The organism is Pseudomonas nunensis, assembly GCF_024296925.1.
Taxonomy (GTDB): domain Bacteria; phylum Pseudomonadota; class Gammaproteobacteria; order Pseudomonadales; family Pseudomonadaceae; genus Aquipseudomonas; species Aquipseudomonas nunensis.
Genome location: NZ_CP101125.1, coordinates 1,947,830 through 2,002,188 on the forward strand (window position 1 = coordinate 1,947,830; position 54,359 = coordinate 2,002,188).

Annotated in this window: 57 protein-coding genes and 1 pseudogene (2 of these 58 running past the window's edge); 33 read left to right on the forward strand and 25 right to left on the reverse strand. The window is 60.8% G+C overall.

Features of this window, described 5'->3' with window-relative positions:
• Nucleotides 1–326 carry the 3' end of an ABC transporter substrate-binding protein gene (locus tag NK667_RS08770; protein WP_054052817.1) on the forward strand. It extends 691 nt beyond the left edge of the window, so the window shows 326 of its 1,017 coding nt (coding positions 692–1,017); its start codon lies off the left edge, out of view; it ends in the stop codon at nt 324–326.
• A 121-nt stretch (nt 327–447) separates the two neighbouring features.
• On the opposite strand, the gene NK667_RS08775 is transcribed toward NK667_RS08770, so the two are convergent.
• Complete coding sequence (locus tag NK667_RS08775; RefSeq protein ID WP_054614402.1) at nt 448–2,580, reverse strand: TonB-dependent receptor; 2,133 nt, start codon at nt 2,578–2,580, stop codon at nt 448–450.
• A gap of 88 nt (nt 2,581–2,668) precedes the next feature.
• A complete protein-coding gene (locus NK667_RS08780) occupies nt 2,669–3,055 on the reverse strand; it encodes a DUF2946 domain-containing protein (protein ID WP_054614403.1) in 387 nt (128 codons plus the stop codon).
• A gap of 95 nt (nt 3,056–3,150) precedes the next feature.
• Here NK667_RS08780 and NK667_RS08785 point away from each other — a divergent pair, with 95 nt between their 5' ends.
• Nucleotides 3,151–3,588, forward strand: coding sequence for a DUF3995 domain-containing protein (locus tag NK667_RS08785; protein ID WP_054614404.1), 438 nt, complete (start codon nt 3,151–3,153; stop codon nt 3,586–3,588).
• Nucleotides 3,589–3,691: 103 nt separating this feature from the next.
• On the opposite strand, the gene NK667_RS08790 is transcribed toward NK667_RS08785, so the two are convergent.
• The 7 genes and pseudogenes from NK667_RS08790 to NK667_RS08820 all read right to left on the reverse strand — a co-directional run bounded on the left by NK667_RS08790 (nt 3,692) and on the right by NK667_RS08820 (nt 11,047).
• A complete protein-coding gene (locus NK667_RS08790) occupies nt 3,692–4,054 on the reverse strand; it encodes a Na+/H+ antiporter subunit G (RefSeq protein ID WP_054614405.1) in 363 nt (120 codons plus the stop codon).
• Nucleotides 4,051–4,329, reverse strand: a complete 279-nt coding sequence (locus tag NK667_RS08795; protein WP_054052807.1) for a K+/H+ antiporter subunit F — start codon at nt 4,327–4,329, stop codon at nt 4,051–4,053. Before NK667_RS08795 ends, NK667_RS08790 begins: the two co-directional genes overlap by 4 nt.
• Nucleotides 4,326–4,814, reverse strand: a complete 489-nt coding sequence (locus NK667_RS08800) for a Na+/H+ antiporter subunit E (protein WP_054614406.1) — start codon at nt 4,812–4,814, stop codon at nt 4,326–4,328. The genes NK667_RS08795 and NK667_RS08800 overlap by 4 nt, the downstream gene beginning before the upstream one ends.
• Complete coding sequence (locus NK667_RS08805; protein WP_054614407.1) at nt 4,811–6,496, reverse strand: monovalent cation/H+ antiporter subunit D; 1,686 nt, start codon at nt 6,494–6,496, stop codon at nt 4,811–4,813. Before NK667_RS08805 ends, NK667_RS08800 begins: the two co-directional genes overlap by 4 nt.
• The gene (locus NK667_RS08810; RefSeq protein WP_054052801.1) at nt 6,493–6,837 is read right to left on the reverse strand and encodes a Na+/H+ antiporter subunit C; all 345 of its coding nucleotides are present in this window, start codon (nt 6,835–6,837) and stop codon (nt 6,493–6,495) included. Before NK667_RS08810 ends, NK667_RS08805 begins: the two co-directional genes overlap by 4 nt.
• Nucleotides 6,837–9,773: a monovalent cation/H+ antiporter subunit A gene (locus tag NK667_RS08815; RefSeq protein ID WP_054052799.1), complete on the reverse strand. Its 2,937-nt coding sequence runs from the start codon at nt 9,771–9,773 to the stop codon at nt 6,837–6,839. Before NK667_RS08815 ends, NK667_RS08810 begins: the two co-directional genes overlap by 1 nt.
• A gap of 244 nt (nt 9,774–10,017) precedes the next feature.
• A pseudogene (locus tag NK667_RS08820) lies at nt 10,018–11,047 on the reverse strand (DMT family transporter).
• Between NK667_RS08820 and NK667_RS08825 the strand changes: the two are divergent.
• The 11 genes from NK667_RS08825 (at nt 11,042) to NK667_RS08875 (ending at nt 22,421) form a co-directional block, all read left to right on the forward strand.
• Nucleotides 11,042–11,605, forward strand: coding sequence for a helix-turn-helix domain-containing protein (locus tag NK667_RS08825; protein WP_054052795.1), 564 nt, complete (start codon nt 11,042–11,044; stop codon nt 11,603–11,605). The pseudogene NK667_RS08820 and the gene NK667_RS08825 overlap by 6 nt on opposite strands.
• Before the next feature lie 156 nt (nt 11,606–11,761).
• Nucleotides 11,762–12,955, forward strand: a complete 1,194-nt coding sequence (locus NK667_RS08830; RefSeq protein ID WP_054614409.1) for an SfnB family sulfur acquisition oxidoreductase — start codon at nt 11,762–11,764, stop codon at nt 12,953–12,955.
• Between the two features lie 10 nt (nt 12,956–12,965).
• Nucleotides 12,966–13,403, forward strand: coding sequence for a hypothetical protein (locus NK667_RS08835; protein ID WP_054614410.1), 438 nt, complete (start codon nt 12,966–12,968; stop codon nt 13,401–13,403).
• Nucleotides 13,403–14,806: an LLM class flavin-dependent oxidoreductase gene (locus tag NK667_RS08840; RefSeq protein WP_054614411.1), complete on the forward strand. Its 1,404-nt coding sequence runs from the start codon at nt 13,403–13,405 to the stop codon at nt 14,804–14,806. Before NK667_RS08835 ends, NK667_RS08840 begins: the two co-directional genes overlap by 1 nt.
• Nucleotides 14,807–15,184: 378 nt before the next feature.
• On the forward strand, nt 15,185–16,090 hold the full coding sequence (locus NK667_RS08845; protein WP_054614412.1) for an AMP-binding protein: 906 nt from the start codon (nt 15,185–15,187) through the stop codon (nt 16,088–16,090).
• Entirely contained in the window at nt 16,087–16,863 is a 777-nt protein-coding gene (locus NK667_RS08850) for an ABC transporter ATP-binding protein (protein WP_054614413.1), read from the forward strand. The genes NK667_RS08845 and NK667_RS08850 overlap by 4 nt, the downstream gene beginning before the upstream one ends.
• On the forward strand, nt 16,863–17,744 hold the full coding sequence (locus NK667_RS08855; protein ID WP_054614414.1) for a branched-chain amino acid ABC transporter permease: 882 nt from the start codon (nt 16,863–16,865) through the stop codon (nt 17,742–17,744). Before NK667_RS08850 ends, NK667_RS08855 begins: the two co-directional genes overlap by 1 nt.
• A gap of 4 nt (nt 17,745–17,748) precedes the next feature.
• Nucleotides 17,749–18,798: a branched-chain amino acid ABC transporter permease gene (locus NK667_RS08860; protein WP_054052780.1), complete on the forward strand. Its 1,050-nt coding sequence runs from the start codon at nt 17,749–17,751 to the stop codon at nt 18,796–18,798.
• Nucleotides 18,799–18,823: 25 nt separating this feature from the next.
• On the forward strand, nt 18,824–20,164 hold the full coding sequence (locus NK667_RS08865) for an ABC transporter substrate-binding protein (protein ID WP_054052778.1): 1,341 nt from the start codon (nt 18,824–18,826) through the stop codon (nt 20,162–20,164).
• A gap of 3 nt (nt 20,165–20,167) precedes the next feature.
• Nucleotides 20,168–20,935 (forward strand): ABC transporter ATP-binding protein, encoded by a 768-nt coding sequence (locus tag NK667_RS08870; RefSeq protein WP_054614415.1) that lies wholly within the window; start codon nt 20,168–20,170, stop codon nt 20,933–20,935.
• Between the two features lie 13 nt (nt 20,936–20,948).
• Nucleotides 20,949–22,421, forward strand: a complete 1,473-nt coding sequence (locus NK667_RS08875; RefSeq protein WP_054614416.1) for an FAD/NAD(P)-binding protein — start codon at nt 20,949–20,951, stop codon at nt 22,419–22,421.
• Between the two features lie 178 nt (nt 22,422–22,599).
• On the opposite strand, the gene NK667_RS08880 is transcribed toward NK667_RS08875, so the two are convergent.
• The 3 genes from NK667_RS08880 to NK667_RS08890 form a co-directional block, all read right to left on the reverse strand.
• On the reverse strand, nt 22,600–22,845 hold the full coding sequence (locus tag NK667_RS08880) for a hypothetical protein (RefSeq protein WP_054053488.1): 246 nt from the start codon (nt 22,843–22,845) through the stop codon (nt 22,600–22,602).
• A gap of 787 nt (nt 22,846–23,632) precedes the next feature.
• On the reverse strand, nt 23,633–24,013 hold the full coding sequence (locus NK667_RS08885; RefSeq protein WP_054614417.1) for a hypothetical protein: 381 nt from the start codon (nt 24,011–24,013) through the stop codon (nt 23,633–23,635).
• Between the two features lie 173 nt (nt 24,014–24,186).
• Nucleotides 24,187–24,927, reverse strand: coding sequence for a response regulator (locus NK667_RS08890; protein WP_054053489.1), 741 nt, complete (start codon nt 24,925–24,927; stop codon nt 24,187–24,189).
• A 205-nt stretch (nt 24,928–25,132) separates the two neighbouring features.
• Between NK667_RS08890 and NK667_RS08895 the strand changes: the two genes are divergently transcribed.
• On the forward strand, nt 25,133–26,155 hold the full coding sequence (locus tag NK667_RS08895) for an alpha/beta fold hydrolase (RefSeq protein WP_054053491.1): 1,023 nt from the start codon (nt 25,133–25,135) through the stop codon (nt 26,153–26,155).
• A gap of 142 nt (nt 26,156–26,297) precedes the next feature.
• Nucleotides 26,298–26,969 carry an NAD(P)H-binding protein gene (locus tag NK667_RS08900; protein ID WP_054614418.1) on the forward strand — a complete coding sequence of 224 codons (672 nt, stop codon included), beginning with the start codon at nt 26,298–26,300 and terminating at the stop codon, nt 26,967–26,969.
• 141 nt (nt 26,970–27,110) lie between these two features.
• Here NK667_RS08900 and ppnN read toward each other — a convergent pair whose 3' ends face one another.
• Nucleotides 27,111–28,484: a nucleotide 5'-monophosphate nucleosidase PpnN gene (gene ppnN, locus NK667_RS08905; protein WP_054614419.1), complete on the reverse strand. Its 1,374-nt coding sequence runs from the start codon at nt 28,482–28,484 to the stop codon at nt 27,111–27,113.
• A 230-nt stretch (nt 28,485–28,714) separates the two neighbouring features.
• On the opposite strand from ppnN, the gene NK667_RS08910 reads away from it, so the two are divergent.
• Both NK667_RS08910 and NK667_RS08915 read left to right on the forward strand, forming a co-directional pair.
• Nucleotides 28,715–29,242, forward strand: a complete 528-nt coding sequence (locus NK667_RS08910; protein WP_054616232.1) for a DUF3087 domain-containing protein — start codon at nt 28,715–28,717, stop codon at nt 29,240–29,242.
• Nucleotides 29,243–29,303: 61 nt separating this feature from the next.
• Nucleotides 29,304–30,881 carry a sensor domain-containing diguanylate cyclase gene (locus tag NK667_RS08915; protein ID WP_054614420.1) on the forward strand — a complete coding sequence of 526 codons (1,578 nt, stop codon included), beginning with the start codon at nt 29,304–29,306 and terminating at the stop codon, nt 30,879–30,881.
• Nucleotides 30,882–30,883: 2 nt separating this feature from the next.
• Here the strand turns inward: NK667_RS08915 and NK667_RS08920 are convergent, their stop codons facing one another.
• The 3 genes from NK667_RS08920 to NK667_RS08930 form a co-directional block, all read right to left on the reverse strand.
• Nucleotides 30,884–31,801, reverse strand: coding sequence for a LysR family transcriptional regulator (locus NK667_RS08920; protein WP_054614421.1), 918 nt, complete (start codon nt 31,799–31,801; stop codon nt 30,884–30,886).
• Nucleotides 31,802–32,026: 225 nt separating this feature from the next.
• On the reverse strand, nt 32,027–32,401 hold the full coding sequence (locus NK667_RS08925; protein WP_054614422.1) for a DUF2784 domain-containing protein: 375 nt from the start codon (nt 32,399–32,401) through the stop codon (nt 32,027–32,029).
• Between the two features lie 72 nt (nt 32,402–32,473).
• Nucleotides 32,474–33,409, reverse strand: a complete 936-nt coding sequence (locus NK667_RS08930) for a GGDEF domain-containing protein (protein ID WP_054053501.1) — start codon at nt 33,407–33,409, stop codon at nt 32,474–32,476.
• A 179-nt stretch (nt 33,410–33,588) separates the two neighbouring features.
• Between NK667_RS08930 and NK667_RS08935 the strand changes: the two genes are divergently transcribed.
• The 3 genes from NK667_RS08935 (at nt 33,589) to NK667_RS08945 (ending at nt 34,823) form a co-directional block, all read left to right on the forward strand.
• Complete coding sequence (locus NK667_RS08935; RefSeq protein WP_054053503.1) at nt 33,589–34,287, forward strand: AzlC family ABC transporter permease; 699 nt, start codon at nt 33,589–33,591, stop codon at nt 34,285–34,287.
• Entirely contained in the window at nt 34,287–34,598 is a 312-nt protein-coding gene (locus NK667_RS08940) for an AzlD domain-containing protein (RefSeq protein WP_162830874.1), read from the forward strand. Before NK667_RS08935 ends, NK667_RS08940 begins: the two co-directional genes overlap by 1 nt.
• A 66-nt stretch (nt 34,599–34,664) precedes the next feature.
• A complete protein-coding gene (locus tag NK667_RS08945) occupies nt 34,665–34,823 on the forward strand; it encodes a hypothetical protein (RefSeq protein WP_177331425.1) in 159 nt (52 codons plus the stop codon).
• A 145-nt stretch (nt 34,824–34,968) separates the two neighbouring features.
• On the opposite strand, the gene NK667_RS08950 is transcribed toward NK667_RS08945, so the two are convergent.
• The 6 genes from NK667_RS08950 to NK667_RS08975 form a co-directional block, all read right to left on the reverse strand.
• A complete protein-coding gene (locus tag NK667_RS08950; RefSeq protein WP_054053509.1) occupies nt 34,969–35,196 on the reverse strand; it encodes a hypothetical protein in 228 nt (75 codons plus the stop codon).
• Between the two features lie 194 nt (nt 35,197–35,390).
• On the reverse strand, nt 35,391–35,663 hold the full coding sequence (locus NK667_RS08955; protein WP_054614423.1) for a hypothetical protein: 273 nt from the start codon (nt 35,661–35,663) through the stop codon (nt 35,391–35,393).
• 270 nt (nt 35,664–35,933) lie between these two features.
• A complete protein-coding gene (locus NK667_RS08960; RefSeq protein ID WP_054614424.1) occupies nt 35,934–36,620 on the reverse strand; it encodes an SOS response-associated peptidase family protein in 687 nt (228 codons plus the stop codon).
• A 29-nt stretch (nt 36,621–36,649) separates the two neighbouring features.
• Nucleotides 36,650–37,363 (reverse strand): ABC transporter ATP-binding protein, encoded by a 714-nt coding sequence (locus NK667_RS08965; RefSeq protein WP_054614425.1) that lies wholly within the window; start codon nt 37,361–37,363, stop codon nt 36,650–36,652.
• A gap of 3 nt (nt 37,364–37,366) precedes the next feature.
• A complete protein-coding gene (locus tag NK667_RS08970) occupies nt 37,367–38,203 on the reverse strand; it encodes an ABC transporter permease (RefSeq protein WP_054614426.1) in 837 nt (278 codons plus the stop codon).
• Between the two features lie 127 nt (nt 38,204–38,330).
• Nucleotides 38,331–39,317 (reverse strand): aliphatic sulfonate ABC transporter substrate-binding protein, encoded by a 987-nt coding sequence (locus NK667_RS08975; protein WP_054614427.1) that lies wholly within the window; start codon nt 39,315–39,317, stop codon nt 38,331–38,333.
• 299 nt (nt 39,318–39,616) lie between these two features.
• Here NK667_RS08975 and NK667_RS08980 point away from each other — a divergent pair, with 299 nt between their 5' ends.
• Nucleotides 39,617–40,564 (forward strand): ABC transporter substrate-binding protein, encoded by a 948-nt coding sequence (locus tag NK667_RS08980; RefSeq protein WP_054614428.1) that lies wholly within the window; start codon nt 39,617–39,619, stop codon nt 40,562–40,564.
• On the opposite strand, the gene NK667_RS08985 is transcribed toward NK667_RS08980, so the two are convergent.
• Entirely contained in the window at nt 40,538–41,440 is a 903-nt protein-coding gene (locus NK667_RS08985; protein WP_054614429.1) for a LysR family transcriptional regulator, read from the reverse strand. The two genes, NK667_RS08980 and NK667_RS08985, sit on opposite strands and share 27 nt — an antisense overlap.
• A 131-nt stretch (nt 41,441–41,571) precedes the next feature.
• Here NK667_RS08985 and NK667_RS08990 point away from each other — a divergent pair, with 131 nt between their 5' ends.
• The 5 genes from NK667_RS08990 to NK667_RS09010 all read left to right on the forward strand — a co-directional run bounded on the left by NK667_RS08990 (nt 41,572) and on the right by NK667_RS09010 (nt 45,935).
• Nucleotides 41,572–42,864, forward strand: a complete 1,293-nt coding sequence (locus NK667_RS08990) for a CitMHS family transporter (protein WP_054053525.1) — start codon at nt 41,572–41,574, stop codon at nt 42,862–42,864.
• A complete protein-coding gene (locus NK667_RS08995; RefSeq protein ID WP_054614430.1) occupies nt 42,864–44,228 on the forward strand; it encodes an acyclic terpene utilization AtuA family protein in 1,365 nt (454 codons plus the stop codon). Before NK667_RS08990 ends, NK667_RS08995 begins: the two co-directional genes overlap by 1 nt.
• A complete protein-coding gene (locus tag NK667_RS09000; RefSeq protein WP_054614431.1) occupies nt 44,225–44,533 on the forward strand; it encodes an AtuA-related protein in 309 nt (102 codons plus the stop codon). Before NK667_RS08995 ends, NK667_RS09000 begins: the two co-directional genes overlap by 4 nt.
• A gap of 148 nt (nt 44,534–44,681) precedes the next feature.
• The gene (locus NK667_RS09005) at nt 44,682–45,581 is read left to right on the forward strand and encodes a polysaccharide deacetylase family protein (RefSeq protein ID WP_054614432.1); all 900 of its coding nucleotides are present in this window, start codon (nt 44,682–44,684) and stop codon (nt 45,579–45,581) included.
• Nucleotides 45,582–45,692: 111 nt separating this feature from the next.
• A complete protein-coding gene (locus NK667_RS09010) occupies nt 45,693–45,935 on the forward strand; it encodes a DUF1652 domain-containing protein (RefSeq protein WP_054053533.1) in 243 nt (80 codons plus the stop codon).
• Nucleotides 45,936–46,111: 176 nt separating this feature from the next.
• Here the strand turns inward: NK667_RS09010 and NK667_RS09015 are convergent, their stop codons facing one another.
• Both NK667_RS09015 and NK667_RS09020 read right to left on the reverse strand, forming a co-directional pair.
• Nucleotides 46,112–46,570 (reverse strand): REP-associated tyrosine transposase, encoded by a 459-nt coding sequence (locus NK667_RS09015; protein ID WP_054053535.1) that lies wholly within the window; start codon nt 46,568–46,570, stop codon nt 46,112–46,114.
• Between the two features lie 270 nt (nt 46,571–46,840).
• Nucleotides 46,841–47,725, reverse strand: coding sequence for a LysR family transcriptional regulator (locus NK667_RS09020; RefSeq protein WP_054614433.1), 885 nt, complete (start codon nt 47,723–47,725; stop codon nt 46,841–46,843).
• A 127-nt stretch (nt 47,726–47,852) separates the two neighbouring features.
• On the opposite strand from NK667_RS09020, the gene NK667_RS09025 reads away from it, so the two are divergent.
• From NK667_RS09025 to benC, 7 genes are all read left to right on the forward strand, one after another.
• Nucleotides 47,853–49,001, forward strand: a complete 1,149-nt coding sequence (locus NK667_RS09025; RefSeq protein WP_161807662.1) for a muconate cycloisomerase family protein — start codon at nt 47,853–47,855, stop codon at nt 48,999–49,001.
• 10 nt (nt 49,002–49,011) lie between these two features.
• Nucleotides 49,012–49,302, forward strand: a complete 291-nt coding sequence (gene catC / locus NK667_RS09030) for a muconolactone Delta-isomerase (protein ID WP_054053539.1) — start codon at nt 49,012–49,014, stop codon at nt 49,300–49,302.
• A gap of 51 nt (nt 49,303–49,353) precedes the next feature.
• Nucleotides 49,354–50,283 (forward strand): catechol 1,2-dioxygenase, encoded by a 930-nt coding sequence (gene catA, locus NK667_RS09035; RefSeq protein ID WP_054614434.1) that lies wholly within the window; start codon nt 49,354–49,356, stop codon nt 50,281–50,283.
• A 136-nt stretch (nt 50,284–50,419) separates the two neighbouring features.
• The gene (locus NK667_RS09040) at nt 50,420–51,379 is read left to right on the forward strand and encodes an AraC family transcriptional regulator (protein WP_054614435.1); all 960 of its coding nucleotides are present in this window, start codon (nt 50,420–50,422) and stop codon (nt 51,377–51,379) included.
• A 300-nt stretch (nt 51,380–51,679) separates the two neighbouring features.
• Entirely contained in the window at nt 51,680–53,044 is a 1,365-nt protein-coding gene (gene benA, locus NK667_RS09045) for a benzoate 1,2-dioxygenase large subunit (RefSeq protein WP_054614436.1), read from the forward strand.
• The gene (gene benB / locus NK667_RS09050; protein ID WP_054055348.1) at nt 53,041–53,529 is read left to right on the forward strand and encodes a benzoate 1,2-dioxygenase small subunit; all 489 of its coding nucleotides are present in this window, start codon (nt 53,041–53,043) and stop codon (nt 53,527–53,529) included. The genes benA and benB overlap by 4 nt, the downstream gene beginning before the upstream one ends.
• A gap of 10 nt (nt 53,530–53,539) precedes the next feature.
• Nucleotides 53,540–54,359, forward strand: partial view of a benzoate 1,2-dioxygenase electron transfer component BenC gene (gene benC, locus NK667_RS09055; protein WP_054614437.1) — the 5' portion only. 194 nt of this gene lie beyond the right edge of the window; the window shows 820 of its 1,014 coding nt (coding positions 1–820); it begins with the start codon at nt 53,540–53,542; its stop codon lies off the right edge, out of view.

Here is a 54,359-nt window from a genome sequence, read left to right on the forward strand (position 1 = left end):
AACTGGAAGAACCGCCGTTTGACGCCGAAGCCTGGAAAACCCTGACCGACGCCGACAACCCGAATCCGAAACCGACCCGTTCGCTGGCCTCGAAACTGTCGATCGGGGTGTCCACGCCATTCCAGAAGCAGCATCCGGAAATTGCCGAGTTCTTCAGCAAGGTTGATTTGCCGATCGAGCCGTTGAACAAGGCCCTGGCGCAGATGAGTGAGAAACACACCGCACCGCGTCAGGCGGCCGAGGCGTTCATGAAGGCGCATCCGGACGTTTGGAAGGCCTGGGTGCCGAAGGATGTGGCGGATAAGGTGAGTGCCAGTCTTCAGTAATGCGGTGAGACTTATGCCGCCATCGCGAGCAAGCTCGCTCCCACATGGATCTGGATGGACACAGAATGTGCATTCACCCCAATTCCCCGTGGGAGCGGGCTTGCTCGCGAAGCTTTTGCTCTTAGAACCGCGTCTGCACCGCTAACTCAAAAGTCCGTGGCGTCCCCAGGTAATACGCCGGCGACACATGCGCAAACTCGGCATACACCTCGTTGGTCAGGTTACGCACCCGGCCGGTGACGGTGGTGTGCTGGTCGACCTTGTAGCTCAGGAAACTCCCGAACAGCGTGTAGGACGGCACGGTCATGGTGTTGGCGTTGTCGGCAAATACCGACGCCACGTACCGCGCATCGACGCCTCCCTGCCATTGCGGCGCGAAGTCGTAGGTCAGCCACAGGTTGCCGACCCGATCCGGCACGTTGGTCGGTGTGTTGCCTTTACGTGAAACCACCACGCCTGCCGCGTTCTTCTCGGTGAACTCGTCGTACTGCGCATCGACCCAGGCGAAGTTGCCTTCGGCCAACAGTTTGTCGGTGATCCTGAAAGACGTGGCCAACTCGATGCCTTTCGACGTTTGCTGACCTACCGGAATACTTTGCGTCGGGTCCAGCGGATCCGTCACCGCGAAATCCTTGCGCTCGATCGTATACGCCGCCACCGTCGCCGAGCCGCGACCGCCCAGATAATCAAACTTGCTGCCGACTTCCCATTGCTTGCCGGTGGAAACGTCGAAATCCTGCGTGCCATTGGGCTGTTCGGCGGCGGTGCTGTACTGCACGTAGACGTTGGCCGAGGGGATGAACTGGTAAGTCAGGCCGACGCGGCCGGTGACCGGTTCCCAACTGCGCTTGAGGTGTCGGGGATTGCTGGCGGTCACTGCGCGGTGATTGGTCACGTCCAGGTCGATGTCGTCGTAGCGCAGGCCGGTGAGCAGCGCCAGTTTGTCGGTCAGCGCCAGGCGATTCTCGGCGAACAACGCCTTGGTGGTGACTTCGTTGGTCTTGTCGCTGATCAGCTTCGGATTGGTGCCCGGAATGTCGTAGAAGTGCCCCGGCTGGAAGTTGTTCGGGTCAACCGTGCTGGCGCCTTTGACGTTCAGCGGCGAGTTAGTGGTCTGGTTGACCTTGTACTCGAAACCGCCAGACCAGGTGGTGTCCAGACCGAACACGGTGTTGTCGTGGCGCAGCTCGAACTGGTTGCCGTTCTGCTCACCCTGATGCCGCACCTGATACGCCGTCGAGCGGTTCACCGCGCTGTTGTCGGTGTTGTATTGGTAGGTTTCCAGGTTGCGGTAGTCGCGCTGACTGTCGAGGTGGTACAGGGTGTTGCGCAGGGTGGTGTTGTCGTTGATGCGGTAGTCGATGATCGAGCGCACCCAGATCGTGCGTTGCTCGTAGCGGCCATCCTCGACGTTGTAGTTATTGAAACGGTTGTGTTTGTCGATCTTCAATTCGCCGGCCTTGGGATTGAGCACCGGGGTGCCCCAGTAAGGGCTGTCCTCGTGTTCGTCCTGATATTCCAGGGCCAGGGTGTGGGACAGGTTGGGCGTCAGGTCGCTGAGCAGCGAAAACGCCACGCTCCAGGCATCGCGCTCCTGACGGTCGATGTAGCCGTTGCTGGTGTTGTGGCTGACGTCGAGTCGCGCGTAGTGCTGAACGTCCGCCCCGGCTTCGCTGAGGGCGTGGTTGAGGCCGAATGCGGTTTCGGTGGTGTCGTAGCTGCCATAACTGATCCGACCTTCGGCGGCTTGCTCTTCGCGGGTCGCCAGTTTGGTTACGTAGTTCAGCGAACCGCCCACGGAGCCGGCGCCATTGATTAGCGATGACGGACCGCCCACCAGTTCGACCCGATCATAAATCCACGCATCCACGGGGCGGGCGAGGCCGCCGGAGACATTGATGCCGTTGAACATCTGGGTGATCTGGCTGCTGGTGAAACCGCGATAAGACACAAAACCACCGAAACCCGGCGGCGCGCTGGCGTTCACGCCGGGCAAGGTGTTGGCGGCATCCTGGAAGTTCTGCGCGCCGTGGCGTTCGATGTCGTTGTGATTGGCGATGGCCACCGAGGCCGGCGTATCCCGCACGCTCAGGCCGAGGCGCGAGGCCATGCCGCTGGATTGATCAAGGCTCAGGCCCGGTTCGGTACCGTCCTCGCCATCAATGGTGATCGGGGCCAGATCGACAGTGGATTGCGCCCAGGTGTTAACGGACAGGCAGCCGAACAGGCTTGCCAGAAGAGGAAGATGTTTCATCGATGAATCCTAAATACTTGGCTAGGAAACAGCGCACAGGCAAACGCCACGCGTTAGCGAAGTGAGCTGATCAGAAAGGCGAAGTTGTTCAGGCGAACGGCGGGGCGCGAGGGTTGGCTGACGGCCAGGTGTAGCGGGAGGGGAGGTCAATGTCGGCAACGACAGCCAGCGGCGGGCTGTGTTGTTGCGGAAGGATCGCCAGGGTCAGGCTGGAATTGAACGCCGAGCCCATGCCGCCAGTGGAGCACAGTGGGCAACCAAACGCCTTGGACAGCGTCGGCAGCTTTTCTTCGGAGGTGTCTGAAGCGACGGGTGCCTGGGTCGCCGGGTCCACGGCACAGAACTGGCCACCGAGGCCGTTGAGCTGCATTCCGACCATTTGCCCGTGACCGATGCTGCAGGCGAACACGTTGAACAGGACGCAGCAATAAAGCATCCAGGCCATCAATGTGCGATCAGTTCGGGCAAATTTCATGGGGCAGCACTTTACCACCGCAGATGACATTTACCCTTACAAAAATGCTCGATGAAGTTCATCCTGCTGCGACATTTCACGCTGGAAGTCCGAATATGAGCCTAATGGTCGCGCAATGGATTGCTGCAATCTTCCTGTTGATCAGCCTGATTCACTTGTATTGGGCGGCAGGTGGCAAGTTGGGAAGCGAGGCGGCGGTGCCGCGAGTGCCTGGGGAGGGGGGCGGAGAATCAAGGCCAGCGTTCAAGCCTTCGGGGTTTGCGACGTTGCTGGTCGCGGTGGGTTTGCTGCTGATTGCGATGCTGGTGTGCTTGCGGGTCGGCCTGTACCTGCCGACGGTGCAGCACTGGTCGCTGCAATGGGTGATCAGCGCCATTGCGATGCTGATGTTCGCCCGGGCGATCGGGGATTCGAACCTGGTGGGGTTCTTTAAGCAGGTCAAGGATTCGAAATTTGCCCGGCTCGACACCTGGGCCTATTCGCCGTTGTGCGTGGTGTTGGGGGCCGGGTTGTTGGCTGTTGCCTGGATTTGAAAAGCTTCGCGGGCAAGCCTCGCTCTTACAGGGATAGCGTAAACCCTGTGGGAGCGAGGCTTGCCCGCGAAGAGGCCCGCCCAAACACTACAAACCTTAAAACCTAACCCTGACTCTCTGTGTGCCGACTACTCACCTCAGCCGGCACATCATCCCCGGCCATGCGCTTGCGGAACAACGCCGCCCGCGCCAGCAGCAACGTGGTCACCGGCACCGTAATCGCCAACAGAATCGGAATCAGCCACGCATGCAATATCGGCGCGGACTTGAGTGCTGAAAAGTAAATGATCGACGCCAACGCCACACACCACGCACCCAAAGTCGACGCCAGTGCGGGCGGGTGCATGCGCTGGAAGTAATCCTTCATCCGCAACAACCCGGCCGCGCCAATCAGCGCAAACAGACTGCTGAGCACCAGCAGGATCGCCACCGGGATCTCGACCCACAACGACAATTCGCCATTCATTCGATCACCTCGCCACGCAGCAGGAATTTGGCCAGGGCAAACGAGCCGACGAAGCCGAACAGGGCGATCAGCAGCGCCGCCTCGAAGTAAGTGTCACTGGCATAACGAATACCCAGGGTCAGCATCATCAGCATGGCGATGATGTACAGGTAATCCAGCGCCAGCACCCGGTCCTGGGCCGAGGGGCCCTTGAACAGGCGGATCAGCGTCAGGATCATCGCCAGGGAAAAGATGAACAGGCTCAGCAGGATCGCGTTCGACAGCAGGGCGCTCATTCGAAGATCTCCATCAAGGGCCGCTCGTAGGTGGTCTTGAAGTGCTCGATAAACGACGCTTCGTCATCCAGGTCGAACACGTGCAACAACAGAATGCTGCGGTCCAGCGACAGTTCCGACCAGACCGTGCCAGGCACCACGGTGCAGATCATCGCCAACGCCGCGAGGCCGTTGGCGTCGTGCAAATCCAGCGGCACTTTGATAAACGCCGAGCGCGGTGGACGCCGACCGGCGTTGAGCACGCCCCAAGCCACGGCGAGGTTGGACGTCACCACGTCGCGCCCGACCAGGAAAAACAGGCGCACAATCACATCGGGCCGCCGAATACGGATGGGCAGCGGTCGCAATTTGCGCATCATCAACGGCGCACAGAATCCGAGCATCGCACCCAGCAGCAGATTGCCGGGGCTCAACGACAGGTTCAGCAGCAGCCATAACAGCCACAACGCCAGTGACAACCATGGTGCCGGAAACAGACGCTTCATGGTTGCACCTCCGCCATCGCAGTCTTGGCTTCGGGGCTCGGAACCGCGCGGGTGCCGAGCACCGCCATCACGTATTGCTGCGGATTGTTCAAGGCATCCGCTGCAGCCTGGGTGTAGCGCAGCAGCGGTTCGGCCTTGAAGGTCAGTGCAATGCTCAGCCCCAGCAACGCGATGATCGGCAAGCATTCAAAACGTCGCAGCAGTGGCGATGGTCGCTCTTCAGGCGTCCAGAACCGCTGGATGCCCAGGCGTGAGAAGGCAATCAGCGAAGCCAGCCCGGACAGGACCAGCAATGCCAGCAAGCCCCACGCCGCTTTGGATACCGGCACGTCACCGCTTTGGCCCAGGCCCAGCGGGTTGAGCAGAGCACTCAGCAGACCGAGCTTACCGATGAACCCGGAAAGGGGCGGCATGCCGATGATCAGCAACGAGCAGGCAATGAAACTCAGGCCGAGAAAGGCCATGGTCCAGGGGATCACCTGGCCGACCACGGCTTTCTGTTCGTCGTCGAGGTTGATGCCTTTGGGCGGTTGCAGGGATTCCATCGGCCGTGGCAACAAGTCGCCGTCGTCGTACAGCGGCATCTCATTCACCGAACGGGAGCGCTCGATTAACTCGGCCAGCAGGAACAGTGCGCTCAATGCCAACGTCGAGCTGACCAGATAGAACAACGCGGCGCCAATCAGGTTCGGCTGGGCGAAACCGATGGCCGACAGTAGGATCCCCGCCGACACCAGAATGCTCAGGCTGGCCAGGCGTTCCAGGCGTTGCGCGGCCAGGATCGCCACGCCGGCGCAGACGATGGTCGCCATGCCGCCGTAGATCAGCCAGTCGCCGCCAAAGTAGGCGGACGCCCCGGCCTGACCGGAGAACAGCAGCGTCCACAGCCGCAGCAAGGTGTAGACGCCAACCTTGGTCATGATCGCGAACATCGCCGCCACTGGAGCGCTGGCGGCGGAATAGGCCGGCACCAGCCAGAAGTTCAGCGGCCACATCCCGGCCTTCGCCAGGAACGCCACCGCCAGAATCGCCGCGCCAGCATGCAGCAGGCCGCGATCAGCCTCAGGCACCAGCGGGATTTTCATCGCCAGATCGGCCATGTTCAACGTGCCGGTGACGCCATAGATCAGCGCCGCGCCAATCAGAAATAGCGATGAGGCCAGCAGGTTGATCGAGATGTAATGCAGCCCTGACGACACCCGCGCCCGACCGGAGCCGTGCAGCATCAGACCGTAGGACGCGGCCAGCAGCACTTCGAAAAACACGAACAAGTTGAACAGATCCGCCGTCAGGAAGGCGCCGTACAGGCCCATCATTTGAATCTGAAACAGCGCGTGGAAGCTTGAACCGGCGCCGTCCCAGCGAGCCATGGCGAACAGCAGGGCGCTGACGCCGATGATACCGGTCAGCACCAGCATCAACGCCGAGAGACGATCCACCACCAGCACCAGGCCGAACGGCACTTGCCAGTTGCCCGGCAGGTACACGCCGATCGAGCCGGGCACGCCAGTGGTTTGCGTCCATTGCAGCAGCAACACGGAAATGCCCAGGCCGACCAGGCTGGAGAACAGGTTGATCTTGGCTTTCAACGGACGATGTTTTTCGCCAAGCATCAGCATGATCGCGGCGGTCAGCAGCGGCAGCAGAATCGGTGCAGCGATCAGGTGCGTCATCGCATTCATTCTTTAGGCTCCCGGCCATCCACATGGTCGGTGCCGGTCAAGCCCCGAGAGGCCAGCAGTACCACCAGGAACAGTGCGGTCATGGCGAAGCTGATGACGATGGCGGTCAATACCAGCGCTTGTGGCAGCGGGTCGGTGTAATGCAGCAAATCCTGGGGCACGCCGTCCTTGATGATCGGCTCTTTGCCGATAAACAGGCTGCCCATGCTGAAGATGAACAGGTTGACGCCGTAGGACAGCAGACACAGGCCCATGACCACCTGGAACGTCCGTGGCCGCAGGATCAGCCAGACGCCGGACGCGGCCAGAATGCCGATGGCGATTGCGATGACTTCTTCCATCAGACGGCTCCTTTGGCGGCAACGGATCGGGGCAGAGCGGCGGATTTAGGTTGTGCCGCCGTTTTGTGACCCCGTACCGATTGGTGGGCGAGGGCGGTGAGGATCAGCAGCGTCGAACCGACCACCACGGCGTACACGCCGATGTCGAAGAACAGCGCGCTGGCGACATGAATGTCGCCCAGCACCGGCAAGTTGAGATGCCAAGTGTGGGTGGTCAGGAACGGATAGCCGACCACCATCGCGCCCAGCCCGGTAGCCGTGGCGAACAACAGCCCGGTGCCCATCCAGCGCAGCGGCCGCAGGCTCATTTGCGCCTCGACCCACTGCGTGCCGGCGACCATGTATTGCAGGATAAAAGCCACGGACATCACCAACCCGGCAACAAAGCCGCCACCCGGTTGGTTGTGACCGCGCATGAACAGATAGAACGAGACCACCATGGCAATCGGCAGCAACAGGCGCACCAGCACGGCCGGCACCATCATGAAACCGAGGGCGGTGTCGCTGGCCTGACGCGGGTTGACCAGGTCAGTAACCACGTCGGGCGCGAGCAAACGCTGCTGGGCCGGCAATTGCAGGCTTTCTTTCGGTGGGCGGAAGCGGCGCAGCAGGGCAAACACAGTCAGCGCCACGGCCACCAGCACGGTGATTTCTCCGAGGGTGTCGAAACCACGGAAGTCCACCAGCATGACGTTGACCACATTGCTGCCGCCGCCTTCAGGCAGGGCGCGACTGAGGTAGAACGAGGAAATATCGTTCGGCGTCTGGCGGGTCAGCATCGCGTAGGACAGCAATGCCATGCCGCCACCGACCAGGGCCGACAGCAACAAGTCACGGATACGCCGGATGCGCGCCTTGCGCAGGGTGCTTGGCAGCGGCGACACCTCTTCGATCCGGCGTGGCAGCCAGCGCAGGCCCAGCAGGATCAGGACTGTGGTCACCACTTCGACCACCAATTGCGTCAGGGCCAGGTCCGGTGCCGAGAACCAGACGAAGGTTACGCAGGTCATCAACCCGCAAACACTGACCATGGTCAGGGCCGCGAGACGGTGATATTTGGCTTGCCACGCGGCGCCGAGGGCACAGGCAATCGCCAGCAGCCAGAGAATCACGAACACAATCGACCCCGGAATCTTCGGCCGGTCGCCCCAGCTCAGACTGCTGTGGAGCATCGGGATCAACCCGGCCAGTACGGCGGCGAGCACCATCAGGAACAACTGGGTTTGCAAGCGCTTGGTGCTGATCCGTCGCTCCAGGCGTCGGGCCAGGCGCATCATGACCACCAGGCTGCGCTCGAACTGGCGCTTGCCGTTGAGGCGGCCAATCAGCGGCGGGTACTTGAAGCGTCCGCGCTTGAGCTGATTGCGCAGCAGCAGGTAGAGCACGATGCCGCCGGACATGGCGATCAGGCTCATGATCATCGGCGCGTTCCAGCCGTGCCAGATCGCCAGGCTGTATTCGGGCAAGGTGCCGCCGACCACGGGCAAGGCCGCTGCAGCGAGCAACGGGCCGACCACTTGTGCCGGGAAGATCCCGACGATCAGGCAGGTGAACACCAACAGTTCCACTGGCGCGCGCATCCAGCGTGGCGGTTCGTGCGGGGTGTGCGGCAGGTCGGTGGCGGGCGGGCCGAAGAACACGTCGACGGTAAAGCGCAGGGAATAGGCGACGCTGAAGGTGCCGGCGATAGTCGCGACGATCGGCAACGCCATTTCGACCCAGGCCGTGGCGTTGATGAACACGGTTTCGGCGAAGAACATCTCTTTGGAGAGGAAACCGTTAAGCAGCGGCACGCCCGCCATCGAGGCGCTGGCGACCATCGCCAGGGTGGCGGTGAACGGGATCAGCTTGATCAGGCCGCTGAGCTTGCGAATGTCCCGGGTGCCACTTTCGTGGTCGATGATCCCGGCGGCCATGAACAACGAAGCCTTGAAGGTGGCGTGGTTGAGAATGTGGAACACCGCGGCCACGGCGGCCAGCGGACTGTTCAGGCCCAGTAGCAGGGTGATCAGGCCCAGATGGCTGATGGTCGAGTAGGCCAGCAGGCCCTTGAGGTCGTTCTGGAACATCGCGCAATACGCGCCGAGCAACAAGGTGCAGGCGCCGGCCCCGCTGACGATGTAGAACCATTCTTCACTGCCGGACAGCGACGGCCACAACCGTGCGAGCAGGAACACCCCGGCCTTGACCATGGTCGCCGAGTGCAGATAAGCCGAAACCGGTGTTGGCGCCGCCATTGCGTGGGGCAGCCAGAAGTGGAAGGGGAATTGCGCGCTTTTGCTCAAGGCGCCGATCAGGATCAGGGGCAGCAGGATAGGGTAGAGGGCATGTGCGCGAATCAGATCGCCGGCGGCCAGAACCTTGTCCAGGTCATAGCTGCCGACCACATGGCCGAGCAGAACAACCCCCGCCAACAGGCACAAGCCCCCGGCACCGGTGACCATCAGCGCCATATAGGCGCCGCGACGGGCATCCGCGCGGTGGTGCCAGTAACCGATCAACAGGAACGAGAAGAGACTGGTGAGCTCCCAGAAAAACACGATCTGGATCAGGTTGCCCGAGATCACCAGCCCGAGCATGGCGCCCATGAACGCCAGGAAAAACGCGAAGAACCGTGGCACCGGATCGTCCGGCGACATGTAGTAACGGGCGTACAGCGAAACGAGCGTGCCGATGCCCAGCACCAGCAGCGAGAACAGCCAGGCAAACCCGTCCATGCGCAGGACGAAGTTCAGTCCCAGGCTGGGCAGCCAGAAAAACTCTTCGCGGATGACGCCGCCGTGGGCAATTTGCGGGTACAGGAGGGCGACCTGGATGGTGCCAATCAAAGCCACCAGGCCAGCCAACAGCGATTCGGTGTTGCGCGCGTTGTGTGGCAGCAAGGCCGCGACACAGCTGCCGATAAAAGGCAGAAGCAGTAGAACTATCAGGGACATAGGCTTCTAATCTGCGGAAGTTTGTGAAGCATCATACGTGCCAGATCCTGGATCGCAAAACGCCAACTTGTGGCAGGATCCTACAAGGTAGGCGAGATAGGCTGGTTTTTCAGGGTTTGCGCAGGATTGTTTGCAGCATGTCCGGCCCCTTCGCGAGCAAGCCCGCTCCCACAATGGTTTGGCGTACACCAGACACCTGTGGGAGCGGGCTTGCTCGCGAAGAGGCCCTGACAACCAGCATCAATTAATCGGCTGTCTCGCTTTCCAGCGCCTCCTCGACTTGCTCGCGATTCTTACCCTTGGTCTTCAGCTCACTGACAATCACCGCCGCCACAATCAGCCCGGCCCCCACCAACGCAATCCCCGGCAGCCGTTCCCCGGCGATCCGCCCGACAATCCCGGCCCACACCGGCTCACCGGCATAAATCAGCGTGGCTCGGGTCGGCGAAACACTCTTCTGCGCCCAGTTCATTGCCACCTGAATCGCCGCACTCGCCGCACCCAGGCCCAGCGCACTGCCCAACAGCAGCCAGGAGAAATGCGGAATCGCTTCCTGAGTCGGCACCACCATCAGAAACGCCAGCATCGACGTCACCGCCAATTGCACCACCGTCACCCGGCGCACATCGACCTGGCCCGCATAGGTACTGATCAGAATGATTTCGGCGGCAATCGCCACGGTGCTGATCAGCGTGGCGATTTCGCCGGGGCTGAAGTTGAGCGAGGCACCGGATGGCCCGGACAGCATCATCAACCCGGTGAAGGCCAGCATGATGCCAATGCTCGGCATCAAACCCGGACGCTTGCCGAAGACCAGCCATTGCAGCAACGGCACGAACGGAACATAGAGGGCGGTAATGAATGCCGACTGACTGCTGGGAATTGTCTGCAAACCCACGGTTTGCAAGCCGTAGCCGAGCATGATCGCCACACCGATAAAGGATCCGGCCTTGAGTTCCAACAGCGTCAACGCCCGCAGGCTGCGCCATGAGAACAACGAGACAATGCACGCCGCCGCGGCAAAGCGCAGACCCACGAAAAACATCGGCCCGCTGACGGTCATCGCATGCTGCACCAGCAAAAATGTCCCGCCCCAGACCATCGTGATCAGCACCAGCACGCACTCGGCCTTGCTGAACCGCGAGAAACGGGAAGATGCCTGAGGGGAGTTCACTGACGTCATGGCCTTGCGCGCTACCTGGGGCGGACGCACAATGCGCCCGAATGTTGCGCAGTATACTGCCCAACCCCACCGAGTGAGCAATATAGTGCACAAAGATTCTCCCCCGCGGGCTTCGGTCCTCCAGCACGTCAGCCAGAACGTCCGGCGACTGCGCCACGCCGCCGATATGAGCCAGACCGCGCTCGCGGAAAAGTCCGGGGTCAGCCGACGGATGCTGGTAGCAATCGAGGCCGGCGAAAAAAACGTCAGCCTGACCACCCTCGACCGCGTGGCCGAAGCGCTGGACGTGGCATTCAGTGACCTGATCCAGGCCCCGGACGTGCGCGATCCAAGCCGCATCAATGAACTGGCCTGGGCGGGAACGATTCCTGGCAGTAAAGCGGTTCTGCTGTCCAAAGCCACCGCCACCCGCGAAGTGGAGCAATGGGAATGGTGCCTGCAACCGGGAGAAATTTACCCGTCGGAGCCGGATGCAGATGGCTGGAGCGAACAGATCTACGTGTTCGAAGGCTGCCTGACGCTGATGCTCGGCGAAACCCCGCAAAGAATCGCCGCCGGTGAGTTCTTCATGTTCGCCAGCAACCAGCCGCACTCCTATCGCAACGAAGGGGATGTGGCGGCGCGGTTTGTGCGCAATGTGGTGATCTGACTGTTTACAGGCCAACAGTAGATGAACACTTTGCTGTTTTTAAGCTGCAAGTATTTCTAGGATAGTTCTACAACCTACTGTAAATAAACGATATTAATTTCAGGCACGACTCCTGCAAAAGCTCTGGGTATTCACCCGGAACCAAGGAGTCGGCCCATGACAACTTCACCTCCCACTGCCCATTTGATCCGCTCGGACGCCGAGGCCATCGCCGTCGCGAACAAGCTCGCCGCACGCTTCGCCGTCGAGGCCAGCGTCCGTGATCGCGACCGACGCCTGCCAGTGACCGAGCTCGACGAGTTTTCCGCCAGTGGCCTGTGGGGCATCACCGTTCCCAAGGAATACGGCGGCGCCGGTGTGTCCTACGTGACGGTCGCTGAAGTGATCAAGATCATTTCCGCTGCCGATTCGTCCCTCGGCCAGATCCCGCAAAACCACCTCGGCGTGCTCGATATCCTGCTGCAAACCGCCACCGAAGAGCAGAAGCGCTACTACTTCGGCAAAGTCCTGCAGGGCTACCGTTTCGGCAATGCCTTCTCCGAATCCAAAAGCAAAAACGCCGGCGCGTTTGAAACCCGCATCCGTTTCGATCAGGACTACGCGCAAATCGACGGCGAGAAGTTCTATTGCACTGGTGCATTGTTCGCGCACATCGTGCCGGCGGTGGCAGTCAACGAACAGAACCAGGCGTTTATTGCCTTTATCGAACGGGACAATCCCGGTCTGACGGTGATCGACAGCTGGGACGGTTTCGGCCAGCGCACCACGGCCAGCGGTGGCGTGACCCTCAACGCGGTGAAAGTGCCGTTGAACGCGGTGATCCCGGCGCATAAGGCTTTCGACGAACCCACCGCCGACGGCCCGATTTCGCAAATCATCCAGGCTGCCGTGGACACCGGTATTGCCGTCGGCGCGCTGGAAGAGACCAAGCGCTACGCCCGCGAATCCCGCCCGTGGATCGACAGCGGTAACGATCACGGCTGGCAGGACCCGTTCAGCATCGCCGCCATCGGCGATCTCGAATGGCGCGTCCACGGCACCGAAGCGATCCTGAAGAAGGCCGGGCTGGCCATCGACGCGGCATTGCTCAATTCCAACGAAGACACCGTCGCCCACGCCTCCGTGGTGGTGGCCCAGGCTAAAGTCCTGTCCGCCGAGATTGCCTTGCTCGCCAGCAGCAAACTTTTCGAACTGGCCGGCACTCGCTCGGTGCTCGGCAAATACAACCTCGACCGCCACTGGCGCAACGCCCGGACCCACACCTTGCACGACCCGGCGCGCTGGAAATACCACTTGATCGGCAACTACCTGCTCAACGGCGTGAAGCCTGCGCGCCACGCCTGGAACTGAGGAGCCCACCATGAATGCATTGACCCAACCGATCAGCGCCGAGCAGCCCTTGGCTAAAAGTCAGCACGACTTGCACAACGCCCGCAGCCTACTGGACGCGACCCTGCGATTTGTCCGCCAACACGGACAAGACACGCAGGATCCGTATGTCATCAGCCGCTTTGGCGATTTGCACATTCGTATCGAGGTCGCCGCCGCGCTGCTGGAACGTGCCGAAGCCTTCCTCAATAGCCACGAAGACGACACCGAAATCAGCGTCGCCATCGCCGAATCGCACCTGGCCAGCGCCGATGCCTTGAATACCGTGAGCAACGCCGAATTCGAACTCACCGGCCAACGCACTCCGTTGCCCGGTTCCCTGCACGATCCGCTGCGCTGGAAACTTCACCTTATCGGCAACTTCCGCCTCAACGGCATCCATCCCCCTAGCTTCAGGAGCGCCGTTTGATGGCCCGTGAAATTCGTCTTAATGCTTTCGACATGAACTGCGTCGGCCATCAGTCGCCGGGGTTGTGGGCGCATCCGCGGGATCGTTCCTGGCAGTACAAGGACCTCGAATACTGGACCGATCTGGCGAAAATCCTTGAACGCGGCAAGTTCGACGGCTTGTTCATTGCCGACGTGCTGGGTATCTACGACGTCTACAACGGCAACGGTGACGCGGCGATCCGCCAGGCGGCGCAAGTGCCGGTCAACGATCCGCTGCAACTGATCCCGCCGATGGCGCTGGTCACCGAGCACTTGGGTTTCGGCCTCACTGCGTCGCTGTCCTTCGAACACCCGTATCCATTCGCCCGGCGCCTGTCGACCCTTGATCACCTGACCAAGGGCCGCGCCGGCTGGAACATCGTGACCTCGTATCTGGAGAGCGGCGCGAAGAACCTCGGCCAGAAAAACCAGACCGAGCACGACGCCCGCTACGACTTCGCCGAAGAGTACCTGGAGGTTTGCTACAAGCTGTGGGAAGGCAGTTGGGAAGAAGGCGCGATCCTGCGCGATCGCGAACGGCGGATCTTCAGCGACCCGAGCAAAATCCATGAGATCCAGCACGTCGGCAAACACTTCCAGGTGCCGGGCATTCACCTCTGCGAGCCTTCGCCGCAACGTACACCTGTGTTGTATCAGGCAGGCGCGTCGAGCCGCGGCAAGCAGTTCGCGGCTGAACATGCCGAGTGCGTGTTTGTGGCGGCGCCATCGAAAGTGCTGCTGAAAAAGACCGTTGCGGATATCCGCCGGCGTGCGGCTGAAGCGGGGCGCGATCCGAAGAAGATTCTGATCTTCAACCTGCAAACGGTGATCCTTGGCGAGACCGATGCCAAGGCAAAAGCCAAGTTTGAGGAATACAAAACCTGGGTCAGTTATGAGGGCGCCATGGCGCTGATTTCGGGCTGGACCGGGATTGATTTCAGCCAGTTCAAACCGGACGAACCGCTCAAGCATGTGCACACCAATGCGATTCAATCGGCAGTGGAAGCGTTCTCCACGGCAGACCCGAACAAGGTCTGGACCCCGAATGAATTGGCGGATTGGGTGGGCATTGGCGGGTTTGGACCGCTGTTTGTCGGCAGCCCGGAAACTGTCGCTGATTTGTTGCAGGAATGGGTTGAAGAGACGGATGTGGACGGTTTTAACCTGGCGTATGCGCTGACCCACGAAACCTTTATCGACGCCGTGGAATTGCTGGTGCCGGAGTTGCAAAAGCGTGGCGTGTACAAGACCGAATATGCGCCAGGGACCCTGCGCGAGAAGTTGTTCGGGGAAGGGCCGAGGTTGCCCGAAATCCATCCGGGGGCTGGGTATCGGGATTTGGCGGGGTTGCGGCAGCAGGAGAAGAAAGTGGTGTCGGCGTAGACGCCTTCGCGGGCAAGCCTCGCTCCTACAGGTGACCGGGTCGTACACAAAATCCCGGCCTGACAAAGATCCCCTGTGGGAGCGGGCTTGCTCGCGAATGCTGTGTGTCAGACAACGATGATGGCGACTGACACGCCCTCTTCGCGAGCAAGCCCGCTCCCACAATTGAATCGTGGTCGTACACAAAATCCCGGCCCGACAAAGATCCCCTGTAGGAGCGAGGCTTGCCCGCGAAGAGGCCGGCACATTCAACACCAGTGTCGCCAGACAGACCGCTTTCGCGAGCAGGCTCGCTCCCACAATTGGATCGTGGTCGTTTTACAGATTTCAGCCCAGCGGACCACCGCACGCTTTTGCCCATGACATAGAGGTCAATCCATGAGCGTGCATGAACTCAAGCGGCCGCCCAGCGCGGACACTGCCCAATGGCAGGTCAAGGCGCCCCAGGCTTTGGAGCAGTTGCGCCATTGGGGGCAGGTCAGTCCATTGCAAACGGCGTTGCGCCACAAGCGCCACGGCCAGTGGTTTGTCTGGCGCTGGATCGATGCCTTGCGCGATGTCGAGCGTCTGGCCGATGGCTTGCGCCAGCAAGGTTTTACCGAAGACTCGCGGCTGGCCCTGAGCGGTGCCTTCGAACCGAATCTGTTGCTGCTGGCCCTGGCCGCACGGCATGTCGGCGGCGAAGTGCTGACCTTGCCCGACACCCTCGATGCCGAGGCTCTGCACAACGCACTGTGGCGCAGCCGTCCGACCCACGCCTTTATCCAGGGCCGGCAAACCCGGCAACTGTGGCTCAACCACGGCCAATCGCTGCTGGACTTCAACGAACTGCTCGGCCCTGTAGAACCGCCGCAACGCCAACGCCTCGGTGCCCACGGTGCGCAACTCTGGAGCGAAGAGGGCACGCAATGGCAGGACGGCCTCAGCGTTCTGCTGGAGCAATGGCTGGCCAGCGGCCAATCCCTGGCCTTCCCGGAAAGCCCCGGCAGCGCCAGCCGTGATCGGCGAGAAGTCGCGCCGTCCGGGCTGCTGCTGTCCGCCGAACGCCTGCAACGCCTGGCCGACGAAATCGACAGCCGTCTCGCCCCCCAAGGCACCTGGCGCCGACGCCTGTGCGACTGGGCCATCGCCCACCCGGAAAAACCCCTGCAACGCCTGATCAAGAATCGCGTTCGTCGACTGCTGGGCTTTCACAACCTGCATTTCATCTGGCAAGCCACCTGCACGCCAGGCGTTCAACCCGCGCCAACCTGGCTGGCCGAATTCAAACGGGACATCGCATGAGCTCGACCGATTCCATCCTGCAAGTCAGCGGCATTTCCCTGTCGTTCAAAGGCGTGAAAGCGATCAACGACTTGTCCTTCGACGTGCGCCGGGGCGAGATCTGCGCGCTGATCGGCCCCAACGGCGCGGGCAAGAGTTCGCTGCTCAACGTGCTGAACGGCGTTTACCGCTTCGATGCCGGCTCGATTGTCTTCGAGCAGCAGCCATTCAAACGCATTGACCCGCTGAGCGCCGCGCGCCGGGGCATTGGTCGCACGTTCCAGAACAACGCGCTGTTCAAGAAAATGAGCGTGATTGACAACATCCTCACCGGCCTGTCCCGGCACTTGCGCAGCAGCTTTATCGAACAAGCCCTCAACCTGCCGCGCGCCCGGCGAGAAGCTGCGGACTTTCGCCACCAGGCCCAGGGCATTCTCGAGTTCCTCGAACTGCAAGCCCACCGCGACGTGCCGGTGGGCAATCTGTCCTACGGCCTGCAAAAACGTGTAGAGCTGGGCCGCGCCTTGATCGCCGGCCCGCGCCTGTTGTTGCTCGATGAGCCAATGGCCGGGATGAACGCCGAAGAGAAACAGGAAATGGCGCGATTCATCGCGGACATCAACCGCGACCTCGGCACCACCGTGGTGCTGATCGAACACGACATGAGCGTGGTCATGGGCCTGTCCGACCACGTCGTGGTGCTGGATTACGGACGTAAAGTCGGCGACGGCACGCCCGCCGAAGTGCAGGCCGATCCGGAAGTGATCGCAGCGTATCTGGGAGTGGTGCACTGATGACCTTCTTCTTCGAAACCCTGCTCGGCGGCTTGCTCGCCGGCACCATGTATTCCTTGGTCGCCATCGGCTTCGTGCTGATCTACAAGGCCAGCGGCGTGTTCAATTTCGCCCAGGGCTCGATGCTGCTGTTTGCCGCGCTGACCTTCGTCAGCCTGCACGATCAAGGCGTGCCGTTTGCGTTGGCGTTATTGCTGACGGTGGTGGTGATGATCATCGGCGCACTGTTGATCGAACGGCTGGTGCTGCGGCCGTTGGTCAATCGTTCGCAGATCACTCTGTTCATGGCGACGCTCGGGCTGTCGTTCATCATCGAAGGCCTGGCCCAAGGGCTGATGGGCTCGCAGGTGCGGGCGCTGGATCTGGGTATCGATGACGTGCCGATTTTCATCGGCGGGATGATGGTCAGCCAGTTCGACCTGATCGCCGCCGCAGCCGCCATTGTGCTGGTGACGGTGCTGGCGCTGTTGTTCAACAAGACCCGAATCGGCGTGTCCTTGCGCGCCGTGGCGGATGACACCACCGCCGCGTTGTCGATCGGCATCAACCTCAACCGTATCTGGCAGATCGTCTGGGCGGTGGCCGGGATTGTCGGGCTGGTTGCCGGATTACTCTGGGGGGCGCGCCAAGGGGTGCAGTTTTCCCTGTCGCTGGTGGTGCTCAAGGCCTTGCCGGTGTTGATCATCGGCGGCTTCACTTCGATTGGCGGGGCGATTGTCGGCGGGCTGATTGTCGGTGCGGCGGAGAAGCTCGCCGAGGTCTACATCGGCCCGCTGATCGGCGGCGGCATCACGCCGTGGTTCGCGTATGTCCTGGCTTTGGCCTTCCTGTATATCCGTCCCGCCGGCCTGTTCGGCGAGCGCGCCATCGAGCGAGTCTGAACCCATGTCGATTTCCCTCACCCGCGAAACCGCGCCGTCGGTGTTGATCCAGCGTCGTGTGCCGTTTGGCCTGCTCGGCTTGTTGTTGATCGCCTTCGTCATCGTGCCGCTGACCGGCAATGACTATTGGCTGAACGCGATTCTGATCCCGTTTTTGGTGCTGTCGCTGGCCGGGCTCGGCCTGAATCTGCTCACCGGCTACACCGGCCAAACATCGGTTGGCGCGGCGGGATTCATGGCGGTCGGCGCGTTTGCCACGTATGGATTTTTGCTGCGCTTGCCCGAACTGGGCTTGCCGGTGGCGCTGCTCGGCGGCGGATTGATCAGCGCCGTGGTCGGTTTTGTGTTCGGCCTGCCCAGTTCGCGGATCAAGGGTTTCTACCTGATGGTCACCACGCTGGCCGCACAATTCTTCCTCGAATGGCTGTTTGTCAAATTCCCTTGGTTCTACAACTACGGCTCGTCCGGGACCATTTCCGCGCCGAAACTGGCGCTGTTCGGCCATGACCTGAACACACCGGTCGGGCGTTATTTGCTGACCCTGACCACGGTGCTGTTGTTGACCTGGGTCGCGGTGAATCTGGTGAAAAGCCAGATCGGCCGCAACTGGATGGCGATCCGCGACATGGACACTGCCGCCGCCGTGATCGGCATCCCCGTGGTGCGCTACAAACACTTGGCCTTCGCCGTCAGCTCGTTCTACCTCGGCATCGCCGGGGCGCTGTGGGCCTTCGCCTACCTGGGCACCGCCAGCGCCAGCAGCTTCGATATCAATCGATCGTTCCAGATCCTGTTCATCATCATTATCGGCGGCATGGGCAGCATCGCCGGCAACTTCGTCGGCGCGGCGTTTATCAGCCTGCTGCCGATCCTGCTCAGCCACGCCGGACAAGCCTTGTTCGGCGGCGCGGTGGACGCGGGGCAATTGCAGAACCTGCAAAAAATCATCTTCGGTGTGTTGATCATCCTGTTCCTGATCAAGGAACCGGAAGGGCTGATTCGCCTGCTGGGCAACCTTCGTGAACGGCTGAGTCACTGGCCGCTGCGCTTCTGAATTCCTGACCTATTAGAGAGACAACATGCGTGCATCCTTGAAACGTTCCTTGCTTGGCGCCGCGCTGACGCTGGCGGTTTTCGGCACTGCGGTGCCTGTGGTCCAGGCTTCGGCGGACCAGCAATTCTTCCCGTTGGCCACCTACCGCGTTGGCGCCTATGCCTCCAGCGGCGTGCAAGTGTGGGCCGGGATGCTCGATTACCTGAACTACATCAACGAGGTGGAGGGCGGGATCAATGGGGTGAAACTGGTCTGGCAGGAATGCGAGACCGAGTGGACGGCGGAGAAGGGCATCGAGTGCTATGAGCGCTTCAAGAAAGGCCTGGACGGCGCGCCGGTGGCGATCTATTCCCCCAACGGTGCCCCGGCGGCCTATGCGCTGAGCGAGCGCGCCGAAGTCGACAAAATCCCACTGATCACCCTCGGCTACGGCCGCACCGAAGCCACCGACGGCACGGTGTTCCCGTACAACTTCCCGGTGATGCTGACCTTCTACAGCGAGGCGTCGAGCCTGATCAATTACATCGCCCAGCGCGAGGGCGGCTTCGACAAACTCAAGGGCAAGAAGATCGCCACGGTCTACCACGACTCGGCGTACGGCCGCGAAACCCTTGGCCCGTTGAAGCTGTTGGCGGAGAAGTACGGCTTCGAAAACATCCAGATTCCGGTGGCCGATCCTGGCAACGAACAATCGTCGCAATGGCGGCAGATTCGCCAGCTCAACCCGGACTGGGTATTCCTGCGCACCTGGGGCGTGTCGACCCCGGTGGCGGTCAAGACCGCTGCGCGTTTCGGCTTCCCGGTGGACCATATCGTCGGCGACATCTGGGCCAGTTCCAGCGAAGACGTTTTGCCCGCAGGCGCCGCCGCCAAAGGCTATCTGGCGCTGACGCCATACCCGGCCGGCACCGATTTCGAGATCCACAAACGCCTCAAGCAATACATCCTCGACAAGGGCAAAAGCGACCTCAAGGACCTGAAGAATTTCGGCAGCGTCTACTACAACTCCGGGTTGGTGAACGCCGCCGTGATGGTCGAAGCGATTCGCACTGCCCAGGGCAAATTCGGCAAACGTCCGCTGAATGGCGAAGAAGGGCGTTGGGGCCTGGAGCATTTGAACATTGACGACGCGCGGCTCAAGGACATGGGCTACTTCGGGTTGATGCAGAACCTCAAGCTGTCCTGCAAGGATCACGAGGGCGGTGGTTCGGCGCGGGTGCAGCAATGGGACGGCGCGAATTGGACGCTGATCAGCGACTGGATTCCGGCGGATCGCGCCTTGCTGCGGCCGTTGATCGATGAGAAATCCGCGGCGTTCGCCAAGGAAAAAGGCCTGACGCCGCGCACCTGCACCGGGGATGAATAAGCCATGAGCCACGCCGCCACGGATAACGCCGCGCAGCAGTTGTTGCAGGTCAAGGACATCGAAGTGGTCTACGACGGCGCGATCCTGGCCGTGGCCGGGGTGTCGCTGACGGTGCCCAGGGGCGGCATCGTTGCGTTGCTGGGGGCCAACGGCGCGGGTAAAAGCACCACGCTCAAGGCGATTTCCGGGCTGGTGCGGGCCGAGCGCGCGGAGGTCAGTCGCGGCAGCATCGAGTTTCTCGGGCGTGATACGGCCGGCGTCGATCCGAGCGTGCGGGTGCGTCAGGGCATGGTGCATGTGCTGGAGGGCCGGCACGTATTCGGGCAACTGACGGTGGAGGACAACCTGCGCAGCGGCGGGTTTGTCCGGGGCTTGAGTCGCCAGGAGCTGGCCCGTGATCTGGAGCGGATCTACGCCTGGTTCCCCCGCCTGAAAACCAAGCGCAAGACCCAGGCCGGGCTGACGTCCGGTGGCGAGCAGCAGATGGTCGCCATCGGCCGGGCGTTGATGACACGTCCTACTTTGGTACTGCTTGATGAACCGTCCATGGGTTTGGCGCCTATTATCGTCCAGGAGATTTTCGAGATCGTCGCCCAGCTCAATCGCGACGAGCAGGTGAGCTTTCTGATTGCCGAGCAAAACATTAATGTGGCGCTCAAGTACGCGTCCCAGGCCTATGTGCTCGACACCGGGCGCGTGGTGTTGTCCGGAACAGCCGAAGAACTGCTGGCCCGAGGCGATTTGCACGACTTTTACCTAGGCAAACACTGACCGTGAGAACGCCATGAACCAAACCTCCAGCGGACAGGCGACCGACGCCATCCGCCATGCAGACATCCTGATCATCGGCGGCGGCCTCAGCGGCGCGATGCTGGCGGCGCAATTGTTGCGTTTGCCCGGCCAGCGTTCGCTGCTGGTGATCGAACCCCGCGCCGAACTCGGCCGGGGCGAGGCGTACAGCGCGGTCGAGTTGGGCCATACGCTGAACGGCAATGCGGCGCGGATGAGCGTTGATCCGGACAATGCCGATGACCTGACGCAATGGTTGACTGAATACATCGCGGCGGGTGGCTGGCCGGAGTCTGACGAGCAGCATGTGCCGGTCAGCGAATTGTTCCCGCCGAGGGGGATTTTCGGGCTGTACGTGCAGCAACGTTTGGCTGAGGCGCAAGCCGTGGGTGCGTTGAACGGTTCCACTGTCGAGCATGTACGGGCCGAGGTGGTTGATCTGCAAACCCTCGATGATTGCGTGCGATTAAGTTTGAGTGACGGGCAGCAGTTACAGGGTGCTTTTGCGGTGCTGGCCACCGGGATGTTCCCCGCCGCGCGCACGCCGCAGACCGAATCCAGTGGGTTGAATGCGGCGGCGCTGGATCCGTGGGATGTCGCGGCGATGCGGCAACTCGATCCGCAATCCACCGTGTTGATCATCGGCTCGGGCCTGACCATGGTCGATGCCGTGGTGTCGCTGGAACAGGCCGGGCATCGGGGGCCGATCGAGGTGTTTTCCCGGCACGGGTTACTGCCGCATGTCCGGCGCCAGCCGCCGGCCTGGGTGGACTTTCTGGCCGAGGATCACAGCATTCGCACGCCACGGCAGTTGCTGCGCGAACTGCGTCGACATTGCCGGGACGCTATCGCCCAAGGCATCGATTGGCAATCGCCGCTCGACACGGTGCGGGCGCATATTGGCCGGTTGTGGAATCAGGCGACGGACGTGCAGCGCCGACAATTTGTGCGGCATGTACGGCCGTGGTGGGAGAGTCATCACCACCGTTCGCCGCCGTTAAGTGCGGAGTTGGTGGCGCGGTTGCACGGGGAAGGGCGGTTGCGGATTCAGGCGGCGTCGTTCAAAGGCCTGGTACCCTCCGTGAACGGTGAAGTGAGCATTCGTATCCGGCGTCGTGGCGAGGCGGATACGCTGATTGTCAGCGGTGCGGCGTTGATCAACTCCAGCGGGATCGAATACGACTGGCGGCGAGTCGCCCGACCGCTGCCACAGCAGTTGCTGGCGCGCGGATTGATCAAACCGGGGCCATTGGCGCTGGGGATTGCGGCGGCGGTAGATGGCGCGGTGCTGGACGTCGGAGGGCAGGTTGCCCAACGCTTATTCGCCATGGGCCCGCCATTGCGCGGCATGTGGTGGGAAAGCACGGCAGTGACGGACGTGGCGAGCCAGGCCAAGGCCTTGGCAACACGCTTAGCCGTAGCAGCTGCCGAGCCTGCGAGGCTGCGTTCGGCGGCGAAGCCGTCGTGAAATCAGCAACTGCGTTGTTCCAGGATGACCGTGCATAGCGGGTTTACGACGGCTGCGCCGCCGAACGCAGCCTCGCGCAGCTCGGCAGCTGCTACCACGGATATCGGTGGCTGTTAAAACGGAGAAACCCCGGGTAGAGCGGATCTACCCGGGGTTTCTTGTTTAAAGCGGCGCAAACTTACGAATCGATACGCTGATATTTCGAACCGAACTCAGGGCGGTTTTCAGCCACGTAGAGTTTGGCTTGTTCAGCGTTCTGCTGCAGGTTGACGCTGCCTTTGCGTTCGGTGTCGATGCTGACGCTGTTGACGTTCTGGGTCGCTGGCTGGCCGACTTTCACCGCAGCGATGGATTGTGTTGCGGCCATGGCCGAGGTAGCGCCAAGGACGGTAAGGGCGAAGGTAAGACCGATGATGCTTTTCATGATGTTGCTCCAGAGTGTGGGAAGAAGATGTGGCCACTCTAGTGCTGGAGCGCGGAGATGAGAAAACACCCTGACGCATAGTTGATATCGAGAGCGTTGATCCATGGCCAGGTGTCGCGCACGAACCCTGTGGGAGCGGGCTTGCTCGCGAAGACTGCCGGACATTCAACAAAGATATCGCCTGTTACACCGCTTTCGCGAGCAAGCCCGCTCCCACAGTTGATAGGCGTTAGTCGCATTTTCTGTGCCCGGCACAAAACCAATGTGGGAGCGAGCTTGCTCGCGATGCGGCCGGCACATTCAACCTCTCAATTGACTGGCTGGCCGCTATCGCGAGCAAGCTCTCTCCCACAGGGGATTAGGGTTGATCGCATTTTCTGTGTCTGGCCCAAAACCATTGTGGGAGCGGGCTTGCTCGCGAAGAGGCCGGCACATTCAACCTCTCAATTGACTGGCTGGCCGCTATCGCGAGCAAGCTCGCTCCCACAGGGGATTAGGGTTGATCGCATTTTCTGTGTCTGGCCCAAAACCATTGTGGGAGCGGGCTTGCTCGCGAAGAGGCCGGCACATTCAACCTCTCAATTGACTGGCTGGCCGCTATCGCGAGCAAGCTCGCTCCCACAGGGGATTAGGGTTGATCGCATTTTCTGTGTCTGGCCCAAAACCATTGTGGGAGCGGGCTTGCTCGCGAAGAGGCCTGTACATCCAACATCAAAGTTGTCTGTCAGGCTGACTTCGCGAGCAGGCTCGCTCCCACAGGGGATTTCGGTTGTGGTCTGGATCGCGATCAGTAGCGCTGATATTTCGAGCCGAACTCAGGGCGGTTTTCTGCAACCACTACTCCGGCGTTCACGGCGTTATCTGGGCTGAACAGCGCAACACGTTCGCGCAGTTCTTGCAGGCGATCGGCGCCGCCTTCGGCCACACGATTCTGGATCAGGCGATCCGAACCACCTTCGGCGACGCGATTCTTTTGCAGGTTTTCAGAGCCATATTCCGCGACGCGATTCTGTTGCAGCCGATCCGAACCACCCTCCACCAGCAGTTGCTGTACCGGGCTGTGAGCGGCAGCGCTCGCAGTGTTGGCCGAGGCCAGGTTCGACAGGCCGAGGCCGCCAATCAGTGCCAGACCGAGTGCCAGGGACGAAACTTTCGAGAAGTTGAACATGGTGATTCTCCGTGCGCTTAATGATTGAGTGAGTCAGCAGCACCGGTTAGGTCGGTGCTGTCTGGTGTTCACAGTTAAACGCTCGGGTGTATCGGTGATGTGTGCGGGAGCGTCGCGAAGTCGCGTGTTGCGTATCTAGCGCGGGGTTTTATACAGAGCGATACAAATCCCCCTCATGACGGCGCGCCCAGCATCTCCACCGGGTACGAGAACACGTAGCCTTCATTGCGCACGGTCTTGATGTAGGTCGATTCCCGGGAGTCATCCATCAGACGTTGGCGCAACCGGCTCACCAGCAAATCGATGGAACGGTCGAACAGGTCGGCGTCGCGACCCTGGGTCAAATTAAGTAACTGGTCACGGCTGAGCACCCGTTGCGGGTGGTCGAGGAATACCCGCAGCAGGCGATACTCGGCGCCGCTGAGGGCGACCATGGTGTCGTCTTCGTCGAGCAGGTGGCGGGCGGTGGTATCCAGGCGCCAGCGGCCAAAACCCAGCAGCCGACCGCTTTCAGTGATCAGAAGGTTCGGTGGCAGCATGCGCGTACGACGCAGCACGGCGTTGATCCGCGCCAGCAGCTCGCGGGCGGCGAAGGGTTTGGTCAGGTAATCGTCGGCGCCCATTTCCAGGCCGAGAATGCGATCGGTTTCATCGTTGCGCGCAGTCAGCATCAGGATCGGCGTGGCTTTGTGCTTGCCCGCGCGCAATTCCCGACACAGCAGCAAGCCGTCGTCGCCGGGCATCATGATGTCGAGCACGATCAGGTCCACCTGATTCGCTTCCAGGAAGCTGCGCATCTGCCGGCCATCGGCGACCACGGTGGTACGCAAACCGTTTTTCTTCAGGTAATTGCCGACCAACTCGCGGATCTCGCGATCGTCGTCGACAATCAGAATATGGTCCACATGATCCATCGCTCAGCCCTCTTGTTATTAGTACACAGCCAGGTCCCACACCTGTTTGTATCGCACTGTATCAAAGGCGCTGTTGGACACGTTATGCCTTATTAGCAGTGGTTTTACGACACATGGCAGATACCTCGGGACGATTGAATGGATCCATTGAGGCAAGCCGACTTGCCTGGCAACCACTGATCATCGCACCCCTGAGGAAATCACCATGAACTGGAACAAACTTGCTGCAGCCAGCTTCTTCGCGGTCCTGAACGTTGTTGCGTTTGCAGCGCATGCCGATGTCAAAGCCACGACGCCTGTGGCAGCCAGCGCGAGCACCCTCAAGGCTGACCCGTTCGGTGCCCTGAAGCACGTCAACGCCGGGTTGCTGAATGTGGCGTACGCCGAGGTCGGCCCGGCGGATGGGCCGGTGGTGATTCTGCTGCATGGCTGGCCCTATGACATTCACAGCTACAGCGAAGTGGCGCCGTTGCTGGCGGCCAAGGGATATCGGGTGCTGATCCCTTATGCGCGTGGCTATGGCGATACGCATTTCCTGTCTGACAAAACCCCGCGCAACGGCCAGCCCGCCGCGCTGGCCAGTGATGTCATCGATTTCATGGATGCCCTGAAGATCAAGAAAGCCGTGCTCGGCGGCTACGATTGGGGCGCACGTTCGGCGGACATCGTGGCGGCGCTGTGGCCGGAGCGGGTAGAAGCGCTGGTGGCCGTGAGCGGTTACCTGATTGGTAACCAGGCCGCAGGCAAGAATCCGTTGCCACCCAAGGCTGAACTGCAATGGTGGTACCAGTTCTACTTTGCGACAGACCGTGGCGAGGCCGGTTACGAAAAAAATCGCCATGACTTCGCCAAGCTGATCTGGCAAACCGCATCGCCGAAATGGACCTTCGACGACGCCACCTTCGACCGCAGTGCTGCGGCGCTGGACAACCCGGATCACGTCGCGATCACGGTGTTCAACTACCGCTGGCGCCTGGGTATCGTCCAGGGCGAACCGCAATATGAAGCGCTGGAACAACGGCTGGCCAAGGCCCCGAACATCACCGTGCCAACCATCACGATGGAAGGTGACGCCAATGGCGCGCCGCACCCGGCGGCCGAAGACTACGCCAAGCGCTTTACCGGCAAGTATGAGTATCGGCTGATCAATGGCGGCATCGGCCACAACCTGCCGCAGGAAGATCCGCAGGCGTTTGCCAAAGCAGTGATTGACGCTGATCATCTCTGATAGACACCAAACCACTGTGGGAGCGAGCTTGCTCGCGATAGCGGTCTGACAGCCAACTTTATGTTGGATGTTATGGCCCTATCGCGAGCAAGCTCGCTCCCACAGGTATTTGATTTTTCTACTTAATCAGGATTCGCCGTTCATGAAAGCACTGATCTTCGGCGCCACCGGTATGGTCGGCCACGGCGTACTGCGCGAAAGCCTGCTCGCGACCGATGTCGAGCAGGTGGTTGTCGTCGGCCGAACAGCGGTCGAGGCGACGAACCCCAAGTTGCAATTGCTGGTGGTGCCGGACTTGACCCGTCTTGGAGCAGTCGAAGCGCAACTGCAAGGCTTCGACGCCTGCTTTTTCTGCCTGGGTGTTTCGTCGTCGGGCATGGATGAAGCGCAGTATTCGAGCCTCACCTATGACTTGACCTTAGCGGTGGCGGAGGTGCTCGCGCGACTCAACCCGAACATGACTTTTGTGTATGTCTCGGGCGCCGGCACCGATAGCAGCGAAAAGGGCAAAAGCATGTGGGCGCGGGTCAAGGGGCGGACCGAGAATGCGTTGCTGCGCTTGCCGTTCAAGGCGGTTTACCTGTTTCGACCGGGGATGATCCAGCCGTTGAATGGCGCGGTGTCCAAGACTTCGGTGTATCGCTGGACCTACATCGTGATGGCGCCGTTAATGCCGCTCCTGCGCCGGCTGTTTCCGCGCCAGGTGCTGACCACCGTTTCGGTGGGGCAGGCGATGTTGGGGGTTGCCCGGCATGGGGCTGCGAGTGCGGTGCTGGAGGCGCGGGATATTCAGGCTGCGGCGCTCAGAGGATAACGAACCAGGCACCGAACCAAATGTGGGAGTGGGCTTGCTCGCGAAAGCGGTGTGTCAGGCGACATCCATGTTGAATGTGACGCCCCCTTCGCGAGCAAGCCCACTCCCACAGGGGGACGATCAAAATTTGCGTGAGCTTTACTATGCAACCACTTGATAACACGGCACATACGCCGCGCCACCCGGCAGTTTCATCCGGTGCTGGGCTACAAACGCCTTGAGCAACTGATCCAGCGGTTGCATCACCGCCGCGTCGCCACGGATCTGGTACGGGCCGTGTTCTTCGATCAGGCGGATGCCTTTGTCCTTGACGTTGCCGGCGACGATGCCGGAGAACGCCCGACGCAGGTTGGCGGCCAGTTCGTGGGGCGGAAGCTTGCGGCTCAGTTGCAGGCTGGCCATGTTTTCGTGGGTCGGGTCGAACGGGCGCTGGAAGCCTTCGTCGATCTTCAGCAGCCAGTTGAAATGGAACGCGTCGTTGCGCTCGCGGCGGAACTGTTTGACCTCTTTGAGCCCCGCAGTCATATGCCGCGCCACTTCCGCCGGGTCGTCGATGATGATCGTGTAGTGCTGCTTCGCCGCGTCACCCAGGGTGGCGCCGACAAATGCGTCCAGTTGCTCCAGATACGGCGCCGCGTGTTTCGGCCCGGTCAGCACGACCGGGAAGGGCAGGCCCGCGTTATCCGGGTGCATCAGGATGCCCAGCAGGTACAGGAATTCTTCTGCCGTGCCGGCACCGCCCGGGAAGATGATGATGCCGTGGCCGACGCGGACGAAGGCTTCCAGGCGTTTTTCGATGTCCGGCAGAATCACCAGTTCGTTGACGATCGGGTTCGGCGCTTCGGCGGCGATGATGCCCGGCTCGGTCAGACCCAGGTAACGGCCGCCGTGGATGCGTTGCTTGGCGTGGGCGATGGTCGCGCCTTTCATCGGGCCTTTCATCACGCCGGGACCGCACCCGGTGCAGATGTCGAGGCTGCGCAGGCCCAGTTCGTGGCCGACTTTCTTGGTGTATTTGTATTCTTCGGTATTGATCGAGTGGCCGCCCCAGCACACCACGATCTTCGGCTCGACGCCTGGGCGCAGGGTGCGGGCGTTGCGCAGCAGGTGGAAAACGTAGTCGCTGATGCCTTGCGAGGTGCTGAGGTCGATGCGCTGGGCGTCGAGCTCGTTTTCGGTGTAGACGATGTCGCGCAGGGCGCTGAACAGCATTTCCCGGGTGCTGGCGATCATTTCGCCATCGACGAAGGCGTCGGCCGGAGCGTTCAGCAGTTCCAGGCGTACGCCGCGATCCTGCTGGTGAATGCGGATTTCGAAGTCCTTGTAGGCTTCGAGAATGGTCTTGGCGTTATCAACGTGGGCGCCGGTGTTGAGGATGGCCAGGGCGCACTGGCGGAAGAGGGTGTAGGTGCTGCCGGAACCGGCTTCGCTCAGTTGCTGGACTTCACGCTGGGACAGGGTTTCCAGGCTGCCTTTAGGGCTGACAGAGGCGTTGATTACTTGGCGTTGGGACATTCAATGATCCTTAAAACGATGCCAGTCATAGAGGAGGAGCGATTGGCATCCGAATAAAATGTATCCATGAAAGAAGATGGCACGAAGTACGCTGTCTCGCCACGTTCTCCTTTGACGATGAAAAGATGAAAAGGAGCCCCAGCATAGCTAAATCCCCCACAGAGGCGATAATGCGCGCACTCTTTTTGCTCACACAGCCTTTTACCATTGATGCAGGGAACCCCGCCAAGATGTTCGAAATCCAGCCAATGAATGCCGAAGTTTTCCGAAGCCAGACCCGGCGCAGTACGGTGATCATCGCCCTGATTTTCCTGGCGCTGGCCATGGTGCTCTCGACGACGGCCGTGGCGTTGTTCGGCGAACCGGGCGGCGACAACCTGCGGTTCAACGTCGGTGGCGTGTTTGTCGCGGTGTTGCTGATGGCGGCGCTGATGCGTGGCCGGTTCTGGAACCAGCAATGGATGGCCCCGGCGGTCTACGGCTGGCGCCTCAAACGCAGCCTGATGAGCGTCACCAACGTCATGCATCAGGTGACCGCGGCGGTGGCGAAGGATGATCCGGACGCCATGAAGCTGCTGCGTTTCTATCACCTGGGGTTGCACCAGATGCATGAACTGGACGGCAACTCCAGCGATCACAGCCAGTTGATCCGCGAAATGGATCAGCACAAGGCGCGGATGGAAGCGTTGGGGATCGATACCGAACAGACCCGATTGAACCCGGCGTGGCTTGAAGCGGTGAAGCAGACCGCACGGTAATGGCTATAGTGTCGTCAGCAATCAGGACGCGTCGCGAATTGAACAGGATGCAAGGAACATCATGGGACAGCCGTCCGTAAAAGTCCGTATCGAAGCCCTGCAACCCACGCAGTCGTTGCTGGCCGAGCAGGTCCAGGCGAAGCTCAAGGTTCGTTACGCCGTGGTGTTGCTGGTTGCGGTGTGCCTGTCCATGGCGGCCATTGCGATCTGGGAAGCCTGGAACTCGCGGCATTACCACTTGCATGACAAGGAAGTGGCGATGTCCAACCTGGCGCAGACCCTGGCGTCCCAGGCGCAAGCCTCGATCAAACAATCCGATACGCTGCTCTTTTCCCTGGTGGACCGCCTCGAAAACGAGGGCATGGGGCAAGCGCAGATGCCGCGCCTGCAGCGATTGCTCGGGGCCCAACGTAGCGAATTGCCGCAACTCCATGGCTTGTTCATTTTCGGTGAAGACGGTCGCTGGCTGGCCAACTCCAATGGCGCCAATGTGCCGGACGCCAATAACTCCGACCGTGAATACTTTATCTTCCACCGCGATCACTCCGACCGTGGCCCGCATATCGGCCCGTCGATCAAGAGTCGTTCGACCGGTGAATGGATCATGACCGTGTCGAGAAGGATCAATCATCCCGACGGCAGCTTCGCCGGTGTGGCGCTGGCAACGCTTTACCTCAACCATTTCCTCGATTTGTACAACAGCATCGACATGGGCCAGAACGGCGTCATCAACCTGATCGCCGACAACGCCACCATCGTCGTGCGCCGGCCGTTCAAAGACGCCGAAGTGGGCACCAGCGTGGCGAAGGGGCCGCTGTTCACCCAATTGCTGCCCTTGGGCAATTCCGGCACGGCAATGGTCAAGTCGTACCTGGATGGTGTTGAGCGGGTCGTGGGGTTTCGCCGGGTCGAGGGCTACCCGCTGATTGTGTTTGCGGCCCTCAACAAGGAAGAAGTGCTGACCGGCTGGCGCCAGGAGTCCCTGAACAGTGCCGCCATCGTCGCCTTGCTGCTGGCGTTCCTGGGCACGCTCGGCTATCGGCTGATCCGGGTCATGAAGCAGCAGAATCACATTCAAAGTGTATTGCTCGACGCCCAGGAAAAGCTGATCGAGGTCAATCGCAGCCTGGAACTGCTGGCCCTGGAAGATGCGCTGACCGGGCTGGCCAACCGGCGTCAGTTCGATCTGTTCATGGTGGCGGAGATGGGGCGTGCCCGACGCAGCCAGACCAGCCTGGCGATGCTGATGCTTGATGTCGATCACTTCAAGTTGTTCAACGATCACTACGGGCATGTGGCCGGTGATGTGTGTCTGCGCAAAATCAGCGAGATCATCACGCAAAACATCAATCGTCCCGGTGACCTGGCCGTCCGTTACGGTGGTGAGGAATTTGCGGTAGTACTGCCCGGCACCGACTATGTCGGGGCCTTTCTGGTGGCGGAAAAAATCCGCCGCGCGGTGCAGTTGGCGGGTATGGAGCATACGGACGGTATTGAAGGCGTGGTGACGGTCAGCCTGGGTGTCTGCGCCTACGACCCTGCCTCGCAAGCCGGGGCCGACGATCTGGTCAGCGCGGCGGACAAAGCGTTGTACGTGGCGAAGGCCAGCGGTCGGAACATGAGCGTCATCGCTAACTGAGTTCAGACAAAGCGGTCACTGCCCTGGACCAGTTTGGTGGCGAGCCAGGGTTGCTTGAGCTGTTCCAGCCACCAGACCAGGGCGCGACCGTCATGGTCGCCGCGCCAACCGGCGTAGAGGATGTTTGGCTCGCGCGGGTCGGCCATCTGTTTTTCAACCAGCGTGCCGTTGTTCAGCAGAGTACCGACCCGGTGTCGCGGCAACCAGCCGACGCCCAGGCCATTGCACTGGGCGAGGATTTTGGCGCGCATGGTCGGCACGGCGAGGACCGGTTGCCCGCCGGAAACGCCGTAGGTGCTGCCTTCGGTAGCCCGGGATGAGTCGGCCACGACAATCGCCCGGTGTTGGGTGACCATGGCCCGGGTGATCGGTTCTTTGGCCTTGGCCAGCGGGTGTTTGGGCGAGACGGCGAACACCCACTCCATTTCCCCCAGTTGCATCCAGCGCAATGACGGGATGGCCGGCGGTTCGTTGGTAGCGCCAATGATCAGGTCCGCGCGACCTTCACGCAGGGCTTCCCAGACCCCTTTGAGCACTTCCTGGGTAATGCGCAACGGCACGCCGGATTCCAGCGCGTCGAACTCGTGAATCACCGGGATCAGGGTGTCGAATTCGAGCAATTCATCAGTGACGATCCACAACCGGCTCTCCCAGCCGTTGGCCACTTGCTGGACGCGTTGGGTCAGCCGGGAAACGTCCTGCATCAGCCGCGCCGCTTCGTTCACCAGCAATTCGCCGGCCGCCGTGAGCTGCAAACGGTAGCGGCGGCGGTCGAACAGCAGGGCGTCGAAGCGTTCTTCCAGTTGGCGGGCTGCGTAGGAGATGGTGGAGGGCGCCTTGCCCAAATGGGCGGCGGCGCGGGACAGGCTGCCGGTTGCGCGGATGGCCTCAAGCAAGGCCAGGTCTTCAATCGACAGCATGTTCAAGGTCCTCGACAGATCGGTGTGACACTGGACTTGTGGTGAAAGAGCTGACCGTGGCGAGGGGGCTTGCCCCCGTTCGGCTGCGAAGCAGTCGTAATCCGGCCAGCTCAGTGTGCCTGGCATTACGCATGCTCTGGTTTTGGGGGCCGCTTCGCAGCCCAACGGGGGCGAGCCCCCTCGCCACAATGAATGGATTAGCCACAGGTTTTGTGTCCGCGTGCCTTATGCAGCCCGACGCAACTTCCACAACCGGATCAACCGCACATACACCACCAGGTTGACCGCCAGCACCACGCTGCCCAGCCCCAGTTGAATCGTCGGTGTCAGCCCGGCCGGGTAGATGATCGGCAACACGTAATGCTCGATGAAACCGCCGCCATACACGGTCTGCCCGGCCGCTTCGCGCATCAGGTTTTCCCAATAGGTCAGCGGGCAGGTCAGGTGAAAGACTTCGACGATCACGCCCCACGCTGCAGCGGGCAGGTGCCACCAGATCAGGTGGTGCCATTTGAGCACCAGCAGTCCGCCGAACAGCACGAACAGAATGAACAACAGGTGGAACAGCACTAGCCCGTCGGCGGCGATTCGGTAAAGCATGTCGATTCCCTGACTCTTCGATTGAATGGCACCATGTTACGCGGGCAGCGGACTGCGCTCCATGCCTCGTTTTCAATCACGGAAATCAGTGAATTCCGCACGCATCCGCCCGTTGTGCTTGGCCCGATACAGCAACTTGTCGACCTGTTCGACGAAGTCCACGGCACTGGCGTCCTGGCCGGCAACGGTGGTGCCGACGCCCAGACTCAGGGTCACCAGTGGCGAAATCGGCGAAAACACATGTGCGATATGCTGCTGGCGAATCAAGTGCAGGCATTTGCGCGCCACCAGCCGGGCCGACTCGGCATCGGTTTCCGGCAGCAGCCAGACGAATTCTTCGCCGCCGATCCGGGCAATGAAATCCCGTGGCCGATTGGCCGCCAGGGACAAGGTCTGCGCCACGCGCCGCAGGCATTCGTCACCCTTGATGTGGCCGTAATGATCGTTGTATTGCTTGAAGTAATCGATGTCCAAAATCAGCAGCGACAGTGGCTGTCCGGTACGCTGGGCGTTGCTCCATTCGCGTTCCAGCACCGTGTCGAACATGCGCCGGTTGGCGATGCCGGTCAGGCCGTCCTGGAACGAATATTCTTCGAGTTGCTTCTGCAGGCGAATCAGGTGCTCTTCGGTTTTCTTGCGCTCGCTGATGTCGAACATGAACCCCACCAGCGCCTCGACTTCGCCGTCCTTGCGCACCACGTGCACCACATCGCGAATCCACACGTAGTCACCGTCACGGGTCAGCGCACGGTAGTCGGCCTCGTGATCGACACCGGCGCGGGACTGCGACACGCAGAATTCCACCACGTAGTCGCGGTCGTCCGGGTGCATGCGCTCGACCCAGTCATTGACCGTGACCCAACTGTCCTGCTGCCAGCCCAGCAAGCTTTCGATCTGCGGGCCGATGTAGCTGAACGTCATGGTTTGCCAGTCGATCCGCCACGGAATCGCCTTGGTCGACTCAAGCAGGGTTTTGTAGACAGCGCTGTCGGTGTCGACGGAACTCATAAAGGGCCGGCCTCATGGAAAAGTGCATGGCCATCATGTTGATACTATCGTCGCGAATCAAGCGGGCAGCCGATGAAAGGCAGCGCCACAAAGGTTTGCGCGAAGTGCGCAAGATTGTTCAAGCCTTCGCCGGCATCTGCTGGCACAGTCGGTGGTCTTTCCACGGGTTGTAGAGCGTTATGTCGAATTCACACATGCCGCGCAGCGCCTTCCTGCGTGGTGCGGCGGCGATCATGCCGCTGTCCCTGGCCACCGCGCCATGGGGGTTGTTGGCCGGCTCAATGGCCATCGAGGCCAACCTCACGCCGCTGCAAGGCCAGGGCTTGTCGAGCATCGTGTTTGCCGGCGCCGCGCAACTGGTGGCGATCGGCATGCTCAAGGGCGGGGCCGGGATCTTTTCGATTCTGCTGACCACGTTGCTGCTGACGTCGCAGCATTTGCTCTACGGGATGAGCATGCGTTCGGTGATTTCGCCGTTGCCGGGTCGCTGGCGGGTGGGGTTGGGCTTTTTGCTCACCGATGAGTTGTTCGCCCTGACCAGCCAGCATGACAAACAGCAGTTCAACCGCTGGTACGCCTTGGGCGTGGGGCTGACGTTCTACATTGCCTGGAACCTGTTCACCCTGGCCGGCATCGTGTTGGGCAGCAGCATTCCGGGCCTTGAACACCTGGGCCTGGACTTCTCCATCGCGGCCACGTTTATCGCCTTGATCACCCCGGTGGTGCGCAATGTGCCGACGGTGGTCTGCGTGGCGGTGTCGCTGTTCTGTTCGGTGCTGTTCAGCTATTGGCAATGGGGCTCGGCCCTGGTGCTGTCGGGACTGGCGGGCATGACCGCCGGGTTTATCTGCAACAAGCTGTATCTGGAGCGCACATGATTGTTTGGGCAGTGATTATCGGCATGGGCGTGTTGGTGTTCTTGAACCGCTACGTGTTCCTCGAACCCCGACTACCGGTGCGCCTGAGCAGCAATGCGCGGCAGTTTCTTGGGTTTGCCGTGCCCGGCATGCTGACGGCGATCTGCGGGCCGATCGTGTTTATGCCGGACAAGCAGCTGAACCTGCAGTGGGACAATCCGTACCTGATCAGTTCGCTGGTGGCCGTGGGGCTGGTGCTCTACACCCGCAATACGCTGCTCAGCATGTTGTTGAGCATGGGTTTCTTCTTTTTGCTGCGCTGGTGGCTTTGAGCCGGGCGAGGGGAAATGTTCTACGCTTAAGGTTGATATCTGATCCCTTCAGGAAGAGAGGTGGACATGGCAACTGAACCCAAGCAACCGGACCTGGATGAAGACACGGACGAGCCGAGCGAAGAAGAGATCCAGCGGCAAAGGCGCTCGACGCCGGACTGGAAACATCCGGATGACGGCAAGGAACTGTCAGACCGTGACAGAGAATTTCCCTTGAAACCCTGATTTCTTTGAAAGCAATGAGACCCATGTGGGAGCGGGCTTGCTCGCGAAGGCGTTGTGTCAGTCACCATCTACATCGACTGAACGGACGCCTTCGCGAGCAAGTCGAATCGTCGCACCGCCGCTCCCACACAGGTATTTGGCAGAATCAAATTGCCTCATTCCACCGGATATGCGTAATTCCCAATTGCTGAGCCTTGTCGCGCGCGGTTTCGAGACTCGCGTGTGGCGCAATCTTTTGGCCGGATTCGGGATAGGCATGCGCTGAGGCCGACTGGATGGCTTCCACATCGGAAAACCCCGCGGCCAATTTGAAAAAGTGTTGTCGCACACCATCGAGCAGGTAATACACGGCATAAGGGACAAGTTCGCTCATATAATTCCATTTGGAGCCAGCCATTACTTCGGCTTAGTCGTTGAGCGGGGAATTCAGAGAGATCTGCGGTACCAGTGTCATGCAGAAATAGGGTCGCCTGAAAAAACAAGAGGCCAATCCGGCCTCATTATTCAGAGTGTTCACAGGGCCGGTTCGTTCAGTTCTTGCGCTGACGTGACCCGTGGAGCGTTATTTCAAGCGTCTTCCAACTGTGGAAAGTCGGGGTGGGCCGCCCGATAACCGAGCGTCTTGTCGATCCAGGCGTTGAGCTCATTGACCATCACCGGCGGCTTGCCCGGGTAGCTTTGCAGCGTGGAGCGTAAAAGGCTGCCGATATCCGCGACCGTGCGCAGGTTTCGAGTCTTGATGTAATTGCCGATAAAGCAGTCGAGTTGCAAGTGTTCTGTCATCGAAAGATAGACACACGCCGGCTCACCGACTTGTTTGAGTGCAAAATCGTCGCGCAACTTATTTCTCTGCAAGGTGTGTAAAAGTTGTAGGGATTTCCTTGGGTTGTTGACTCTTTGGTCAACTGGGCATGCTTATGGAAATGCGGCGCGCATGCTATCTGTAGTCCTGATAAATGTATGTATGACGGTTGAAATGTCAGACCAATGGTTGTGCGTCAAACAGCCGCATATATATAAGTGTCTCGCGCATGAAACACTGTATGTAACGTTTGAGTGTCCTGTTTATATAGGCAAGTTTTTTGTAAGGGTACTTTTGCCAATGCGGGATTAACTTAAGGGCATTTTCTCAATAAGGGCGGGGCCCTGGTTTCGGACATTGCCTACCGCTTTGCCAACCCGGTACCACTGGAACCTTTCGCTGGTTTCCCCTTGCATCAGCAGCATGTCTTCGGCGCGCTCTTTGGGTGTGGCCGGGTCGAGCCATTCCCGCGCGAGTTCGGCGGACAACACCACCGGTCGCCGGTCGTGAATGTCGAGCAGACCGCCGGCGCTGTCGGCGGTGATGATCACAAAGCCGTCATCCGCTCCGGGATCAGTATCGCCGGCAGGAAACTGACCAATCGCCGCACAGAAAATCGGCGTCCCGTCACGATGCCGGATCAGCCAGGGCTGGCGCTTGGAATCCCCTTCATCGACCCATTCGAACCAGTTATCGATCGGGCAAATCGCGCGGTGCGGCCAGATCGACCGAAAGAATGGCCCGTGGGCGACTTTCTCAACGCGGGCGTTGATCGGCGCTGCGCGATCCTTCGCCCAGTGCGGCCGCCAGCCCCAGCGCACATTGTCAGCGTGCAGGCCGTCGCTTTCCTGATGGAACAGCGCCAATTGCGTGGTGGGCGCGGCGTTGTAGCGGGCCAGCGGTTGATCGCCGACGTGGCTGATCAACGCGTCGGGGATGCTTAACACTGCCACGAAATCGTGAATGCCCCGGTACTGCGACAGGCGTCCGCACATCAGCGAAATCTCCCATTGGAGATTTCAGCTTAGATGACGTGCGCCAGTTGCAACTCGGTCAACGACAACGCCTTGAGCCGCGCCAGCGACGGATCGCGGCGATCTCGCGGATGGGCGAGTTCTACCGCCAGTTCCTGACGAATGCGGCTCGGCCGATGGTCCATCACCAGCACTCGGTTGCTCAGGTACAGCGCTTCATCGACATCGTGGGTCACCAGCAGCAGGGCAATCGCGTGGCGCTCGGCCAGTTGCAACAGCAGGTCCTGGAGTTTCATTCGGGTGAAAGCATCCACGGCGCTGAAGGGTTCGTCGAGCAACAGCACCTGCGGGCGCGAATACAGGCCGCGAGCGATGGCCACCCGTTGTGCCATGCCGCCGGACAAGGCTTTGGGCAAGGCCTGGGCAAAACCGCCGAGGCCGACTTCTTCGATCAACTGCGCGACCCAGGCTCTGTCGTAGTGGTTGTCGGCGCTGAAACCGATGTTTTGCTCCACCGTCAGCCACGGCATCAAGCGCGGTTCCTGAAACACGAATGCCACCTCACCGGCATTGTTTTTCAGTTCGCCCTGAAAGTCCTTTTCCAGACCGGCGACGATTCGCAGCAAGGTGCTTTTGCCGCAACCGCTGGGGCCAAGCAGGCTCACGGTTTCCCGAGGTTTGAGTTGCAGGTGGATATTGTTGAGCACGGTGGTGGCGGCGAAGGTTTTGCGCTCCACGCGGATGTCCAGCAGGTGTTCGGTCATGCCTCAATCCTCTGCGCTTTGGCCGTTGAAGGTGTCGCGCCAGGCCAGGAAGCGTTTTTCCAGGCTGGCGAGAATGCCGTCGCTAAGTTTGCCCAGCACCGCCAGCACGATAATCGCCGCGAGGACGATGTCCGGGCGTGAAGTTTCGCGACCGTCGCTCAGCAGATAGCCGAGGCCTTTGGTGGCGGCGATCAGTTCGGCAGCCACCAGAAACATCCAGGCCAGGCTCATGCCGCTGCGCAACCCGGTGAACAGGCCGGGCAGGGCGGCGGGCAGCAAAATCCGCCGCACCAGCCGGGCGCGACTGAAACCGTACATCTGCCCGACTTCCACCAGTTTGCGGTCGATGTCGCGGATCGCCGCGACGCCGTTGAGGTACACCGGGAAGAACGCGCCGATGGCGATCAGGACGATTTTCGAGGTTTCGTCGATGCCCAGCCACAGCAGCAACAACGGCACCCAGGCCAGGCTCGGAATTGAACGCAGGCCGGCGAAGGTCGGTTCCAGATAGGCTTCGGCTTCGCGGCTCAAACCGACCCACGCGGCAAACACCAAGGCCAGGCTCGCGCCGATGGCGAAGCCCAGCAACACCCGCAACAGACTGGCGCTGATGTGTTTCCACAACGCGCCTTCGGCCAGATCGCCGAGGGTCATCGCCACTTCGCTGGGCGCGGGCATCTGGTAGGACGGCAGCCAGCCGATGCGTACGACAAATTCCAGGATGAGGATGATCAGCACCGGCAGGGCCAGGCCTTTGAGGCGCAGTTGCCAGGCGTGGCTGAGGCGGCGGGGTGTGGGCAATGTCAGAGGGGCGGGGAGGGTTTTGTTTTTGCTGGTCATCGGTTTCTCCGAAAAATCGCAGCCCCCCTGTAGGAGCGAGGCTTGCCCGCGAAGCTTTTGGCGCCTTCAAAGGCCCCTTCGCGGGCAAGCCTCGCTCCTACAAAAGGACGGGCGGCGATCTTTTGCTTTATTGACGGGCCACGGTTTCTTTGAAGCCCGTATCAATCAACTGATCGATGACTTGGTCGACGTTAACCCCTTTACGAACCAACTCCTCGGACACCAGAATCGGCGCCGCAGCCTTGGAAGCGACTACATCCTTGGCCGTCAATTGCGGGCTGCTCAGGTCAGTACGCGACAGTTGCAGCTTGGCCACTTCCAGCGGCAAACCCGATTCGCTGGCGAGCAACTTCGCCAGTTCTTCCGGATTTTTCACTGCCCATTCCCGCGCCTGTTCATAGGCGATGAGCACGGTTTCGATGGTTTTCGGTTGTTCCTTGGCGTAGCTGTCGGTGACGCTGACCACGCCGTAGCTGTTGAAATTGGTGTTGCGATACAGCAAGCGAGAACCGGCCTGAACCTGGCTCGCGGCCATGTGCGGGTCGAGCCCGGCCCAGGCGTCGACATCACCTTTTTCCAACGCGGTGCGACCGTCCGGGTGTTGCAAGTGCACCAGTTCCACGTCGTCCTTGTTCAGGCCGGCCTGTTGCAGGCTGCGCAAGGTAAACAGGTACGGGTCGGTGCCTTTGGTGGCGGCGATTTTCTTGCCTTTCAGATCGGCGACAGTCTTGTAGGGCGAATCCTTGCGTACCACCAGCGCGGTCCATTCGGCGCGGCTGTAAACGTACACCGACTTGATCGGGCTGCCATTCGCCCGGCTCAACACTGCCGCGAGGCTGGCGGAAGAAGCGAAATCGACGCCGCCGCTGTTCAGGTATTCCAGGGAACGGTTACTGCCCTGGCTCAACACCCAGCCGACCTTGGTTTGGGGCAGGGCTTTTTCCAGGAAACCAAAGTGCTTGAGCACCAGGCTGACGGGCGAGTAATAGGCGTAATCCAGATGCACTTCGGCCGGGGTGGTTTCGGCGGCCTGGGCCAACGGTTGCAGGCTCAGGGCGATGGCGACGGCGCTGATCAGGTGCCTGGCTTTGGCAAAACGGAAGAGGCGATTCATGGGGGTGAAACTCCGGCAAGGCAACGGGATTCTTATGTCCTGATGATTGGTGCTAACAGATGCATCCTGCATAAAAGGAATATTGCAGGCTCTGTGCCATGTCCCCGGTTTCACCGGTTTTCGGGGCACTGGCGGGGGTTAAGTCGGCAACGCAATGTCTCAAGCGCAACAGTCTGTTGCGGCGCTGTTGCTGGGCCAACACTGTTGCTTGGCAGTCATGAGCTTATGCATAAATCGAATTTAAAAAGCTTGCGATAAGAGCGTTATGGTCTATCGGAATAACACCCCCGGAGCCTCCGATGAACCCGTCCCGATTCCTACGCAGCTTGCTGATCAGCGCGCTATTTGCCGCACCCTTTGCCTACGCAAATGACCCCGTCGTCCTGCACGTCGGCGACCAGAACTACTACAACGTTCGTGCCTCGGTGGAGGCTTCGGGTGTGTTGGAAGGGGCGCCGTACACCGTCGACTGGAAACACTTTCAGGCCGCCGCGCCATTGGCGGAAGCGCTGAACACTGGCGCACTGGACTTGGGCTTTCTCGGCGATTCAGGCTTTCTGTTCCTCGCCGCGAAACAGGCGCCGGTGAAGCTGATAGGCGTGTCGCGGCAGAACCCGGACACCATCGCTTTGCTGGTGCCCAAGGATTCTCCGGTCAAGACCATCGCCGACCTCAAGGGCAAGAAAGTCGCGTATTGGCCCGGTGCCTGGAGCCAGCAACTGACCTTGCGCGCGCTGGAGAAAGCCGACCTGCCGGAAGACTACGTGGACTTCATCAAACTGATGCCGATTGACGCAGCAGCAGCCTTGCCCCAAGGCAGCATCGACGCGTTCCCGGTGTGGGAACCGTACATCTCGCAACAGATTCTGTTCTCCGGCGCCCGGCCGATTCTCACCGCCAAGAGCCTGATGCCCGGCCTCAGCGCGATTGCTGCCTCGACACCGTCGATCGACAGCAAGCGCGAAGCCATCGCCGACTTCCTCGGGCGCCTGAAAAAGGCTCGGGCCTGGGTCGATAACCACACCGACGAATACGCCGATCTGTGGGCGAAGAAGGCCAACCTCGATCAGGACGTTTCGCGCCATTGGTTGCGTCAGGCCCACATGACTGTTGGGCCGGTGGATCAGCAAGCGGCGGCGGATTTGCAGAGCACGGCGGACTTCCTATTCAAGGTCAAGGCACTGCCGGCAGCGTTCGCGACGGCGCCGATCATCGACAACTCATTCCAGAAGTCCTTCGCCGAGTAAACCGTCACCCTGCAGCATCTCGATAAAGCGCTGCGCTGCCGGCGCCATGGCCTGACCCGTGCGGGTGATCAGGCCAATCTGGCGGGTGACGCCGGGATGATCCACCGGCACTTTGACCAGATCATCCCGGCCGTCATCGGCTGACTCGGGCAGCAGGCTCACGCCCAAACCCTGGCGCACCAGTGCCAGCACCGTCGACATGTAATTGGCTTCCAGCCCCGGCGACAACGGCAACTGTGTGTCGGCGAACAGTTGCTCCACCAACTCCCGCACGCTGCTGTCGCGCCCGGTCAGGATGATCGGTTGATCCGTCAGTTCGTTCAGTTTGACCGAGCGCCGTCCGGCCAATGGGTGATCAGCCGGGATGAACAGGCACAGCCGATCTTCCAGTACCGTCTGAAACTCTAGCCCATGGCTCATCCGCGCCCGCACGCCCAGCCCGAAGTCCACCTCGCCATCGCGCACCAGCGTGTCGATGCGTTGCGCTACGACGTCGCGCAACCGCACTTCGACCCCCGGAAACTGTTCGCGAAATTGCTTCAAAAACGGGGGTAGGGCGGCGGCGCACAGCGATGGCAGGGCTGCGATGGTGACCACCCCCCGGCGCAACGACGCCAGATCCCGGGAGGCGCTGACGATGTTATCCAGATCCAGCAGCAACTTCTCCATGGGCAACAGCGCACTTTGCCCGGCACTCGTCAGCGCCACATGTCGCGGGCTGCGTTCAAGCAGGGCGACGCCGAGCCAGTCTTCCAGTTGTTGAATCTGCACGGTCAGGGCCGACGGCGAAAGATTGAGCGCCACCGCCGCCCTCGAAAAACTGCCGGTTTGCGCCACGATGAGGAAGGCGCGGATGTGCTGGATCGAGTTCTTCATTTTGTTTTTCCGAATGCAGGCAGCCGAACATTTCAATTTACAAAGATTACCTGCAATTCCAATACTCGGTGAAAACAACAACAGCGCATTTCATCGCCGCCGCGAGCAGAAATGCCGAACAGGACCTGCCCATGCTTGCCACACTCGGTGTCATCACCATTCTCTGTTTGCTCGTCGCGGTGATGAGCAAACGCCTGTCGCCGCTGGTTGCGCTGATCGCGTTGCCGATCATTGCCGCGCTGCTCGGCGGTTTCGGCCTGCAAACCAGCGCCTTCATCATTACCGGGATCAAAAACGTCGCCCCGGTGGTCGGCATGTTTGTGTTCGCGATCCTGTTCTTCGGCGTGATGACCGACGCCGGAATGCTCGACCCGATCATTGACCGCATCCTTAAACGCGTCGGCACTCGACCGACCCGCATCGTCATGGGCACTGCGCTGCTGGCGCTGCTGGTGCATCTGGACGGTTCGGGGGCGGTGACCTTTCTGGTGACCATCCCGGCGATGCTGCCGCTGTACACGCGGCTCGGCATGGACAAGCGAATTCTGGCTTGCGTTACCGCGATGGCAGCCGGGGTCAATTTTCTGCCCTGGACCGGTCCGGTGCTGCGTTCCTCGGCGGCATTGCATGTGCCGGTGGCGGATCTGTTTCAGCCGTTGATTCCGGTGCAGATTGTCGGCCTGATCTTCGTCTTCACTTGCGCCTGGTTCCTCGGTCGTCGCGAAGAAAAACGCCTGGGCCTGGGCGCTGGCGCAGTGGTGGACGTGATGCCGCAACGGGTGCTGACCGAGGCCGAAGTCGCCCTGCGCAAGCCGCGCTTGTTCTGGCTCAACCTGATGCTGACGGTGGTGGTGATGGGCGTGATGATTGCCGGGGTTGTCGACCCGGTGGTGATGTTCATGCTCGGCACGGTGCTCGCCTTGTGCATCAACTACCCGAACGTCGATGCACAACGAGCACGCATCGATGCGCATGCGAAAACCGCACTGACGATGGCGAGCATTCTTCTGGCCGCCGGAGTATTCACCGGGATCATGCAGGGCAGCGGCATGCTCAAAGCCATGGCCGAGGTCGCGGTGGCGCAGATTCCTGCCGGGCACGGCAAATTGATACCGATGGTGGTGGGCTTTATCTCGATGCCCCTGAGCCTGCTGTTCGATCCGGATTCCTTCTACTTCGGCATCATGCCGGTGGTGGCCGAAGTCGGCCGCGCCCTCGGTGTCGATCCGCTGCAAGTGGCCCAGGCCTCGCTGCTCGGTGTGCACACCACCGGGTTCCCGGTCAGCCCGTTGACCCCGGCGACTTTCCTCTTGGTTGGGCTGTGCAAGATCGAGCTGGCGGATCACCAGCGCTTCACCATCCCGTTTCTGTTCGCGGCCTCGGTGCTGATGACCCTGACCGCGCTGCTCTTTGGAGTGTTCTGATGAAAACCTTACGCATCGGCTCCGGTGCCGGTTACTCCGGCGACCGCATTGAACCGGCGATCGAACTGGCCGAGCACGGCGATCTGGATTACCTGGTGTTTGAATGCCTGGCCGAGCGCACCATTGCCCTGGCACAGCAGGCGCGGTTGCTCGATCCGCAAGCAGGCTTTGACCCGCTGCTGGGTGAGCGCATGCGCCGGGTGCTGCCCTTTGTCGGGCGCGGTGCCGAGGGGCAGCGCCGGCGCTTGCGGGTGATCACCAACATGGGCGCGGCCAACCCGCTGGCGGCGGCGCAAGAAGTGCGGCGCATTGCCGGGGAACTAGGATTGTCGGGGCTGAAAGTGGTCGCGCTGACCGGTGACGATGTACTGGCGACCTTGCTGGGCGATCCGTCGCAGATGCTGGATAACGGCAAGACTCTGGCGTCCCTGGGCGATCGCCTGATTTCGGCCAATGCCTATTTGGGCGTGGACGGCATTATCGAGGCGTTGCGCGCCGATGCCGACGTGGTGATCACCGGTCGCGTGGCCGACCCTTCGCTGTTTTTAGCGCCGCAGATGTTCGAATTCGGCTGGGCGGCGGACGATTGGGCGCTGCTGGGTCGCGGCACCTTGGTCGGGCATTTGCTCGAGTGCGCCGGGCAGATCAGCGGCGGCTATTTTGCCGATCCGGGGTTCAAGGATGTGCCGGATCTGGCGCGCCTTGGGTTTCCTCTGGCTGAAGTGGATGCCACTGGCAGGGCAGTGATCAGCAAGGTCGCCGGTTCCGGCGGGCGCATCGATACCGCGACTTGCACCGAGCAGATGATCTACGAAGTGCATGATCCGGCGGCTTACCTCACGCCGGATGTCAGCGCCGATTTTTCCGGCGTGTCCTTCAGCGTACAAGGGCCGGACCGGGTGCTGGCGTCAGGCGCTGATGGGCGGGCGCGACCGCAGTCGCTAAAGGTTTCGGTGGGCTATCTCGATGGCTGGATTGGCGAGGGGCAGATGTCCTATGGCGGCCCCGGCGCTCTGGCGCGGGGGCGACTGGCGCGAGAAGTGGTGCTGGAACGCTTGAAGTTGACGGGCGTGGTGTTTGAAGAGATCCGCGCCGAGTTGATCGGCGTCGACGCCTTGCACGGCACTGAACTGGGGGCTCGGGCGGAAAGCGAACCCTGGGAAGTGCGCCTGCGCGTGGCGGCCCGTTGTGCGGATCGCACCGAGGCGGTGCGAATCGGCAATGAAGTGGAAACGTTGTACACCAACGGCCCTTATGGCGGTGGCGGGGCGAGCAAGTCGGTGCGCCAGGTGGTGGCGGTGGCTTCGCTGTTATTGCCGCGGGATGCCGTCACGTTGCAGATTCACTCGGAGGACTTGGCATGAAACTGCGTGAACTGGCGCATTCCCGAACCGGGGACAAGGGCGATACTTCGAACATTTCGGTGATTGCTTTGCGGGCGGAAGACTTCCCGCGTCTGAGAGAGTGGCTGACGGTTGAACGGGTGACCGCGCATTTTGCCGAATTGCTGGACCCGCAAGGGCCGCCGGTGCGCCGCTACGAATTGCCCAACGTTTACGCGCTGAATTTCGTGTTGCCCGGCATCTTGCGCGGTGGCGTCACCCGCTCCCTGGCCCTCGATGCACACGGCAAGGCGCTGGGGGCCGCGTTGCTCGATCTGGAGCTTTGAAACACCTGACATAGCGGCACTTGAACCAAAACTGTGTACCCTGTTCCAACCTGAGCTCGCCGGCACCGGCGGGCCCATTGGAGGATCACCGGGCGAGGGGTTTTTGCCATTAACGTGACGACCGCAACGGTCTGGCCCAAGGCAAAACATGACGCAATTGTTCAAGGTTCTTTCGGCGCTCGTCCTGGCTATCGGATTGACGGGCTGCATCGCGTCGCCCATCAAACTGACGCCGCAGACACAACAACGTCTGCAAACCCAGGCGCCGATCCGTTTCCTGCTGACTTTCGATGACGGCCCCAGCGCCTCAAGCTTCTGGAACCCGACCGACACCGTGCTCGATGGCCTCGCGCAAAACCCGCTGCAACCGAATATCAAAGCGGTATTTTTCGTCCAGACCGGTGCGCCCCGGGCCGGCAACAGCGATATCGGCCGGCGAGTCATGCAGCGCGAGCATGCCAAAGGGCAGATCCTCGGCTTTCACACGGCCACGCATTTTCATACCAATCATCGCTCGCTGAACCCTGAAGACCTGGAACAATCCCTGAGCAACGGCAGCGCCGCCATCGCCGCGATCACCGGCGCGCCACCGAGCCTGGTGCGTCCGCCGTTCTGGAATTACGACTCGCGCACTTTCGCCGCCTATCAACGCCACGGCATGCACGTGTTGTTGACCGACGTGAGCGCGAATGACGGCAAGATCTGGGGCTTCAACTCCAGCCCCCGGCGCCGGGCGAACATGCTGCGCCAGTTATCGGAAATTCGTGAGCGTATCGCCCAGGGTGAGCTGCCGACGGTGGACGGGGTGATTCCGGTGGTCGTGACCTTCCACGACCTCAACCGCTACACGGCCCGGCATACCCGCGAATACCTGCAAATCCTGCTCGACAGCGCCAAGGCCACCGGGGTGAACACCGCGCCGAAGCCGTTCTATGACGACCAAGGGCAACTGTTGAAAGCGGCCATGGCTCGCACCGTCACCGAAAGTGCGGAACCGGTGCAATTGCCGGGCATCTGGAACTGGCTGTGGGACGGCGATAGCCATTGAGGGTGCGCCTGAGTCAGAAATTAATAATTTTGGCGTTGGTGGTGCAGGGTCGCAAAAGCGAATCTATGCTGATCGGGATCTCAGTCGATCACTCGCCACGGAGGCCCCGTTATGGTTTCGATTCCAGAGCTTTGCCGCATCGTGACGTCCGGTTTTCAACCGCTGTCGTGCGACTGTTCGGTTAATCCGGACGGCACGCTACGGATCAAGGTCTTCGAACCGGCGACCGGGCGCATCGACCTGTTGCTCACAGGCGTTTCACCGGCGCAACTGACCACGGTTCGCGACATCTCCAACCTGATCGGCGAACTGCGCACCGAAATGCGCGCGGGGCGCCGGGCGTTTGCTGGCTAAAAGCACCACCGGCCACGTAGGGGCTGCCGAAGGCTGCGATTTTTTGATCTTGTTTTTAAAAGACAGATCAAAAGATCGCAGCCTCGTTTCACTCGACAGCTCCTACGATGACCGCTCACAACATCGAGAAACGCCGTAGGAGCTGCCGAAGGCTGAGATCCATTGATTTCGCTGTTTCATATCCAAATGGCATCCCACAAAGGGTAATCACCCACTCGCGTAACCAACCCCGCACGCAAAGGATTCAGGACGATGTACCGTGCCGCATCCTTGATATCTTCATCACGGCGTAACGCTCGGTCGTAATACCCCGGTTGCCATATTCGGCCTTGGCCGCCGCGCACAAGATTGATTGAGAGACTGCTTCTGGACTTGATCCGGCACATCAGTTCGGCCAACGTGCCGTGATGCAACTCCACTAACCAATGCAGATGATCCGGCATCACGACCCAGGCCATCGACGTGACCCTCGAGGTTTGATCAGCAAGGCGCAGTTGATCGACCAGCCTGCGCCCTGACTGCCAATCGGCGAACACGGGTTGACGTTGCTCAGTAACAGCGGTCAGCAGGTAGATACGACCCGATTCAGAAACACGCGCCTTGCGCAGGTGACATCCATTTGCAGCGACAGGCATTCCTTTGCCCTCCTTGAGATGTGTTTGCAACTGAACGTTAGTCGATGCAATTTCTGGCGTTGGTCCAAGCGTTTTCGAGATATTTCAAGTGCGCCACACCCTCCAATCTGATGCCGTACGCGGTACGCGGTCACCGTAGGAGCTGTCGAGTGAAACGAGGCTGCGATCTTTTGATCCGTCTTTTAAAAACAAAATCAAAAGATCGCAGCCTCGTTTCACTCGACAGCTCCTACGTTGGGTTTGGGTTTGGGTTTGGGTTTGGGTTCAGGTTTAGGTGTGCGGCACCAGCTCATCAATCATTTGCAAACAATGGCTCAATCCCGGTGATACATCGCCCACCCGTCGGCTGAGGATGATTGGTGAGGTGGCGTTGTCTTCCAGCAGCGGGGTGAAGCCGATGTCGTCGCGGTGCAGCAGTTGCACCGAGGCGGGGACCAAGGTGACGCCGATGCCGGCGCCGACCAGGCCAATCGCGGTTTGCAGTTCGTTGGTCCATTGCGCCACGTGAATGCTCACGCCATAGGATTCGAACAGGGCGATCACATGGTCCGCGTAACTCGGACGCGGGTTGCCGGGGTAGAGCACGAAGGGCTCTTTCGCCAGTTCGCGCAGGCTGATCGGGCCGGCCAACAGCGGGTGACCGGCGGGCAGGGCGGCGACCAGGCGATCCTCGGTGAGCACGGTCTGGATGATCGCCGGGTCGTCGATGCGGATCCGGCCGAAACCCACATCAATGCGCCCGGCCTTGAGCGCCTGGACCTGTTGCAGGGTGGTCATTTCCGAGAGCCCCAGCTCCAGTTCCATACCCTCGGGGTTACGCAATCGCCGAATCAGTTCCGGCAGCACGCCGTACAGTGTCGACGGCGCAAAACCGATGCCCAGCCAGGTCTTTTCACCGAGGCCGATCCGCCGCGTGTTGTCGCAGACCTTGGTCAGTTGCTCCAGCAACGCGCTCGAATGCTCATGGAAAAACCGTCCGGCGTCGGTCAGTTTCAGCGGCCGCCCACGCTCCAGCAACAGCACCCCGAGTTCTTCCTCCAGTTGCTGGATCTGGCGACTCAATGGCGGCTGGGCAATGTGCAACAGCTCGGCAGCGCGGGTGAAGTTGAGGGTTTGGGCCAACACCTGAAAATAACGCAGGTGACGCAGTTCCATGGAGCCTCCGGGCACTGACAGGTTGGATACCTTTAAGGTATCAAGCCAGACCAATTCTATATTGGCCGCCGCGGAAAAGCCGTATGAGAATCCGATTCAGAACTTTAAGAACCTGACGGGTATCGACATGCGTGCAACAGCCATTCAATCGATCGAGACGATCATCGTTGATCTGCCGACCATCCGCCCGCACAAACTGGCGATGCACACCATGCAGAACCAGACCCTGGTGATCATCCGTGTGCGCTGCGCCGACGGCATCGAAGGCATCGGCGAATCCACCACCATCGGTGGCCTGGCCTATGGCAATGAAAGCCCCGATAGCATCAAGACCAACATCGACCAACACTTCGCGCCGCTACTGATTGGCGAGGACAGCGGCAACATCAACGCGGCGATGTTGCGCCTGGAACGCAGCATTCGTGGCAATACGTTCGCCAAGTCCGGTATCGAAACCGCGTTGCTCGACGCCCAAGGCAAACGCCTTGGCCTGGCGGTCAGCGAGCTGTTGGGCGGTCGGGTTCGTGATGCACTGCCGGTAGCCTGGACCCTGGCCAGCGGTGACACCGCGCAGGACATCGCCGAAGCGGAGAAAATGCTCGACCTGCGCCGCCACCGAATCTTCAAGCTGAAAATCGGTGCTGGTGAGGTCAACCGCGACCTTGCCCACGTCATCGCGATCAAGAAAGCCCTGGGTGACCGCGCCAGTGTGCGGGTCGATGTCAATCAGGCCTGGGACGAAGCGGTGGCACTGCGCGCCTGCCGGATCCTCGGCACCAACGGCATCGATCTGATCGAACAGCCGATCTCGCGCAACAACCGCGCCGGCATGGCACGTTTGAACGCGATCAGCCCGGCGCCGATCATGGCCGACGAGTCCATCGAATGTGTCGAAGATGCCTTCAACCTCGCTCGCGAAGGTGCTGCCTCAGTGTTCGCCCTGAAGATCGCCAAGAATGGCGGCCCGCGCGCGGTGCTCAGAACTGCCGCGATTGCCGAAGCGGCCGGCATCGGCCTGTACGGCGGCACCATGCTCGAAGGCGGAATCGGCACGCTGGCCTCGGCCCACGCGTTTATCACCCTGAACAAACTGGCCTGGGACACTGAGCTGTTCGGCCCGCTGCTGCTGACCGAAGACATTCTCAGCGAGCCGCTGATCTATCGCGATTTTGAACTGCACGTACCGAACACGCCGGGCCTGGGCCTCAGCCTGGATGCGGAACGCCTGGCGTTTTTCCGCCGCGACAAGTCTTCCACTGCCGTTTATCAAGCCTGAGGAGAGCATCATGTTGTTCCACGTAAAAATGACCGTGAACCTGCCGCTCGACATGAACCCCGAACTCGCCACCCGGCTCAAGGCCGACGAGAAAGCCCTGGCCCAGCGCCTGCAAGAGCAGGGCAAATGGCGCCACCTGTGGCGCATCGCCGGGCACTACGCCAATTACAGCGTGTTCGATGTCGACAGCGTTCAGGAGCTGCATGACCTGCTGATGCAATTGCCGCTGTTTCCGTACATGGCCATCGAGATCGATGCGCTGTGCCGGCATCCGTCTTCGATTCGCGAGGATGACCGCTGAACCCGGCCCGTTCAGTTCGCTACGCTAATAACTACAAGATGAGGAACCACCATGAACGTCAAGATTTCCCACACTGCCAGCGCCCAGAAGTTTCTCGAAGAGGCCAGCGGTCTGCTCAACGAGGCCGGTGATCCAAGGGTCAAGTCGCTGGTTTACCGGATCCTGCGGGATTCGGTGAACATCATCGAAGACCTCGCCGTGACCCCGGAAGAATTCTGGAAAGCCGTGAATTACCTCAACGTGCTGGGTGCGCGTCAGGAGGCCGGTTTGTTGGTGGCCGGGCTCGGTCTGGAACATTACCTCGACCTGTTGATGGACGCCGAAGACGAGCAGGCCGGCAAGTCTGGCGGCACGCCACGCACCATTGAAGGGCCGCTGTATGTGGCCGGTGCGCCGCTGTCTGAAGGTGAGACTCGACTCGATGACGGCGTCGATCCGGGCGTGACCCTGTTCATGCAAGGCCGGGTGTTGAATACCGCTGGCGAACCGCTGGTCGGGGCCGTGGTGGATGTCTGGCACGCCAATACCGGTGGCACCTATTCGTACTTCGATGCCACGCAATCCGAATTCAATCTGCGTCGGCGCATCGTTACCGATGCTGAGGGCCGTTATCGTTTCCGTAGCATTGTGCCGTCGGGCTACGGCTGCCCGCCGGATGGTCCGACCCAGCGATTGCTCGATCAACTGGGTCGTCACGGGCAGCGGCCGGCGCATATCCACTTCTTTATCTCGGCGCCGGATCATCGTCACCTGACCACCCAGATCAACCTTGACGGCGACAAATACCTGCACGACGATTTCGCCTATGCCACCCGCGATGAGCTGATCGCCCACATCACTTTCAGCGACGATCCGCAACGCGCTGCGGCCCACGGTGTCAGCGGTCGGTTTGCCGAAATCGACTTCGACTTCACCTTACAATCGTCCGCCCAGCCCGAGGAACAGCAACGCCATGAGCGGGTGCGCGCCCTGGAAGACTGACATGTCCCCTGTGTGAGCGGGCTTGCTCGCGAAGGCGGAATCAGCTTCAACATCACCGTTGACTGATACTCCGCTTTCGCGAGCAAGCCCGCTCCCACACAAATACGCTCACATCAATAACAACGAGAGTGACCCGATGATGCACGCGCAACTGTTGAGTCAGCGCAGCAGAGTATTCGACCACGCCGACCCATACGCGGTGTCGGGTTACGTCAATCAGCACGTCGGTAATCATTGCCTCCTCATGCTCCGTGCCGGCCAGCCGTTGGCCAGCCTCGACCACCGAAAATTCGCCAGCCTGGACCTGTGCCGCATCAGCTACGGTGCCAGCGTGCGGGTCACGTCCGGTGCGCTCGACAGCATTTATCATCTGCAAGTGCTGCTGCGCGGCCACTGCCTGTGGCGCGGGCATGGCCAGGAACATTACTTCGAACCCGGCGAGTTATTGCTGATCAACCCCGATGATCCGGTGGACCTGACCTATTCCGACGATTGCGAAAAATTCATCCTCAAAGTCCCGACCCGCTTGCTGGAGTCGGTGTGCGATGAGCAGCGCTGGGGCTATCCGGGGCAGGGCGTGCGATTCCTCGAGAACCGTTATCAGCTCGATCAACTGGAAGGCTTCGTCAACCTGCTGGCGATGATTTGCCAGGAGGCCGAGGCCACCGAGCAGATTCTGAAAGTGCAGGAGCACTACGCGCAGATCATCGTCAGCAAGATGCTCAGCCTGATGAAAACCAATGTGAGCCGGGTCAGCCTTGGTTCGCCGTCGGCCACCTTCGATCGGATTGCCGACTACATCGCGCGCAACCTCAAGCAAGACATCGACAGCGAAGCACTGGCGCGTCAGGCGCGGATGAGCGTGCGTTCGCTGTATGGCCTGTTCGAACGCAACGCCGGGGCCACGCCGAAAAACTACATCCGCCAGAAACGCCTGGAACGCATCAACGCCTGCCTCAGCGACCCGACCTGCAACGTGCGCAACGTCACGGAAGTGGCGATGGATTACGGCTTCCTGCATCTGGGGCGGTTTTCCGACAGCTATCGCAAGCAATTTGGTGAACTACCGTCGGACACCCTCAAGCGCCGGCACTGAAACATCGCAAAGCACCTGTAGCACCTGTAGCAGCTGTCGAGCCTGCGAGGCTGCGTTCGAGTGCGAAGCACTCGCCAAGGAACAACGCGCTCTGCCTGCAATACCGGGCGAGTCATTTTGCGAGCGCTACGCACTCGAACGCAGCCTCGCAGGCTCGACAGCTGCTACGGGTGCGTTTACGTGTGCGTGTGCATCTGCTGTTGCACTAAACGGATAAAGGTCTGCACCCATCGGATAGTCCGCCCCATCCCCCCGTCCTAGCATGGCCCTGCCTGAATAAAAACAATGGAGGCGGCGGCCATGTCCCTGCGACCCGAATACCTTCACTCCCTGCTGGAAGACGACAAAGAACACGGCATCTATCGCTGCAAGCGCGAGATGTTCACCGACCCGCGCCTGTTCGACCTGGAGATGCAGCACATCTTCGAAGGCAACTGGCTGTACCTGGCGCATGAAAGCCAGATCCCGAATATCAACGATTTCTACACCACCACCATGGGCCGCCAGTCGATCTTTATCGCGCGCAACAAGGCCGGTGAACTCAACGCGTTCATCAACGCCTGCAGCCATCGTGGCGCCATGCTGTGCCGGCACAAGACCGGCAACAAAAGCTCTTACACCTGCCCATTCCACGGCTGGACCTTCAACAATTCCGGCAAGCTGCTCAAGGTCAAGGACCCGGCAGAGGCGGGTTACCCGGCGAGTTTCAATTGCGATGGCTCCCACGACCTGACCAAGGTCGCGCGTTTCGAGTCCTATCGCGGTTTTTTGTTTGGCAGCCTCAAGGCTGATGTGGTGCCGCTGGTGGAACACCTGGGCGAGTCGGCGAAGATCATCGACATGATCGTCGATCAGTCCGCCGATGGCCTTGAAGTGCTGCGCGGTTCTTCCAGCTACATCTACGAAGGCAACTGGAAACTCACCGCCGAAAATGGCGCCGACGGTTACCACGTCAGCTCGGTGCACTGGAACTACGCGGCCACCCAGAACCAGCGCAAACAGCGTGAGGCCGGCGAAGACATCCGCACCATGAGCGCCGGCACCTGGGCCAAGCAGGGCGGCGGTTTTTACTCGTTCGACAAGGGCCACATGCTGCTCTGGACCCGCTGGTCCAACCCTGAGGACCGTCCGTTGTTCGAACGTCGTGATGAGCTGGCCCGAGACTTCGGCCAGGCCCGCGCCGACTGGATGATCGAGAACTCGCGCAACCTGTGCCTGTACCCGAACGTGTACCTGATGGACCAGTTCAGCTCACAGATTCGCATCGCCCGGCCGATCTCGGTCAACCGCACGGAAATCACCATTTATTGCATCGCCCCCAAAGGTGAAAGCGACAGCGCACGGTCGAGCCGGATTCGCCAGTACGAGGACTTTTTCAACGTCAGCGGCATGGCCACCCCGGACGATCTGGAGGAGTTTCGCTCGTGCCAGACCGGCTATCAGGGCAGCGTCACCACCTGGAACGACATGTCCCGTGGCGCCGAACACTGGGTCGAAGGTGCCGATGACGCGGCCCGGGAAATCGACCTGCACCCGCTGCTCAGCGGCGTGCGCACCGAAGACGAAGGTTTGTTCGTGCTGCAACACAAGTATTGGCAACAAACCATGCTCAAGGCGCTGGCCGCTGAACAGTCCGAGCTGATCGCTGTGGAGGCCGTGCAATGACCATCACCTATGAAGCCGTGCGCGACTTTCTCTACCGCGAAGCACGCTACCTCGACGACAAACAATGGGACGACTGGCTGGAACTGTACGCCGCCGATGCGTCGTTCTGGATGCCGTCGTGGGACGACAACGATGAGCTCACCGAAGACCCACAGCGGGAAATCTCGCTGATCTGGTACGGCAATCGCACCGGCCTGGAAGACCGCATCTTCCGCATCAAGACCGAGCGTTCCAGCGCGAGCATTCCCGACACCCGCACCTCGCACAACATCAGCAATATCGAGCTGCTCGAACACGCCGATGGCCTCTGCAAGGTGCGCTTCAACTGGCACACCCTGAGCTTTCGCTACAAGACCGTCGACAGCTATTTCGGCAGCAGTTTCTACACCCTCGATGTGCGCGGCGAAAACCCGCTGATCAAGGCCAAGAAAGTGATCCTGAAGAACGATTACGTTCGCCAGGTCATCGACGTTTACCACTTGTGAGGCAGCCGTCATGACTCATTCCATCGCATTCAATTTCGAAGACGGCGTCACCCGCTTCATCGACGCCAATCCTGACGAAACCGTGGCCGACGCTGCGTACCGCCAGGGCATCAATATTCCGCTGGACTGCCGCGACGGCGCGTGCGGCACCTGCAAATGTTTCGCCGAGGCCGGTCGTTATGACTTGGGCGACGAGTACATCGAAGACGCCCTCAGTGCGGAAGAGGCCGAGCAGGGTTTTGTCCTGACCTGCCAGATGCGCGCCCAGAGCGATTGCGTGGTGCGGGTGCCGGTTGCGTCGGATGTCTGCCGCACTCGTCAGGCCAGTTTTGAAGCCACTATCAGCAACCTGCGCCAGTTGTCCGACAGCACCATCGCGCTGTCGATCAAGGGCGAGGCCCTAAGCAAACTGGCGTTCCTGCCGGGGCAATACGTGAACCTCGGGGTGCCCGGCAGCGAGCAGACCCGTGCGTATTCCTTCAGCTCGTTGCAGCGTGACGGCGAGGTCAGTTTCCTGATTCGCAACGTGCCCGGCGGCTTGATGAGCAGCTTCCTCACCGGCATGGCCAAGGCCGGCGACAGCATGACCCTGGCCGGACCGCTGGGCAGTTTCTACCTGCGTGATATCCGCCGTCCGCTGTTATTGCTGGCGGGCGGCACCGGCCTGGCACCGTTCACCGCGATGCTGGAGAAAATCGCCGAGCAGGGCAGTGAACAGCCGTTGCACCTGATCTACGGCGTGACCAATGACTTCGACCTTGTGGAACTGGATCGACTGGAAGCCTTCGCTGCGCGCATCCCGAATTTCAGCTTCAGCGCCTGCGTGGCCA

Excerpts from the sequence above, each read along its gene's own strand:
- NK667_RS08775 (WP_054614402.1), bottom strand. The coding sequence starts at position 2,580 with ATGAAACATCTTCCTCTTCTGGCAAGCCTGTTCGGCTGCCTGTCCGTT.
- NK667_RS08780 (WP_054614403.1), bottom strand. The coding sequence starts at position 3,055 with ATGAAATTTGCCCGAACTGATCGCACATTGATGGCCTGGATGCTTTAT.
- NK667_RS08785 (WP_054614404.1), top strand. The coding sequence starts at position 3,151 with ATGAGCCTAATGGTCGCGCAATGGATTGCTGCAATCTTCCTGTTGATC.
- NK667_RS08790 (WP_054614405.1), bottom strand. The coding sequence starts at position 4,054 with ATGAATGGCGAATTGTCGTTGTGGGTCGAGATCCCGGTGGCGATCCTG.
- NK667_RS08795 (WP_054052807.1), bottom strand. The coding sequence starts at position 4,329 with ATGAGCGCCCTGCTGTCGAACGCGATCCTGCTGAGCCTGTTCATCTTT.
- NK667_RS08800 (WP_054614406.1), bottom strand. The coding sequence starts at position 4,814 with ATGAAGCGTCTGTTTCCGGCACCATGGTTGTCACTGGCGTTGTGGCTG.
- NK667_RS08805 (WP_054614407.1), bottom strand. The coding sequence starts at position 6,496 with ATGAATGCGATGACGCACCTGATCGCTGCACCGATTCTGCTGCCGCTG.
- NK667_RS08810 (WP_054052801.1), bottom strand. The coding sequence starts at position 6,837 with ATGGAAGAAGTCATCGCAATCGCCATCGGCATTCTGGCCGCGTCCGGC.
- NK667_RS08815 (WP_054052799.1), bottom strand. The coding sequence starts at position 9,773 with ATGTCCCTGATAGTTCTACTGCTTCTGCCTTTTATCGGCAGCTGTGTC.
- NK667_RS08830 (WP_054614409.1), top strand. The coding sequence starts at position 11,762 with ATGACAACTTCACCTCCCACTGCCCATTTGATCCGCTCGGACGCCGAG.
- NK667_RS08835 (WP_054614410.1), top strand. The coding sequence starts at position 12,966 with ATGAATGCATTGACCCAACCGATCAGCGCCGAGCAGCCCTTGGCTAAA.
- NK667_RS08840 (WP_054614411.1), top strand. The coding sequence starts at position 13,403 with ATGGCCCGTGAAATTCGTCTTAATGCTTTCGACATGAACTGCGTCGGC.
- NK667_RS08845 (WP_054614412.1), top strand. The coding sequence starts at position 15,185 with ATGAGCGTGCATGAACTCAAGCGGCCGCCCAGCGCGGACACTGCCCAA.
- NK667_RS08850 (WP_054614413.1), top strand. The coding sequence starts at position 16,087 with ATGAGCTCGACCGATTCCATCCTGCAAGTCAGCGGCATTTCCCTGTCG.
- NK667_RS08855 (WP_054614414.1), top strand. The coding sequence starts at position 16,863 with ATGACCTTCTTCTTCGAAACCCTGCTCGGCGGCTTGCTCGCCGGCACC.
- NK667_RS08860 (WP_054052780.1), top strand. The coding sequence starts at position 17,749 with ATGTCGATTTCCCTCACCCGCGAAACCGCGCCGTCGGTGTTGATCCAG.
- NK667_RS08865 (WP_054052778.1), top strand. The coding sequence starts at position 18,824 with ATGCGTGCATCCTTGAAACGTTCCTTGCTTGGCGCCGCGCTGACGCTG.
- NK667_RS08870 (WP_054614415.1), top strand. The coding sequence starts at position 20,168 with ATGAGCCACGCCGCCACGGATAACGCCGCGCAGCAGTTGTTGCAGGTC.
- NK667_RS08875 (WP_054614416.1), top strand. The coding sequence starts at position 20,949 with ATGAACCAAACCTCCAGCGGACAGGCGACCGACGCCATCCGCCATGCA.
- NK667_RS08880 (WP_054053488.1), bottom strand. The coding sequence starts at position 22,845 with ATGAAAAGCATCATCGGTCTTACCTTCGCCCTTACCGTCCTTGGCGCT.
- NK667_RS08885 (WP_054614417.1), bottom strand. The coding sequence starts at position 24,013 with ATGTTCAACTTCTCGAAAGTTTCGTCCCTGGCACTCGGTCTGGCACTG.
- NK667_RS08890 (WP_054053489.1), bottom strand. The coding sequence starts at position 24,927 with ATGGATCATGTGGACCATATTCTGATTGTCGACGACGATCGCGAGATC.
- NK667_RS08895 (WP_054053491.1), top strand. The coding sequence starts at position 25,133 with ATGAACTGGAACAAACTTGCTGCAGCCAGCTTCTTCGCGGTCCTGAAC.
- NK667_RS08900 (WP_054614418.1), top strand. The coding sequence starts at position 26,298 with ATGAAAGCACTGATCTTCGGCGCCACCGGTATGGTCGGCCACGGCGTA.
- ppnN (WP_054614419.1), bottom strand. The coding sequence starts at position 28,484 with ATGTCCCAACGCCAAGTAATCAACGCCTCTGTCAGCCCTAAAGGCAGC.
- NK667_RS08910 (WP_054616232.1), top strand. The coding sequence starts at position 28,715 with ATGTTCGAAATCCAGCCAATGAATGCCGAAGTTTTCCGAAGCCAGACC.
- NK667_RS08915 (WP_054614420.1), top strand. The coding sequence starts at position 29,304 with ATGGGACAGCCGTCCGTAAAAGTCCGTATCGAAGCCCTGCAACCCACG.
- NK667_RS08920 (WP_054614421.1), bottom strand. The coding sequence starts at position 31,801 with ATGCTGTCGATTGAAGACCTGGCCTTGCTTGAGGCCATCCGCGCAACC.
- NK667_RS08925 (WP_054614422.1), bottom strand. The coding sequence starts at position 32,401 with ATGCTTTACCGAATCGCCGCCGACGGGCTAGTGCTGTTCCACCTGTTG.
- NK667_RS08930 (WP_054053501.1), bottom strand. The coding sequence starts at position 33,409 with ATGAGTTCCGTCGACACCGACAGCGCTGTCTACAAAACCCTGCTTGAG.
- NK667_RS08935 (WP_054053503.1), top strand. The coding sequence starts at position 33,589 with ATGTCGAATTCACACATGCCGCGCAGCGCCTTCCTGCGTGGTGCGGCG.
- NK667_RS08945 (WP_177331425.1), top strand. The coding sequence starts at position 34,665 with ATGGCAACTGAACCCAAGCAACCGGACCTGGATGAAGACACGGACGAG.
- NK667_RS08950 (WP_054053509.1), bottom strand. The coding sequence starts at position 35,196 with ATGAGCGAACTTGTCCCTTATGCCGTGTATTACCTGCTCGATGGTGTG.
- NK667_RS08960 (WP_054614424.1), bottom strand. The coding sequence starts at position 36,620 with ATGTGCGGACGCCTGTCGCAGTACCGGGGCATTCACGATTTCGTGGCA.
- NK667_RS08965 (WP_054614425.1), bottom strand. The coding sequence starts at position 37,363 with ATGACCGAACACCTGCTGGACATCCGCGTGGAGCGCAAAACCTTCGCC.
- NK667_RS08970 (WP_054614426.1), bottom strand. The coding sequence starts at position 38,203 with ATGACCAGCAAAAACAAAACCCTCCCCGCCCCTCTGACATTGCCCACA.
- NK667_RS08975 (WP_054614427.1), bottom strand. The coding sequence starts at position 39,317 with ATGAATCGCCTCTTCCGTTTTGCCAAAGCCAGGCACCTGATCAGCGCC.
- NK667_RS08980 (WP_054614428.1), top strand. The coding sequence starts at position 39,617 with ATGAACCCGTCCCGATTCCTACGCAGCTTGCTGATCAGCGCGCTATTT.
- NK667_RS08985 (WP_054614429.1), bottom strand. The coding sequence starts at position 41,440 with ATGAAGAACTCGATCCAGCACATCCGCGCCTTCCTCATCGTGGCGCAA.
- NK667_RS08990 (WP_054053525.1), top strand. The coding sequence starts at position 41,572 with ATGCTTGCCACACTCGGTGTCATCACCATTCTCTGTTTGCTCGTCGCG.
- NK667_RS08995 (WP_054614430.1), top strand. The coding sequence starts at position 42,864 with ATGAAAACCTTACGCATCGGCTCCGGTGCCGGTTACTCCGGCGACCGC.
- NK667_RS09000 (WP_054614431.1), top strand. The coding sequence starts at position 44,225 with ATGAAACTGCGTGAACTGGCGCATTCCCGAACCGGGGACAAGGGCGAT.
- NK667_RS09005 (WP_054614432.1), top strand. The coding sequence starts at position 44,682 with ATGACGCAATTGTTCAAGGTTCTTTCGGCGCTCGTCCTGGCTATCGGA.
- NK667_RS09010 (WP_054053533.1), top strand. The coding sequence starts at position 45,693 with ATGGTTTCGATTCCAGAGCTTTGCCGCATCGTGACGTCCGGTTTTCAA.
- NK667_RS09015 (WP_054053535.1), bottom strand. The coding sequence starts at position 46,570 with ATGCCTGTCGCTGCAAATGGATGTCACCTGCGCAAGGCGCGTGTTTCT.
- NK667_RS09020 (WP_054614433.1), bottom strand. The coding sequence starts at position 47,725 with ATGGAACTGCGTCACCTGCGTTATTTTCAGGTGTTGGCCCAAACCCTC.
- NK667_RS09025 (WP_161807662.1), top strand. The coding sequence starts at position 47,853 with ATGCGTGCAACAGCCATTCAATCGATCGAGACGATCATCGTTGATCTG.
- catC (WP_054053539.1), top strand. The coding sequence starts at position 49,012 with ATGTTGTTCCACGTAAAAATGACCGTGAACCTGCCGCTCGACATGAAC.
- catA (WP_054614434.1), top strand. The coding sequence starts at position 49,354 with ATGAACGTCAAGATTTCCCACACTGCCAGCGCCCAGAAGTTTCTCGAA.
- NK667_RS09040 (WP_054614435.1), top strand. The coding sequence starts at position 50,420 with ATGATGCACGCGCAACTGTTGAGTCAGCGCAGCAGAGTATTCGACCAC.
- benA (WP_054614436.1), top strand. The coding sequence starts at position 51,680 with ATGTCCCTGCGACCCGAATACCTTCACTCCCTGCTGGAAGACGACAAA.
- benB (WP_054055348.1), top strand. The coding sequence starts at position 53,041 with ATGACCATCACCTATGAAGCCGTGCGCGACTTTCTCTACCGCGAAGCA.